This is a genomic window from Sorangium sp. So ce281 (assembly GCF_051527395.1).
GTDB lineage: Bacteria > Myxococcota_A > Polyangia > Polyangiales > Polyangiaceae > Sorangium > Sorangium cellulosum_B.
This window is the reverse complement of record NZ_CP150322.1, coordinates 4,280,242-4,337,912: the sequence shown is the minus strand read 5'-3', so window position 1 is coordinate 4,337,912 and position 57,671 is coordinate 4,280,242. Positions and strand designations below refer to the sequence as shown.

The 57,671-nt window shown below is 70.2% G+C and carries 36 protein-coding genes and 1 pseudogene (2 of these 37 only partly in view); 11 read left to right on the top strand and 26 right to left on the bottom strand.

The features are described from left to right. The 17 genes from WMF27_RS16345 to WMF27_RS16265 form a co-directional block, all read right to left on the bottom strand. Positions 1-197 carry the start of a helicase-related protein gene (locus WMF27_RS16345; protein WP_437767953.1) on the bottom strand. The gene continues 3,160 nt to the left of window position 1, outside the view, so 197 of the gene's 3,357 nt are visible here — the first part of the coding sequence; it begins with the start codon at positions 195-197; its stop codon lies off the left edge, out of view. Beyond that, positions 194-2,113 (bottom strand): hypothetical protein, encoded by a 1,920-nt coding sequence (locus WMF27_RS16340; protein WP_437944270.1) that lies wholly within the window; start codon positions 2,111-2,113, stop codon positions 194-196. Before WMF27_RS16340 ends, WMF27_RS16345 begins: the two co-directional genes overlap by 4 nt. Continuing rightward, entirely contained in the window at positions 2,097-3,332 is a 1,236-nt protein-coding gene (locus tag WMF27_RS16335) for a DUF6361 family protein (RefSeq protein WP_437767955.1), read from the bottom strand. Before WMF27_RS16335 ends, WMF27_RS16340 begins: the two co-directional genes overlap by 17 nt. A 28-nt stretch (positions 3,333-3,360) precedes the next feature. Then, positions 3,361-4,182 carry a phospholipase D-like domain-containing protein gene (locus tag WMF27_RS16330; RefSeq protein WP_437767956.1) on the bottom strand — a complete coding sequence of 274 codons (822 nt, stop codon included), beginning with the start codon at positions 4,180-4,182 and terminating at the stop codon, positions 3,361-3,363. Then, positions 4,179-6,044 (bottom strand): DrmB family protein, encoded by a 1,866-nt coding sequence (gene drmB / locus WMF27_RS16325; protein WP_437944269.1) that lies wholly within the window; start codon positions 6,042-6,044, stop codon positions 4,179-4,181. The genes WMF27_RS16330 and drmB overlap by 4 nt, the downstream gene beginning before the upstream one ends. Then, a complete protein-coding gene (drmA, locus tag WMF27_RS16320) occupies positions 6,044-9,430 on the bottom strand; it encodes a DISARM system helicase DrmA (protein WP_437767958.1) in 3,387 nt (1,128 codons plus the stop codon). Before drmA ends, drmB begins: the two co-directional genes overlap by 1 nt. Beyond that, positions 9,427-10,479: a PDDEXK nuclease domain-containing protein gene (locus tag WMF27_RS16315; protein ID WP_437767959.1), complete on the bottom strand. Its 1,053-nt coding sequence runs from the start codon at positions 10,477-10,479 to the stop codon at positions 9,427-9,429. Before WMF27_RS16315 ends, drmA begins: the two co-directional genes overlap by 4 nt. Positions 10,480-10,532: 53 nt before the next feature. Then, positions 10,533-14,603 (bottom strand): type IIL restriction-modification enzyme MmeI, encoded by a 4,071-nt coding sequence (locus tag WMF27_RS16310; RefSeq protein WP_437767960.1) that lies wholly within the window; start codon positions 14,601-14,603, stop codon positions 10,533-10,535. Between the two features lie 17 nt (positions 14,604-14,620). Beyond that, on the bottom strand, positions 14,621-18,286 hold the full coding sequence (gene drmD / locus WMF27_RS16305) for a DISARM system SNF2-like helicase DrmD (protein ID WP_437767961.1): 3,666 nt from the start codon (positions 18,284-18,286) through the stop codon (positions 14,621-14,623). Between the two features lie 922 nt (positions 18,287-19,208). Beyond that, a complete protein-coding gene (locus WMF27_RS16300; protein WP_437767962.1) occupies positions 19,209-19,358 on the bottom strand; it encodes a GxxExxY protein in 150 nt (49 codons plus the stop codon). A 249-nt stretch (positions 19,359-19,607) separates the two neighbouring features. Beyond that, the gene (locus tag WMF27_RS16295; protein ID WP_437944268.1) at positions 19,608-20,240 is read right to left on the bottom strand and encodes an FMN-binding negative transcriptional regulator; all 633 of its coding nucleotides are present in this window, start codon (positions 20,238-20,240) and stop codon (positions 19,608-19,610) included. Between the two features lie 62 nt (positions 20,241-20,302). Beyond that, positions 20,303-21,553, bottom strand: coding sequence for a GNAT family N-acetyltransferase (locus WMF27_RS16290; protein WP_437767964.1), 1,251 nt, complete (start codon positions 21,551-21,553; stop codon positions 20,303-20,305). A 3-nt stretch (positions 21,554-21,556) separates the two neighbouring features. After that, on the bottom strand, positions 21,557-22,510 hold the full coding sequence (locus WMF27_RS16285) for a hypothetical protein (protein WP_437944267.1): 954 nt from the start codon (positions 22,508-22,510) through the stop codon (positions 21,557-21,559). Then, entirely contained in the window at positions 22,480-23,580 is a 1,101-nt protein-coding gene (locus WMF27_RS16280) for a DUF3419 family protein (protein WP_437767966.1), read from the bottom strand. Before WMF27_RS16280 ends, WMF27_RS16285 begins: the two co-directional genes overlap by 31 nt. After that, complete coding sequence (locus WMF27_RS16275) at positions 23,577-24,311, bottom strand: iron-containing redox enzyme family protein (RefSeq protein ID WP_437767967.1); 735 nt, start codon at positions 24,309-24,311, stop codon at positions 23,577-23,579. The genes WMF27_RS16280 and WMF27_RS16275 overlap by 4 nt, the downstream gene beginning before the upstream one ends. Before the next feature lie 74 nt (positions 24,312-24,385). After that, the gene (locus WMF27_RS16270; RefSeq protein ID WP_437944266.1) at positions 24,386-25,324 is read right to left on the bottom strand and encodes an aspartyl/asparaginyl beta-hydroxylase domain-containing protein; all 939 of its coding nucleotides are present in this window, start codon (positions 25,322-25,324) and stop codon (positions 24,386-24,388) included. Positions 25,325-25,345: 21 nt separating this feature from the next. Further along, entirely contained in the window at positions 25,346-26,197 is an 852-nt protein-coding gene (locus WMF27_RS16265; RefSeq protein ID WP_437944265.1) for an FkbM family methyltransferase, read from the bottom strand. A 317-nt stretch (positions 26,198-26,514) separates the two neighbouring features. Between WMF27_RS16265 and WMF27_RS16260 the strand changes: the two genes are divergently transcribed. The 3 genes from WMF27_RS16260 (at position 26,515) to WMF27_RS16250 (ending at position 30,485) form a co-directional block, all read left to right on the top strand. Beyond that, entirely contained in the window at positions 26,515-28,332 is a 1,818-nt protein-coding gene (locus tag WMF27_RS16260) for a hypothetical protein (protein WP_437944264.1), read from the top strand. Between the two features lie 462 nt (positions 28,333-28,794). Continuing rightward, positions 28,795-29,922: a helix-turn-helix domain-containing protein gene (locus WMF27_RS16255; RefSeq protein WP_437767971.1), complete on the top strand. Its 1,128-nt coding sequence runs from the start codon at positions 28,795-28,797 to the stop codon at positions 29,920-29,922. 14 nt (positions 29,923-29,936) lie between these two features. Further along, on the top strand, positions 29,937-30,485 hold the full coding sequence (locus WMF27_RS16250; protein WP_437767972.1) for a hypothetical protein: 549 nt from the start codon (positions 29,937-29,939) through the stop codon (positions 30,483-30,485). Between the two features lie 440 nt (positions 30,486-30,925). Here WMF27_RS16250 and WMF27_RS16245 read toward each other — a convergent pair whose 3' ends face one another. The 6 genes from WMF27_RS16245 to WMF27_RS16220 form a co-directional block, all read right to left on the bottom strand. Beyond that, complete coding sequence (locus WMF27_RS16245) at positions 30,926-32,740, bottom strand: hypothetical protein (RefSeq protein WP_437944263.1); 1,815 nt, start codon at positions 32,738-32,740, stop codon at positions 30,926-30,928. After that, a complete protein-coding gene (locus WMF27_RS16240; protein ID WP_437767974.1) occupies positions 32,737-36,708 on the bottom strand; it encodes an RHS repeat-associated core domain-containing protein in 3,972 nt (1,323 codons plus the stop codon). The genes WMF27_RS16245 and WMF27_RS16240 overlap by 4 nt, the downstream gene beginning before the upstream one ends. 674 nt (positions 36,709-37,382) lie before the next feature. Then, positions 37,383-38,246, bottom strand: coding sequence for a hypothetical protein (locus WMF27_RS16235; protein ID WP_437944262.1), 864 nt, complete (start codon positions 38,244-38,246; stop codon positions 37,383-37,385). Positions 38,247-38,570: 324 nt separating this feature from the next. Then, positions 38,571-39,662, bottom strand: coding sequence for a hypothetical protein (locus tag WMF27_RS16230; protein WP_437767976.1), 1,092 nt, complete (start codon positions 39,660-39,662; stop codon positions 38,571-38,573). Beyond that, positions 39,649-41,679: a hypothetical protein gene (locus tag WMF27_RS16225; RefSeq protein WP_437767977.1), complete on the bottom strand. Its 2,031-nt coding sequence runs from the start codon at positions 41,677-41,679 to the stop codon at positions 39,649-39,651. The genes WMF27_RS16230 and WMF27_RS16225 overlap by 14 nt, the downstream gene beginning before the upstream one ends. Before the next feature lie 548 nt (positions 41,680-42,227). Further along, positions 42,228-42,365, bottom strand: coding sequence for a hypothetical protein (locus WMF27_RS16220; RefSeq protein ID WP_437767978.1), 138 nt, complete (start codon positions 42,363-42,365; stop codon positions 42,228-42,230). A 708-nt stretch (positions 42,366-43,073) separates the two neighbouring features. On the opposite strand from WMF27_RS16220, the gene WMF27_RS16215 reads away from it, so the two are divergent. After that, a complete protein-coding gene (locus WMF27_RS16215) occupies positions 43,074-44,345 on the top strand; it encodes an AAA family ATPase (protein ID WP_437767979.1) in 1,272 nt (423 codons plus the stop codon). Continuing rightward, entirely contained in the window at positions 44,342-45,016 is a 675-nt protein-coding gene (locus WMF27_RS16210) for a hypothetical protein (protein ID WP_437767980.1), read from the top strand. The genes WMF27_RS16215 and WMF27_RS16210 overlap by 4 nt, the downstream gene beginning before the upstream one ends. 679 nt (positions 45,017-45,695) lie before the next feature. Here WMF27_RS16210 and WMF27_RS16205 read toward each other — a convergent pair. Further along, on the bottom strand, positions 45,696-46,418 hold the full coding sequence (locus WMF27_RS16205) for a hypothetical protein (protein ID WP_437767981.1): 723 nt from the start codon (positions 46,416-46,418) through the stop codon (positions 45,696-45,698). 473 nt (positions 46,419-46,891) lie between these two features. Here WMF27_RS16205 and WMF27_RS16200 point away from each other — a divergent pair, with 473 nt between their 5' ends. After that, entirely contained in the window at positions 46,892-47,785 is an 894-nt protein-coding gene (locus WMF27_RS16200) for a hypothetical protein (protein WP_437767982.1), read from the top strand. 22 nt (positions 47,786-47,807) lie between these two features. On the opposite strand, the gene WMF27_RS16195 is transcribed toward WMF27_RS16200, so the two are convergent. Both WMF27_RS16195 and WMF27_RS16190 read right to left on the bottom strand, forming a co-directional pair. Then, a complete protein-coding gene (locus tag WMF27_RS16195) occupies positions 47,808-51,185 on the bottom strand; it encodes a protein kinase domain-containing protein (protein ID WP_437944261.1) in 3,378 nt (1,125 codons plus the stop codon). Between the two features lie 8 nt (positions 51,186-51,193). Further along, a complete protein-coding gene (locus tag WMF27_RS16190) occupies positions 51,194-52,615 on the bottom strand; it encodes a sigma 54-interacting transcriptional regulator (RefSeq protein ID WP_437767984.1) in 1,422 nt (473 codons plus the stop codon). A 299-nt stretch (positions 52,616-52,914) separates the two neighbouring features. Between WMF27_RS16190 and WMF27_RS16185 the strand changes: the two genes are divergently transcribed. From WMF27_RS16185 to WMF27_RS16165, 5 genes and pseudogenes are all read left to right on the top strand, one after another. After that, on the top strand, positions 52,915-54,822 hold the full coding sequence (locus WMF27_RS16185) for a M6 family metalloprotease domain-containing protein (protein ID WP_437767985.1): 1,908 nt from the start codon (positions 52,915-52,917) through the stop codon (positions 54,820-54,822). Next, a pseudogene (locus WMF27_RS16180) lies at positions 54,823-54,954 on the top strand (SDR family NAD(P)-dependent oxidoreductase); the annotation flags it as partial. Between the two features lie 326 nt (positions 54,955-55,280). Then, entirely contained in the window at positions 55,281-55,868 is a 588-nt protein-coding gene (locus tag WMF27_RS16175) for a LysE family translocator (protein ID WP_437944260.1), read from the top strand. Positions 55,869-55,871: 3 nt separating this feature from the next. Next, complete coding sequence (locus WMF27_RS16170; RefSeq protein WP_437767986.1) at positions 55,872-57,311, top strand: PLP-dependent aminotransferase family protein; 1,440 nt, start codon at positions 55,872-55,874, stop codon at positions 57,309-57,311. A 150-nt stretch (positions 57,312-57,461) separates the two neighbouring features. Next, positions 57,462-57,671 carry the beginning of a Kelch repeat-containing protein gene (locus tag WMF27_RS16165; RefSeq protein ID WP_437767987.1) on the top strand. 1,056 nt of this gene lie beyond the right edge of the window, so the window shows 210 of its 1,266 coding nt (coding positions 1-210); its start codon is at positions 57,462-57,464; the stop codon falls past the right edge of the window.

The following is a 57,671-nucleotide window of genomic DNA, read 5'->3' as shown; positions in this document are numbered from 1 at the left end:
TGATCGATCGCGCGCGCGATCACGCCGCGAGCGACGAGCGTCTTGCCGAGGCCGACCTCGTCCGCCACGAGGAAACGACCACTCCCGCCCTCTTTCTCATAGAGCCGCTCGAACACCCAATCGACCGTCCGCCGCTGGAAGTCCTTGAGTCCTGCCAGCACCGCATCGGCGACGCGCGCCTCCTTGCCTCCGTTCATGACCGGCCTCCTCTGGAGCGCTGCGCCTCCCAGGCGGAGCGAACGGGCTCCCAGATGCGCCAGAGATCGGGCGGTAGCACGGCCGCGCCCTCCGGGGTGGTCCCGAGCTCCCGCACCGCGCGTTCGAACTCGCGCAGCCGCTCCGGCTCGTGATCGAGCGCCCGAAGAAGGGCCTCGAGCAGCGGCGTCCCCGAGCCCCCGTCGGACCAGCAGGATGCCGCCCCTTCCGGCGTGCCCTCCGCGTCGAGCAGCTCCTCGATGCCTTCCACCGGATCGAGCGCGAGGAGCATCCGGAGAAAGCGCATCACCTTGGCTGGATCATCGAGCATCGCCAGGAGGATGCGCGCATGCCGGTGCTCCGGCGCCCCGTCGAGCGGGGCGTTGACCACGAAGACGATCCGCTCTGTCCGCGCGCCCTCCTGAACCACGACACGGAAGGCGAAGAAGCTCGTCAGGGCCTGAAACGAGCACCGGGAGAAGGTGGTCGACGCGCCGGCACTGGACAGCGACAGGCCCATCGCGTGATCCGGCGGGAGCGCGATCGGCCAGCAGCGCACCTCGGTGCCCGGCCCGAAGTCGAGCTGCACGCCCTCCGCGCGGAGGTGGACGCAGTAGCGCTCGGTGTCGTCCCCCGACGCGGGCTCGCGCTCGACCTTCGCCCGCCATGGAGCGCTCCCCAGCGCGAGGCGTAGGCCGCGTAGCCGACGGTCGAGCGCCGCGTCGACGGGGTCTTCGGGCACAGCCTCCCCGGACGGCGTGAACGGCACGAGGAGCGCTCGCAGGGCAGCCGACCCGCCGCCGTCGCCGAGCGCAGCGTCAATGCCCACCTTGCCCTTCTTGCCCGTGAGCTCGACGAGGAGCTCTACGTTCTCGTGGAACGCCGCTCGCGTCGCGTTGGCGGATCCCGTCCATACATGCGCGCTACGCCCCGCATCGGCGATATAGAGCTTGGCGTGAAGCCCGCGCGCGGCCGTATCGGCGGTGATCGCCTCGCCGGCGTCACCGTCCCCGCCGGAGTCACCGTCCTCACGCTCGCCCTCCGCTCCTTCATTGAGGACGTGCACCTCGTCGAAGTGCGCGAACGTCGCGGGGGAGACGCGGGCGAGCTCCTCCGTCCGCGAAACGAGCACGTGCCCGCTCCCGGTCGTGGTCAGCCGCCCGAGCGTCTCTGCGGCGACGAACGGCGAGATCACCAGCATCCGATCGATCCGTGTATCGAACGGCCACCGCGTCTTGTCGTCATGGCCGAGGGGCCAGAACTTGAGATCCTCGAACCCCTCCGGCTCCTCGAACGCGACGCGGCGCACCTCGTCGGCAAGGAGCGCGGTGTCCGTGACCACCCGCCCGGAGACGGGGCGCACCGCGAGGCCAGGGAGCGCCGCCAGGAAGTCCCCGAGCGGATGGTTCCGGGCGATCGCGTTGGTGCGGTCCTTGAGCTCGCCCTCCAGCGAGAGCATCGTGTCCCACGACCGATCGAAGGTGAGGTTACGGGAGTTGACCAGGACCCGATACCGCACGGGGCCGTCGACCGAGGTGAAGCGCTGCACCCATACCTTGGGGTGGAACACCCCCTGTTCGCTTCGCGCGCGCACCTGGACGACGGACCCTTCCAGGTAGGCGAGGAGCTGGCGGTACTGCGCGGGGCGCGCGATGCAACCCGCCTGGCAGAACACCACCAGCTTCTCGGCATGGGCGCGCACGGCCTGGAGCAGCGCCGTCGCCCCCAGCGGCTCGGCCTCGTCGGCCGCTGGATCCCCGCGGCGTGCGATCCGGTCGAAGAGCGAGAAGGACAGCGGCGCGACCAGCAATGCGATCAGGTCGAGCGAGTAGGTCGTGGCGAGGGTCCGGTCGACGACGTAGCCGTCCGGGGGCCGCAGCGCCTCGAGGAGCACCCGTCGATCATCCGGCTGAAGCATCGTCCCCTCCCCGGCCCAGGGCCGTGTACAGGTCGGCGAGCAGCCGGCTCGCCGACGCCCACCGGTAACTGAGGCGCGCCGTGCCCGATTCGCCCCCCCAGAGCTCCAGCGCGCGGGGGTTGGTGAGCCGCGCCCGGCCACCCTTGAGCTGCTGCTCCCGCTGCCACACCAGCGCGCGCGCCGCCTTGTCATCAGGCCCACCGCCCGGCTTGTCCCAGGGCGCGAGCTTGAGCCAGCCCTCGACGAACGCCTCTGTCGTCCGCGCCACGCGCGTGCGCTGGCGGACGAGGCGCCAGAATGCGGAGCGATCCCAGGCAGCGATCGCCTTGCGCCGTCCGAGCATCTCTTCCGACCACTCGGCGAGCGCGCCCCGGAACCGCTCCACCGCCTCGCGGTTCCCCGTCGTTCGCGCGCGCTCCTCCGCGAGCAGCACGTTGTAGAGCCACGCCGCGCCTTGCATCGTCTCCGCGAGCAGCCGCGCGTGCGTGAGCGCCTCCTGCACCTCGCCGGAGAGCTCACCGAACTGGGGGTGCATCCAGGCATAATCGACCGCGGCGGGGCGGCCGCGGCGGGCCAGGAAGGCGAGCAACGAGCGCGGCGCAGCGAGCTGGATCCGATCGGCGAGGTAGCGCGCCTCCTCGCGGCGCAAGGCGAACCCGGCGTTGCCCGGGAAACCATCGGGAGGATCAGGGATCTCGGCGTGCCAGTTGCGGCGCGCGCGCCCGTCGAGCCGCTCGCCGTCGTCGTCGCGCCCCGCGCGGTCGCGCGCGGCGTAGAAGCGGTCGAGGGAGCGGTGATAGTCGTCCTGCGAGCCATCGAAGGCGCGGATGCCCCAGGCCTCGAGGCCGAGCCAGTAAACGTTGCTCGGCAGCCGTTTCAGCGTCTCGCCGGCGAGGCCACCGATCGTGCCGAGCGGGTCGTCCGACGCCTTCAGCACCTGGATGAGCTTCGTCTCCGCCTTGCGCGCTCTGGCCTCGATCTCGCTCGAGGGTGTCTTGCGCGCCTCGAGCTCGCGGTAGATCCAGGGCACGAACAGGAAGTACCTGGCCCGCGTCTGGATGACGCTCGTGCCCGGGAAGAAGAGGTCCGCGAAGGCGTCGCGGATGCCACCGAGCCCGAGCTCGTCGCGCGTGTCGCTCTCCTTGAAGCGGTCGATCGCTTCGAGGACGCGCTGCCGCTCCCGATCCGAATGATCCAGCCAGGTGAACGTCGAGATCAACGCAAGCTCCTTTCCGGTCGGGCGCGCGTCACGCCCTCACGACCACCCCCGCGTCCACCAGGTTAAGCCATTGCCTCTCGAGGCTCGCCGCGAACCCCCGGTCCTCGATCGCCACCCCTGCCTCCAGGTTCCGCGTCTGCCCACGATCCGTGAAGTTCGCCGACGTGATGAGCGTGTACTCGTGGTCGATCACGACACACTTCGCGTGCAGGCTGACCGCGCTCTGCCTGTCTGCCGTCCTCGGGTCGAAATAGACGACCGGCCTCGGATCGCCGAACGGCCACATCAGCCGGAAGAACAGCGCCACCACGGCCTGCCCCCGCGCCACATTCCCCTTCGCGGCCACGAGCGGCGCCGACACCAGGGGCCAGCTCTGCCCTGCGCCCTTCGCCGCCTGCTCCAGCCGCCTGGCGAGCTGATCCACGTCGACGAAGAGATCCGCCGTCACCCCATGGTCGACCATGCCCCGGTGCAGCGACGCGAAGAGCTCCGCGCCGTGGTCGATGGAGTAGCCGGCGACGAGCACGTGCTGCCGCGCCCGCTCGAAGAGCTCGGGCAGGAGGACCCGCGTGTGGCGAGAATGGCTGACGCCCGGGTCGTCGCCCGTCCAGACCAGGGTGAGCCTGGCGGCCTTGCGATGCCGCCGCTCGGCGAGCACGACGTCGACGACCGCGTGAATGCCTTCCCGACCGAGCTTGAGATAAGGCCGCAGCGCGTCGACGAGGTGCCCGAAGCCGTTGGCCCGGAGGCCCGTCTCGCTCATCGGCGCGCGCACGTCCCCCCGGTCGAGCGCGGCGACGAGGGCGAGCAGATCCTGCTCCGTGACCGCGGATAACCCCGCCCCCGTCACGGGCGGACCTTGAAGAAGGCGAGCTCGGGATCGTGCCCCATCGCTGGCACGACGAGCGCCCGGTCCAGGTAGCGGTTGAATCGCTCACACGCCGGCTCTGCGACGAACAGGCACCCATGGCAGGCGGCGCCCTCGAGGTGGCGCCCCGACTGGTCCCCGGGCGAATGATGCGCGCAGACCGGATCGTTCGAGCACAGCGAGGCCATGTCCCAGGCGCGACGGAGGTGCCGGCCGATGAAGCGACCTTGCTCGACGAGCCCTCCGAGCGTGCCCTCGGCGCCGCTCGTCCCGGTCATGATGAAGATCGCCGCCATCGGCAGGTCGTCGGTGGCCGGCGCACAGTAGATGCGCTCGGAGAGCGCGCTCGCCGAATAGCCGCACTGGAGCGAGATCGAGGACACGAGGAGGTGCGAGAGCGAGTGCAGGAGGTAGAACCTGGCCCCCGGAAACTTCGGCCCCCGGTTGTTTCCCTTGAACTCCTGCTTGTACCCTTCGGCGAGCTCCTCCTCACGACGAATCACCGCCGGTCGGGTCTCCCATTTCCGAACGTCCTCTTCGTCCAGGCAGACCAGCACACCCTCGCCGAAGATCTCTGCCGCCGGCAGCCAGGTCGGCGTCAGCCCGAGCGGCTGGAGGTTGCTCGTGTCCTCGGTTTCGCCCTGCAGGTTCATCTGGGTTGCCGACAGGCGCGTCAGGCCGATCTGGGCGCGCACCTGACGCACCTTCTTGGCGAGCACGATGCGGCTCACCTTCGGCGGCAACGGATGCCGCTCCGGAGACAGGCGACAGGCGAAGAAGTCCTCGTCCCGCGGCGGAAGCTGGCCATCCACCTCGTCCTTCGCCTCGAGGAAGACCTTGTACTCCGCGGTCCGGAGCTCGTCCCTCGCCGGCGACTTGCCCTTGCGGATCGTCTCCATCGCGGTCCACACCTGGTCGTCGTCGTAGTCGCGCAGCGCATTGCGCACGGAGGCCACGACCTTGCGCAGCAGCGCGAGCTCCTCGCGCTTGGCCTCTTGCACGACATTCCACACGTCCGCCTCGCTGACCTTGTTCAGGACCTCGCGCGCCTTGTCGGGGATCGACAGCGCGCTCATCCATTGCGAGAAGTAACCGCTGCTCGCGGTGCGGACGAGCAGGTTGAGCTTCTCCTCGCAGCCCTTCTCCTCGCGTCCCTCGAAGCCGAGCCACGGCCTCTCCCCCCGGCACTGGGGCAGGATCTTGGGCTCGCGCGCCTCCGAGAGCTTTCGCTCGGCGCCGCAGACGCCGCAGCATACGCGGATATGGGCGAAGTCGCCGGACGCGTCCTCCTTGAGATGGAGATCCAGCGATTCGCACCGCGTCTCCTGGGACGGGTGCACGAACCAGCTCCAGGGGAACTCGTCGAGGTGGCCGCGCTTGCACGTCGCCACGAACCGCACGGGGACGCAGAAGCCCTGCTGGGTGTTGGTGCAGCGGTGAACGTAGCGCCCCTTCTCACGCTCGAGGTTCCTCGACGGCCCGAGCGCGCGGCAACGCTGGCAGAGGAACCACGACGGGAACTCGGCGACCTGGATACCGTTGTATTGCGACGGCGCGTCGTCGTCGCCCGCGGGGGGCAGCCGGAACGCGCGGTTGATGCTGAGCTCGATCCCGAGCTTCGAGCCGACCCTGGCGAGGATGGCGTCGCGCAGGCGGGGCTCGTCGATGAAGCCCTGATCCTTGTGCCTGTCGTAGCGCCAGAAGTCGGTGCCGCCGATGAGCACGGCGTGGTCGAGCAGGTCGACCATCGCGCCCGGACCGAACGTCATCACGACCTGGCCCAGCCGGATCTTGCCCTCGGGGGGCTTGTGCCCACCCTTCGCGGTCTTCTTTGCGATGGCCATCAGCCTTGCCTCCCCAGGCGCCGCCCGATGAGCCAGAGGTGCGCGGTCGACTCGACGTCCCGCAGCGACGTGGGCGCCGCGAAGCGGCCATCGGGCGTGTCGGGGCCCGGCCGCTCCTCGTCGAGCGGCGTGTAGAGCAGCGGCTTGCCGCCGACCTTCTCCCGGTCGAACTTCGAGTACCGGCGCTGCTTTGGCTCCTCGGGGGTCGACCGCACCAGATCGGTCCAGGTGTCGAGCAGGTTGTGCCCGCGCATCCGGAGCTCTTCCTCGAGCTTCTTTTGCCCGTCTTGATTCAGCTCGGGCTGGCCGCTCGCGCGCGCGGCGATCTGGTCGAGGACGGCGTTCGCCAGGTGCCGGTTTGCCGGCAGCCCCATGGCGCCCTTCGGCAGCGTCAGATCGCGGGAGGCGAACCGGACCATCGCGACGAGCATGCCGACGAGGCCGCGGTCGAGGGCGGGACCCGAGAACGGCGTCACGCTCGTGGCCTCGACGAAGCGGTAGAAGCTCTCGTGGTAGGCGGCGAAGTGCTCGTAATGGGAGCGATCCCGCGGCTTGTGGAGGTTGTACACGGTCACCACGAGCCCCGGCCACCTGTCCTGGCGGCCGACGCGGCTCGACGCCTGGATGTACTCGGCCGTCGTCTTCGGCTGCCCCGCGACAACCATCAGGCCGAGTCGATCGATGTCGACGCCGACCGAGATCATGTTGCTCGCGAGCAGCACGTCGATCCGCTCGGGATCGCTCCAGGGCTTGTTGAGCCGGTCCTTGGTGCGCTTCACCGCGTCAGTGTGCTCGCGGCTCGTCAGCTCGACCGGCTCGCCGAGCTCCCGGTCGGCGAACCAGAGGTGCTTGCCCGTCGCGTTCATCGGCCGCGCCTCTTCCGCCTGCGCGGCGCGGCCGAGCACCTCGTCCTCGACCAGCCGCCGCATCCCTCCGAGCTCCCGGAGGCTATTGAAATAGCCGGCGAGCGTCATGTACGCGTCCGCCGTCTGCTCGGGCGACGACGACGGGTCGTAGGTCCTCATCGCCCCCGCGAGCAGCGTCCGGTACACCCGCAGGAGGATCGCCTTCATGCTGCGCCCCTGCGCGGCCACGCCGACGTATTTCCGGCCGGGGCTCTTCGTGTCGACGGTCGCGAAGTACGTCTCGGAGTCGTCGATGCCAGGCGGCGGGAACACGCTCACCGTGCTCGCCGGGCGACCGAAGAGGGCCTGGATCTGGGTATCGGCGCGGCGGACCGTGGCTGTCGCGGCCAGCACCTTGGGCCGCACGACGCCGGTGCTGGTCTGGCGCGAGCAGAGGGCGTCGACCGCCGTCTCGTAGAGGCCGACCATGGTGCCGAGAGGTCCCGAGATCAGGTGCAGCTCGTCCTGCACGATGAGCTCGGGAGGGGCGAGACCGCCGGGGAGGTTCTTCGCCGTGCGCGGCGGCTTCCCGTCCATCGGGCCGTAGAAGCGCCGGCCGTCGCGCGCGCCGACCTTGCCGAACAGCATGCCGGCCTCGCCGCGCCAGGGCATCATCGCGAACTTGTCGACGGTGGCGATGAGGAAGCTCGGCAGCTCCCGGTAGACCTGCTCGTCGACGAAGACGACCGGGATGCCCTCGTCGTTGTTGGCGCGCGAGAACTCGCAGATCTCGCTGGTGCAGCCGACCCGCACCTCGTCGGGCGCGGTCTTCGAGGGCAGGAGGGTCAGGCTGCCCGCGCCGAGCTCCTTGCCGCACCACGGGCAGGTTGGCAGCGGGCAGGGATTGCCGTTCGCGCCGAGCTTGAAGCCGGTGACGAGCTTCGACGCCTCGTCCAGGGTGTTGGCCGTGGCGCTGCGCCCGACCCAGAGGCCCACCGAGAAGCGCGTATCGCCCAGCACAGCGGGCATCTTCCGGCGCTGGGATTCGAGCGCGCAGACGAGCGTCGCCGCGCGGCCGAGCTGGTCGAGCGTGAGCAGGCGCAGGGTGTACCGGAGGAGCACGGCGACGCCGAGACCGCCGTCGGGCAGCTTCGCCCGCCGCAGGCGGCGGAGGAGCAGGCAATAGGCGATGACGCCGAGGTACGCCTCCGTCTTGCCGCCGCCGGTCGGGAAGAAGATCAGCTCGACGCGCTCGCGGTCCGGGTGCTCGCCGCTGGCCACGCCGTGGAGGTTCATCAGCAGGAACGCGAGCTGGAAGAGGCGCCATTCGGGGCGCTCGCCGCCCTGGTACCGGGAAGGGCTCCGGTGCCGTGCGGCCTCGGCCATCGCCTCGTTGGCCAGGCAGAACGCCTGCCGGACCTGCCTGTCGCTCTCGAGGAGCGCGATGCCCTCCTGGATCCGCCGCCGGGCGTCGTCGGCCTTCCGCATGAGCTCGTCGCGGGTCTCGGCGCGCCTGTCGCCCTCGAGCGCGACGCCTCGCTGCCGCTCGATCCACGCCCCGTAGGCCGCAGGCAGGCGCTGGAGCCGCTCGCGCACCACCTCGGCGCTGTCGAGCTTCGCGAGCTCGTCCATCGCGACGTTCACGTCGTCTTCCTCGTGCGCAACGACCCGCCGCACCTCGTATTCGGGGAGCCATGTGGTCTTCACGCGGACGACCGAGCTCTGACCCGGGGGCACCACGACAGCGACGCCGTGACCGACCGCGTACTCGACGCGCTCGCGGAACTGGAGATCGGCGACCTTCTGGTCCCACTGGTCGCTCTCCTCGTCGGAGAAGTTCGGCCGCGGGACGATGCCCTCGGCGCACGCGATCTCCATCTCGATCTGGAAGACCATCTGCTCGTCGCGCCGGCCCTTCTCGCCGGCGCCGCGCTGGTTCACGACGAAGAGCGCGAGCGCCTGCGTCCCCTCCCGGAGCCCGCGCGCGTGCTCGACGGCCTTGATCTGGCCGTAGATCACGAGGCCCACCGTGTCCCGGAGGCGGATCCCGTTCCTGAGGATCTGCGGGTCCAGCGGGACGTCCGTGGCGATCGTCTGCCGCGGTGTTCGCTTCCAGACGCGCTGCCCTCGGCCGCGCCCTTCGGGCTTCACGGTCTCGGGGTGATACTCGGCGAAGCGGACGGTGGCCTTGACGTCGCGCGTCTCCTTCGGGACGAGCACGCTCATTCCGATGGACGCGGGCCAGAGGTTGGGGCGCTTGTCCTCGGGCTCCTCCCCCTGGGTTTCCTCCTCGGGCTCGTCTGGGCCGGCGCCGAGGCTGTCGTCGGCGGTCGGGTCCTCGGGCTCGCGTTCTTCTTCGGAGGCGAGGAAGCCGGTGAGGTAGTGGCGGGACGGCGGAAGCTCGAGGACCTCCTGCTCGACGATGCCCTCCTCGTCGAGCTGGTAGGGGCCGATCAGGTCGGCGTGCAGGGCGCGGACGAGGTGGTCGCGGGGGTTCGTGGGCGGGCTCCTCTTCGGCTGCGTCGACGTGCTGTCGCTCATCTGGCCTCCTCGGGCGGCGCGAGCCGCGCGCGTGAATGTTCCATGGCGGCGTGGAGCCTGCGGGCGAGCTCGTCACGGGGCGGCAGGACGGTGAGGTACTCCGCGACGTGGATGCCCGTCTTGCCCAGCTCCAGGAGCTCGATCTGCTCGCGGCGCTTGCCGGCGCAGAGGATGATCCCGAGGGGTGTTTCCTCTCCGGGCTCGCGCTCGTGGCGGTCGAGCCAGCGCAGGTAGAGCTCCATCTGCCCCTTGTACTCGGCCTTGAACGCGCCGACCTTCAGGTCGACCGCCACGATCCGCTGGAGCTTCCGGTTGTAGAAGACGAGGTCGATGTAGAAGTCGTCCCCGTCGATCTGGATCCGCTTCTGGCGGGCGACGAAGCAGAACCCGCTCCCGAGCTCCAGGATGAACGCCTCCAGCTCGCGCAGGATGGCGTCCTCGAGATCCTTCTCGAGGTAGCGGTCCTGAACGCCGAGGAAATCCAGGACGTAGGGGTCCTTCAGGAGCATCTCGGGGGTGACCTGGTCCTCGGCCCGCAGCGCCGCGATCTGGGCTTCGACGACGCGCTTGGGCTTGCGGGAGAGCGCGGTCCGCTCGTAGAGCATGCTGTCGATCTGCTGGTGGAGCGCGCGCACGCTCCAGCGCTCGACGCGGCACATCTCGGCGTAGAACGCGCGCGCGAGGGGAGCCTCGAGCGGCAGCAGGAGAACGAAGTGGCTCCAGGTCAATTGTCGCGACAGCGTCGCGACAATCGACTCCTCGGGGAAGGCCTCGGCGAACTGGACCATGCGCCGCAGCGTCTTCTCCGAGAAGCCGCGGCCGTAGCGGCGCTGGAGCTGCTCCGCGAGCGCGGCGATCACCCTGTCGCCGTAGGCAGCGCGGGCGTACCGGAGCACCTCGGTCCGGATCCGCGCGCCGATGCGCCAGTAGAGCCGGGTGAGCACGGCGTTCACGGTCACCGCCGCCCGCTGGCGTGCCGCCTCGATCAGGCGGCTGATGTCCCCGACGAGCTTCGAGGGCGCCACGGAGGGCGCGGGCGGCGTCTTCACGAGCGGAGCCGCCTTGGGAGCGCCCCGGCGAGGTCGTGCCGCGGAGCGTCGGATCACGGGTCGCTCTCGTCCGCGAAGCCGGGCAACGTGGGCGCCGCCGGCTTGGCGCGCGGGGTGCGGGGCTTCTTCGCGGGATCGGCGGGCTTTTTGGTGGCGGACTTCCTGGCGCCCTTCGCGGGAGGTGCGGCGGCTGCGGCGGCTTGCTTTTCCTGGTCGGCGCGCTTGGCGTTGAGGACGAAGAGGCGGTCGATCACCTCGTCCTCGAAGGCCTGGACGGCGGCGCGATCCTCGTCAGTCTTCGGGCAGTAGGGGGGAACAGCGATGTCGCTCCAGCCATAGGCGGCGAGCACAGCGCGGTCCATCTCCTCGTGGAGGGCGCGCAGTTCGAGGATGCGGGGGTCGTCGTTCGCGGGGTCCTTCAGGGCGTTGTAGGCCTTTGTTAGGCCCTGGTTGGTGTCGACCATGAAGCGAGCGCGGGTTTCGTAGAGCTTCTCGCCGATGGATTCGAGTGTAGGAATGATGGCGCGGGACTCTGGATTCGGAAAGGGAAATGTCTCAAAGCAGTCGGTTGGGGTATAGCGAAGGTCCGTCTTCATCGAAGACGACAGGAGTCGCGCCCATGGCTCATGGACGCGCGACTGCAGCACCGAAAAGTAGAATGCGGAATCTTTCGTGACCACGTACATCGTGTGCCCGAACACCCGCGTCGTCGGCTGCCAAGCGAATGCTAGATACTTGGACACCTGCGAGACCACCAGACACCGACGCGACAAGCGAATCCGCTGGTACAGGGGATCGCAGCGCGAAATATACTGCCACCAATACTTCTTTCCGTGCCCGCCCGGCCCCGTCATCAGCCGAGTCGCCTCACGCTCGGGCTTCACCCTCGCTCGCACCACATTCATAAGCGACGGCCATTTCTCAGCCTCTTCCAAGGACATGCTTCCAAAGTTAATCACCCACCGAACCGCATCGAGCGCGGGTGATGTTGCGAGCTCTTCGCCGCCCATGTACTCGTGAACCAAGGGCGTCGCTTTGCGATCTTCAGCGAGAATTTCGCGTCTCTCATCCGGAGACAAGAAGAATCCCTGACCTGCCACGTATGACCCACTGAAACATATGAGCGCATTTGCACTCAACGGGGTAGGATCTGGCCGCTCAGCCCTTGGAAGCAGACGGGAATCAATGAATTTGCAACAGTTTCCATCGAGGCTACATGCAGCGCCGAACGACTCAATTCCGCGGGCAACGTGAACAACGGAGATCGTAACCGCCGCATCTCCTGGCCAGGCGACATTACGCGTTGCAGAGAAGATCACACCACCATGAGCAAGAATCCAGGCAAGACCACCGCTTCGGTTATCACCTTGTGCGAGCGAGTTGGTCGCCACAAACCCCAGCACACCATGCGCACCCAGCATCGAGAACCCGCGGCGGAAGAAGTGAGCACATATGTCGGTATTTTTCGAGGTGGTGTGCTCCTCCGCGATCCAGCTACCGAACGCATCACCAAGCTCAGTCGAAATTCTCTTTCCACCCAAAAAAGGAGGATTTCCAACAAAGGCATCCACCATCGCCTTGCCAGTGACCTTGTTTCCCTCGAGTGGATCCGGCCTCTCGACGGAAAACACCTCCGGAAACTCGATCATCCAGTGGAACGGCACCTGCTCCCGCCGGATCTCCCCCTGCATCCCCCGCAGCTCCGCCAGGATCCCCCCCGCCGTCTCCCCCTCCCCCCGCTTCTCCGCCGCGAGCCACGCCGTCACCCGGTCCAGCCGCCGCGTCCGCTCCTTCTCCCGCTCCTTGTCGCTCTTCTGCCCGAAGAACGCCCCCACCACGAGATCCGCGACCAGCCGCACCCGGTCGAGCGCGTCCTCCGCGTCGAACAGCAGCCGCTCCTTCTCCCGCTGCGCCGCGTACGTCCCCTCGCCTGCCAGCTCCAGGATCCTCTTCCGTATCCCGATCGCCTCGTCCAGCGCCTCTGACAGAAGCCCAGCCGACAGCTCCACCTGCGCCTGCGGCTTCCAGTGGAACGCGCGAATCTGGTCGAAGCTCAGCCCCACCAGCGAGTCGCCGTGCCGTATCGCATGGTCCACGAACGTGAACGGCTCGTTCCTGGCCATCGTCACGAGCCACAGCGACAGCCGCGCGAGCTGCACCGCATACGTGTTCTTGTCGACGCCGTACAGGCACCGCTGCGCCACCAGCCGCCGCGCGTGGTTCACGACGTCCTCGTGCGCGCTGGCGATCACCTCCAGCCGCCCCTCCCGCGTCCACGCCGCCACCACGTGATCGGCCAGGTACCGGCAGGCCGCCACCAGGAACGCCCCCGACCCCACCGCCGGATCGCAGACCACCAGGTTCAGCAGCGTCTCCGAGCTCGGCGCCTCCCCCATCGCCTTGATCAGCGGCTCCAGCGTCCGCTCCACGATCGGCTCGGTCAGCGTGCGCGGCGTGTAGTGGCTGCTCGTCCGCCGCCGCTCCGGCCCCGGCTGGATCACCAGCGTCCCTGCGCCCGCCCGCTCCGGGGTCCGCCCGCTCAGGGGCTCCATCGCCCCGAGCGCCTCCTCGGCCTTCTTCGCGCCCTTCACCGCCTCGGCGATCTTCGCCGCCACGTTCTTGTCGAACCCGAGCTCGTCCTGGAGCCACCGCTCCCGCTGGTTCGCCGCCGCCGCGAGCAGCGCGTCCGCCTCCACCCAGACCCGCGCCGCGCCCTTCTTGCTCCCGAGCCGGATCCGCACCGCGCCGCGCTCGATGCGCTTCACCCCGAAGCCCATCAGCGCCTCGTACACGCTGCCGATCTGCTCCACGTCGAGCGCCTTGTACGAGAGCCGCTGGCCGCCCAGGTAGAGCAGCCGCTCCAGCACCGAGTACACGGTCAGGTCGTCGATGCTGGGCAGCTTCACGGCCGCGCGCGCCTCCGCCTGCGTGATCGGCGCGCTCCCCTCCGGCCCCCACCCCTCGAGGAACGGATAGGCGTTCGGCTCGAAGAGCTGCCCGCGCCGCGCCGGGATCACGAGCTCCCCGTGCGACACACCGAGATAGACCGCCCGGAACAGCCCTACGAGCCGCGGGTACGCCCCGAAGCGCCGGTGCATCGTGTCCGGGTACTTCCCGAAGTCGGCCTGGAGCGCGTCGAACAGCCCGAGCAGGCTGTAGTTCCGCGCGAACAGCGGGTGCTCGGCCGGCAGGAGCCCCCGGTCCTCGCAGTAGAGCAGGAACACGAGCCGCAGCAGCACCGTCAGCAGGCCCGCGTAGAGGTGGTCGTCCTCCCGCTCCAGCGCGTCCCGGAGGGCGCCCGTGCCGTCCCGCTCCTCGGCGGCGGCGAACCCCGCGAGCAGCGCCTCGAGCGCCTCGAACACCTGGCGCGAGAGCTCGGTGGTGACGTCGGCGTTGCGCTTGCGGCTCTCGGCCAGGACGGCCGGGAGCGACTGCTCCGCCGCCACGCCGAACCAGCGCTGCCGCGAGAGCAGCATCACGAAGGCGTCGAAGATCGGCCGCCCGCTGACGGACGCCATGTCGGCGGCGCGGAACGCGATCCACCCGCTCGACTCGCCGTGCGGCGCGTACACGAGCCGGATCTCGTGGCCGTTCGAGAGGAGCCCGATCGGCACGCGGCACTCCCGGAGCAGCCGCTCGAACTTCGCCTGCGCCGGGTACTCCCACGCGCCGGTGACCTGCTCGGGCCTGTCGAGCTGCTCGACCTCGGGCGGCACCTCCCAGACGAGCATCGCGTACGGCCGCCCCGCCTGCGCCGCGGGCGTGCTGTCCGCCGCGGCGGCCGCCTCCTCCCGGGGCTTGTTCCACCGGAGCGCGCGCGTCGGCCGGAGGAGCTGCTTGCCCTCCACGACGTAGAGCGAGAGCTCCTTCGGGAGCGCCTCCGCCGCGTCGAAGCGCTCGGCGTCGAGGTCGAGCACGGTCGAGAAGAGCCGCGCCAGATCCGGGACGTGCAGCCTGTTCTCGGCGTCCTCCTCGAGGCACTCGAGGAAGGCCAGGTGCGCCTCCCGCGGCAGCTTCTCCGCGCACTGGGCATCGACCAGCACGGGCACCGACACGACGAGCCCCTCCGAGGGCTGCGCCATGCCGATCCATTGCTCGTGGAATCGCTTGTCGGCGTCGCTCATGGCCTCTCTCGTCCCTGCTAGATGCTCGTCGTCGGCCAGAGGTACACGAGCCCGACCGGCGCGAGCCGCTTCAGGCTCACGCGGTAGAGCGCCTCGAGCTCCACCGGCTCGTCCCGGATCTCGTCCTCGATGCGGCCCAGGCGCTTCCTCATGTCCTCTCGCTCGCTCTCGAGCTGCTCCCGCTGCGACTTCATCGTGTCGCCCTCGAGCTGGCCGAAGAGCGAGAGCTGGACGTTCAGCTGGCCCTCGATCTCGACGCGCTGGGCCCTCAGGATCTGCCGCAGGTCCTCGGCTTCCTTGGCGCCGCGGGCCGAGAGGAGCTGCGCGGCCTCGTGCGCCCGGCCGTCGGCCTCGTCCTGCACGTGCCGCCAGAGCACGCCGAAGTCGGCGGCGGCCGCCCTCGCGAGGCGCCGGCGAAGGGGCTCCGGGACGGCCGGGAGGCCGCCCACGCGCGTGAGCAGCTCCTCGAGGTGGGCGACGGCCTGGCGATCCTCCTCGGTGCCCATGGGCTTCAGGTGATCACCGTCGCCGCTCTCGCGGAAGGGCGCGGCGACGGCGATGAGCTCGTCGTGCAGGCGCGCGGCCCCGGGCCCGAACAGCGAGAGGCGACCGAAGGCGATGGCCCGCGGCTCGCCCGAGCGGTCGTCGGGCACGACCGTCACGCGCGAGAGATCCTGCGCGCCGAAGCCCTGGGCCAGGAAGCGCGCCAGGATGCGCTGCACGAACGGGTGCTCGAGGTGCAGGTGGACGCGCTCCTCGCCCATCCGGTCGAGCGCCTTGAAGACCACGGGCTGCGGGGCGAGCTTGCGCCATTCCCACTCGGGCTCGTCCCTGCGGCGAGGGCGGCGCAGGCTGTCGAGGGTGCGGTCCCAGCTCGCCGGCAGAGGCGGCAGCGCGAACGCCTGCTGCCCCTCCACCTTCTCGGCGTGCGGCGCGAGGGGCGCGGCCCCCGCGAGCTCCAGGCCGACGTCGATGGCGTCGTGCAGGAGCTCCTCCCTGAAGTCCATCACCTTGCGGGATCGGCCGAGGATGCGGCGCGCCTCGTCGATCTCCTTCCTCAGCGCGGCCGGGCCTTCGCGCTGGGTCTCGAGCTCGCGCCGGGTCGTCTCGGCCTGCTCGGGGAGCCGCTCGGCCTCGTCGAGGGCGGCCGCGGTGCTCCGATCGATGCCATGGCTGAACGCCCGCTCGATGCGCTCCATGACGACCTCGCCCAGGCTCCCGAGCTCGGTCTGGATCGTCTCGACCTTGCCCACGAGCTTCTCGAGCACCGCGTCCTCGGCGCGCTCCGGGTAGACGAAGTAGTGGCAGCGGACCTTGCTCGCGGGCTGGAGCGTGCGATCGATGCGGCCGTTGCGCTGCTCCATGCGGGCGGGGTTCCACGGGACGTCGAAGTGGAAGAGATCGGCGCAGTGGTTCTGGAGGTTCAGGCCCTCGCGCGCGGCGTCGGTGGCGATGAGGACGCGCACGGGGTGCTCCCCCGGATCGCCGTTGAACGCCCGCTGCAGCTCCTCGCGCGCCTCGTCGCCCATGCCGCCGTGGAAGATGGCGATGCGCTCATCGCCGCGGTCGGTGTCCTCGAACGCGGCGCCGAGCGTCTTCTGGAGGTAGCGCATGGAGTCGCCGTACTCCGTGAAGATGATCACCCGCCGGTCGCCCCAGGCGCCGCTCGTGCGCTTGCCCCTTTCCGACGCGCCGACCCCCGGGCAGAGCTCCGCGCGGAGCCAGTGCAGGAGCGCCGCCACCTTGGCGTCGGGCCGATGGCGGTGCTGGCGGGAGAGGTCGAGCATGCGCTGGAGCAGCTGGCGGGCGCGCCCCTCGGGGGACGGGAGCGCGGTCGACGCCGAAGCGACCTCGGCCGCGTCCTCCTCGTCGCGCTGCTCGTCGTCGACGCCATACGCGTCGTCGTCCTCGGACCGCCTGCGCCCGAGCAGCGGCGCAGGCGCTGGTGCGGCGCTCGCCATTCCTTCCAGATCGAGCTGGTCGTCCAGCATGGCGGTGCGCCCCGCCGAGCGGCGGGAATCGGCGCTCGCCGCCCCCTCGTCGACGCGCGCGGCGTGCGCGTTCAGCGTCCGGTGGAACGCTTCGATGCTCGAGAGGAGCCGCTTCTGGAGGTTGATGAAGACGAGCTGCCCACGGCCGCGCTTCGGCTTCATCGCCTCGGTGTACTCGGCCAGGAGGCGCGAGAGCTCGAGCTCGGGCGTGCCGACGGGGCCGAGCGCGATCTCCGCGGCGAGCTTCTCCCGCTGGCCGGCCTCGGCCTCGAAGCACCGCGCCCGGAAGCCGTCGCCCTCGCGCGTAAGGGCGATCCGGACGACGCTCCGGACGGGGAAATCGCTCTTGCCGAGCGCCTGGAGGTCGCGCTTGAGCCTGCGGACCATCACGGCGGAGAGCGCCTTCGACCCCGCCTGGATGGGGACGCCCCGCGTGAAGCGCTGGGGGTCGAGCATGGCCATGAGGGCGCTGAAGCTGTTCGAGTGACCGTTGTGCGGCGTCGCCGACAGGAAGAGGCGGTTCTCGAACCGCGGGCCGAGCTCGTCGCGGATCAAGGTCGTGACGTGGGAGTCGACCGCGTACAGGCTCGCCGAGGCGGGCGCCGCGGTGTGGGCCTCGTCGAGCACGAGCAGGCTCTTCTTCATGCGCGCGCCGAGGTGGGCGATGAGCGGCTCGCGGTACTCGGTGCGGCGGAGCGTCTGGTAGGAGACGATGAAGCGGTTGTGCGTGCTCCAGGTGTTGACGCCGAAGCCCCGCTCGCGGCGCCGGCGGGCGACGAGCTCGCGGCCCATGATCTCGAAGCGCTGGCCGAAGCGCTTTTCCATCTCGCCGCGCCACTGGAGGCAGAGGGAGGCCGGACAGACGACGAGGACGAAGTCCACGCGCTGCCGGAGCTGGAGCTCCTGCATGACGAGCCCGGCCTCGATGGTCTTGCCGAGGCCCACGTCGTCGGCGATGAACAGGTTCGCGCGCGGCAGCTCGAGGGCCTTCTTGAGGGGCGTGAGCTGGTGGTCGAGGAGCTTGATGCCAGCCCGGAACGGCGCCTGGAAGAGATCGGCGCGCGTGGCCGTGACGCTGCTCCACTTGAGGGCGTGGAAGTAGGCCGCGAAGCGGCGCGGGGGGTCGAGCGAGGCGACCGCGCCGAGCCCCTCGGCCTCGGGCTGGAGGACCTTCGCGCCGAGCTCGATCTCCCAGAGCACCGAGAGGCGGACGCCCTGCGCATCGTCGTCGAGGCAGACGAGGTCGACGCGGGTGGCCTCGCTCGGGGCTTCGGGCGTGATGACGTCCTCGACGAGGTACTGGCGCTGCCGGACGAGCGCGATGTCCCCCTTCACGGGCGTGAGGCGCGGGGTGACGTGGGCTCCGAAGAGGCCCGCCGGAGGGGCCGTCTTGCGATCGCCGACGGCCTGGAGGAGCCGCTCTGCGAGCTCCTGGCGCGCGCGGCTGGAGGCGTCCAGGCCGTGGGCCTGGCAGGCAGCGCGGAGCTCGTCGCGGCCCATCCATTCGACCACGGCGCGCATGCGGACCTGCTCGGAGCGCGCCAGGGCGGCGACCAGCTCGGCCTTCGTGCCGCGCTGGGGCACGAAGACGCCGAAGTAGCGCGCGAGCTCGATCAAGCGTCCCCGTGAGGGCAGCGACTCGAGGAGCGTGCGGACGGAGGGCGAGGAAGCGGAGGGCAAGGACACGGACATCGACATCGGGGTTCCACGCGCCGCGCAGAGCTGGCGGCCCACGGCAAGGTACGCCTCGGCAACGACACGGTGAAGATTGTTCAGTCGACGGCTCACCGGGTTGCGCGCGAGCGTCGCACGACCTGCTCCTGGCGCTTACCCTCGGCCTGGACCTGGAAAGAGCAGAGCGGCAGCACATCGCGCCGACGGCTCCAGCGCGCGACGAGGCCCGATCCACCGAGCGGAGTGATGCGCACGAGCAGATCGTGCCCCCTCGGATGCCGACGCCGGAGCGCCGATGAGCAGGGCTGGCCGAGGGGGCTCGCAGGGCCGACGGGTGACCTCTCCACCGAAAGACGAGTGCCAATCGTCTTTTCTTGGAGCCACGTCCACCGGGAGACGGGTGCCGCTCGTCTTTTGCTGGAGCCACGTCCACCGCCGAGACGAGCGCCACTCGTCTTTTGCTGGAGCCACGTCCACCGGGAGACGAGTGCACCTCGTCTTTTGCTGGAGCCACGTCCACCGGGAGACGAGTGCACCTCGTCTTTTGCTGGCGCCACGTCCACCGGGAGACGAGTGCACCTCGTCTCCCGCGTGGACGCGCCACCTCACCCGGATGGGTTCACGGCGTCCCGCCCGCCCCGAGCGGTGGCGTCGAGACGGCTTCGGGCCTTGTCGCGGAGGCTCTTCGACGGGGCTTCGGATGCCCGGGCTCTGCGTGGACCGCTTGCGGGCATCCGCGGGGCGCCCTGCCGCAGCGCATGGCTGGGCGATGCGTCGCGGGATCTGTGGGATGCGTCGCCTGCTCGCAGACCGTGGTCGCAGAGGCGGTGCATGGGCGTGTCTACTCGTAGCGGGAGACCGGAGATTTTAACGCCAAGGCGCCAAGTCGAGACGAAGGTCCGACGCAGGACGCTCGCCCTTGTACACGAGCGGTACGGCCTTACTGGCGCACCACGGTGAGCCCTCGCGACTCGAGCTCGAAGGCAAGCGCATCTTCGTGGACTGTCTCGAGCAGCCCTGGGCCTCCAAGGGTACGATGCACCTCGATCGCTGCCTCGACGACGACCTTGGCTATCTCGTTCTCGGTCATTCTCTCCGCCTTTTTGCGCCTTTGCGCCTTTGCGCCTTTGCGTTAAAATCCGAGATTCTCGACGACGTCAGCAGCAGGCACGACGAGGCCCCCAGCGATCTGACAAGCTGCGGTTTGACGCCCTCCGTCAACGTGACTTCATGGTCAGCTGAGCGAGAGCTCCTGCTCAACTGGTTCCGCGCACGGAGCGCCTTCGCCCATGGCGCCACCGGGGGATTCAACAATAAAGCGAGGATTACGACCAGACCTCTACGCGTCGTCACCCTTCGGCCTGCGCGCGCCCATCAGCTCCACGAGCCCCTCGCCGCCGCGTGGACGGCCGAGCTCCAGGAACCGCATGACGGCATCGTAATCCTGCGGGTCGCGGTTCTGGCTCAGCTTGAACTTGCCTTCCAGCCGGGTCACGGAGATCTCGAACGCGACGATGCCGCCCAAGAGCTGGCGCACGACCGCCTCGGCGTCATCGGGGCTCCAGGGGTTGTCCCTCCCGGCCTCGTACTTGCTGGCCAGCCGCCGCAGCGAGCTCAGGACCTTCGCGGGCTCCTCGACGATGCTGGGTGTGCCATAGACATGGACAACCGCATAGTTCCAGGTCGGGACGCCGGGCCGCCTGTAAACGGAGGGGGATATGTACGCGTGCGGCCCCGTGAAGATGGCGAGCACCTCCCCCTGCTGCGCGAACGCCCGCCACTGCGGATTCGCCCGCGCCACATGGCCCTGGAGGAGCAGTCGTCCCTCGGGGTCCCGCTCGGCGAGGAGCGGCAGGTGCGTCGCACAGGGGACGTCGTTCTCCACAGTGACCAGCGTCGCGAAGCCGTGCTCGCCGATGAGCGCCAGCAGCTCCGACTCGTCCTGCTCGTGGAACGACCTGGGGATGTACATCCGGCGTACCTTAGCGTTCCAGTCTCGGCCGGACCAGGGGGCCCCGCCCATGCGAGCGTTGGTCAGGGGGCCCCGCCCATGTGAGCGCTCCGGGGGTCGCCCTGCACCTGGGCCCGGCTCAGGCGGGAGAAGAGGGACAGGTAGGGTCGCAAGACCGTGCGCGACCAGCGCCGCGGGATCCAGAGAAACCCGGAGACCGCATGCCGCCGCGCCCCCCTCCGCCGCTTGGTCTCGTACCCGCCAGGCCCCAGCCAGAGCCTCCGGGCCCCGAGCTGATAGGCCCGGCGCACCGGCTCGTAGAAGGCGAGGTTGAAATACAGGGCCGACGCCGAGGCGCCGGTCTCCGCGCGCCCGACCCGGTAGAACCACAGATCCTCTTGCTTGTGCAGGAGCAGGGAGAACCCGACCGGCTCGGCGCCCTTCATGGCCACCACCGCCTCCGCCTCCGGGGAGACGTGCCGCTCGAGCGCAGCCCAGAACCAGGCCGGATTGCGGAAGTGCTCCTTGCCGTACTGGGAATACGTCACCTCGTAGAAGCGCTCGAAGTGGCCCCCCATCTCGCTGAGCCGGGAAACGCGCTCGAAGCGCACGCCCTCTCTCCGCGCCTGGGCCATCTCCTTCTTCAGCAGCCGCCGGGCGTCGCTCTTGAACTTGCCCAGGTAATCTTCGAGGCCTTCACCGGGGACGTCGACGAGGTTGTCGTGGAAGAGGAAGAGCTCCTGGAAGGACGCCCCCGTGAGCGCCTCGCGCAGCGCGACGTCCTCCTCGGGCACACCGTAGAAGTAGAGCGGACACTGCTCGCTCGCCGCGAGCTCCCGGAGCCCCTCGACGACCATTTTCCGGGCCCGCTCCGCGACAGGGGCCGGCTGCGGCGCGCAGAGGACGCCGCCCCGCAGGCTGAGCGGGCTCGCCACGACCACCGCGCCGTCGGCCCCGGCCCCCGAGAGCCACGCCAGCCGGCGGTAGGCATCCGCCACGGCGATCGCCAGCCCGCTCCAGCGGGCGCTGCCGGGGTTGAGGCGCTCGAGATCCGCCTTCCAGCTTGTGAAGAAGAACTTCTCCAGCGAGTAGTGGGGGTGGATCGTCTTGCTCCGCGTGATGAAGAACGGGCACAGCGCGATCGGGACCCCCTGCTGGCTGACGATGGCATACCGCAGGGACAGCTCCCCCCGGACCAGGAAGGCGAGATCCACGGCGTCCAGCATCCGGAGCCAGCGCCGGCCGAAGAACACGCCCGCTCCGGCCGTGAGCGCATCCAGCTCCGCGTCGCTCAGGTGGCTCACGGAGCCATGGAACGTCAGCGCGAGGGACATGGCCTAGAGGATCTCATCGTCGCTGCTCCACGGCCGGCCTGCGGAGTCGGGCTCGGGTCCGGACTCGGGTCCGGGCGAGCCGGCCGAGCTCCCCCGCAGCCGCACCGCGTAGTCCTGGAACGTCGCCATGCTGACGTAGAGCGGGATGAGCAGCTTTCGCCCGCTGGCATCCCACGTCACATCCCCGAGCATCTGGGCGCCCTGCCTGAGGTACAGGTGGAGCAGGGCCGGGAGCGGATGGTCCGGATCGGCCTTTCTCTGCTGCTGGACGAGGAGGCGAAAGGCCCTGCGCTGCGGCGGCAGCGACGGAGCGAGCGGCGGAGGCGCGCTCGCGTCGGGTCCGAGCGGGCGGCGGGGTCGCACCCTGCGGACGTCGGAGAGGTGATAACGGCGCAGGTAATCCACGACGAGCCGGCACGACTCCGGCGCGTGGTCCAGCAAGGCCACGGTCCCGAAGACGTTCTGGTACCTCGGGTGGGCGCTGCCGAACGCGCTGATCGACGCCAGCAGCGCGTCGATGATACCCCGGGTCCGCGGGTGCCCCCGGACGACCCAGAACCGCCCGTATTCCACGGCCGTATCGAAGAACGCCTCGGCCCCCAGCTCGAGCTCCCAGCCCGAGCTCACGTAGAGGCCCTCGACGCCGTGCCGAGCGAGCAGCTCGTCGCCCGGGCACAGCCGCAGCGCTCCCACCGGCCCGGTCGCGTCGAACGCGACCATCTGGATGGCCTGTCGGTCCTGGAGATCCAGGCCGTAGTTCCACGACTCGCCCTCGCCGAACGCCATGGCCCGGAGCTGGACGATGTGCTCGACGAACTCGGGATCGTCTTCGAGCCGGGCCGCGTGGACCGAGATCCCCCCGAGCTCGCAGAGCGGCGAGCCGCCCCGCCGCGAGGGAGACGCCGCCGGCGCTGGCGCGGTCGGCGTCAGGATGCGCGATAGATCTGTACTTGCCACAGCTGCGTCCGCTCCCGGTCGATGGTCTCCTGGTACTGGGAGGCCAGAGACTGGAATCCAGAGGTTTCGGGCCGCACGACGCGGAGGTGCCCCCGCGTGACGACGAGGGCGTCGCGGGCAAGGCCAGGCCGTACCTGCTGAAGGAACTGGTGCTCGAGGGGGCCCTTGAAGAACGTCGGCACATCCGACAGCGAGAGGAAATCGACCGCATCGCCGGCGCCGCGGACCACCTCGAGGACATCGCCCTTCACGTAAGACACCTCGGTCTCGGCCAGGGCGCGGCGTGCCTGCGCGTAGATCGTTGGGTCGCACTCGATCGGGTTTCCCTCGGCGTACCGCAGCTCGCCGAAGAAGACGAGCTGCAGGAAATAGCTCTCGCGCGCCAGGAGCTCGGTGAAGAGCCTGTCGAAGATGCCCCGGTAGATGCCGTACGCGCTCCCCGGGAGGTTCTTCTTGGGGAACTCGCCCTTGTAGAGCAGCGAGTTGAGCACGGCGGCGTTGCCCAGCAGCAGCAGGACCGCGCGGAAGCGAGCGCGCGGAAACGAGGAGGCCAGGTAGGCCCGCTGCGCCTCGAGGTCCGTCGCCTCGAAGAGTCGCTGCCCCGCCCGGCCCGTCAGCAGGCGGTTGACCCTGGAGAGCTGCGCCATGGTCTTCTCGAAGCGACCGAGGTAGACGATGCGCGCCCAGCCGCTCGCCTCGAAGATCCGCTCCAGGGTGCTCCGCGCCCCGGCGGACAGCTCCAGCCGCTGGAAGCGCTCCCGCCGCTCGGCGGGCGTCATCGGCCGCGGCGGGTAGCCGAGGAAGCTGACGTACTCCTCGTGCTCCAGCGCGCGGAGGGCGGCGAGCCGCATCTCCGTCAAGGCGAGCTGCGGGCTGGAGATATCGACGCAGGTCAGCTTCCTCGGGGACCGGGCGAGCAGGGGGAGCACCCGCCCGCCCGAGCCCGCGATGGCGACGACGTGCCGGGCCCGCGCGGGCAGGACCGCGAGCTCGACCGAAGAGTCTTCATCGCCCAGCGAGTAGTTGAGCTGCTCGTCGAAGTAGGCCGCTGCCCTGGCGTCCGAGCTCATTTCATGAGACCGAGGAAGGCATAGCCCGGCGACTGCTCCTTCTGCAGCCGCTCGTACTCCGCATAGACCTCTTCCATCATGTTGCCCATCAGGCGCAGGCTGGTGGTCATGACGCGCTCGATGTCCTGCCAGTCCTGGTCGGTCGTACAGTTCTGGGCGATCATCCTGCGCACCTGCGCGGCGTGATCCTCGTCGATCTTCGAGTGCGCGACGAAGAACGTCATCTGCGCGGGCTTGAGATCGAGGCTCTCCTTCACCTTGTTGACGAGGGGCATGACGAAGTCGTACGAGCTCTCCGCCCAGTAGCTGTACCCGAGCCGGCGGACCGGGTTGCCGGTGGCGGAGACCCAGTAGAGGTAGGCGATCATCGCTTCGGTCATCGGCAGGGGCGGCGGGATCTTGAGCGCCTCCTTCGGCAGGCCGAGCGCGAGCAGGTCGTGCAGGGCCATGTGCTCGTGCCCCGTCTCCTCGGTCGCGTGCTCGAAGCAGAACTTCAGGTAGGGGATGCCGATGTCCAGCGCGCGGACCCCCACGAGGGCCTGGTTGCGCGCGTTGTGCAGCGTGTAGTGGTAGGTCTCCATCAGGTAGATGGCGTACAGCTGCTTGTCGATGCGCCCCTCCTGGATGGTCTTGATCAGCCGGGAGCGCGCGAACAGGTCCTCCCAGGCGGCCTTCAGCTTCCTGTCGAGCGCCGCGAACCTGGCCGTGGTGACGTCTTCATCCGTGTTCATGTGTTCTCCACTCCACGAAGAGAAGGGGCATTGCGAATCGAGGTGACATGAAGGGCCGCGCGCCGACCCGAGGGTCAGGGGGCTTGTACGTGGAGGTGGAACCGGGAACCATCCACGCCGGAGATCAGGGTGGCGCCGACGACACGCCCGCCGTCGAAATCGCACTCCATGACGGTGCCGGGCGCCAGCCCGTGGACGGCGAGCGTCCCGCCCAACGCCGGCTCTAGCCGCAGGAGCGGCTGCTCGTTGACCATCACGATGAGCGTCCCGTCCTGCACCTGGACGCGGCCGTCGACGGGCGCGGGCAGCGGCTCGTAGGACGTGCCCGGCGGCACGAAGCCCGCCGGCAGACGGAAGCTGAAGGCGAAGCGCTGGAGGAGCGCGTCGTCAGGGCGCGCCTCGCCGGCCATCCTGATCCCGCGGGCGCGCTGCGCCTCGACGAAATCGCGCGGGAACAGGCCGAGCACGAAGTCGTTGACGAGGAGGTCGATGACCAGGTGTACGCGGGTGATCGGGCTGCGGTTGTGCGCGCTGTGGAACCGGGAGAAGTCGCCGTACCAGAGCTCTCCCTCCTTCCAGTCGCACCGCTCTCCATCGATGAAGAAGTCGACGTCCGGGTGGGTCACCACCGGGACGTGGAGCCTCAACATGCCCTCCTCGAACGAGACGAAATTGTCTCGGTGCCGGGCGATGATCCCGCCCGGCCCCAGGGACAGCAGGCGAACCAGCCGCTTCGGGCAGGCCAGGCCGTCGAGGATCTCGGCCAGGTAGGGCGCGCGCCGGAGCGCCTCGGTCGGCGCGTAGTCGTCGCTCGCCTGCTCGGCAAGCCGCTGGTGTCCGTCGCCGGCCCGGGCGCGCCCCCCGGGAGCGATGAGGCTGATGCTCTCCCAGGCGCGGTTCCCTTCGCCGGCGTACCCGGCGGAGACGCGCTCCAGGTCCTCCAGGAGCCGCAGCTCGGACTGCATCCGCGCGGCGTCGTAGCCGCGGGGCAAACGGATGATGGCGTCGCTCATCGGGTTCTCCATGCGTGCGGCTCAGGCCTGCGCCACCCCTCGGGTGCGCGCGTACACGAGGTTGCCGAGGCCGCCGATGCGGTACGCGAAGACGCACGAGAAGCCGTGGCCGGACAGCAGTCGATCGAAGTCCTGCCGGGCCGGCGCGTCCTCGTACCTCCTGCTGATGTTGGTCTCGAGATCGATGAGCCTGACGTGCTCCAGCGTCTGCGCGCCGCCCTGGAGCGCCCGCAGCTCGGCCCCCTGGATGTTCATGCGCAGGTAGCTGAAGTCCGACGCTCGCCAGCCGTACGGGAGCCCTCCGACGAGCCCGTCCAGGGTCGTGCAGGGCACCTTGATCTCCTGGTATCTCAGCGCGGTCGCGGTCTGCAGCGCGGTCGTCAGCCACCCGACCGGACGCTTGTACCAGGGCAGGGACCGCGCTTCCTCCCACTGCTCGGCGAAGTTCTCCGGCACCGGCCTGGAGAGCGACGACAGCGAGGTCATGTGCGTGCGGCAGAAGCTGACCTCGCCCGAGCGGTCCGCGACCGCGCAGCGCACCGCGTACGCGCGGGGGCGAACCGGGTCATCGATGAAGTCCGCGATCGGGCCGCACGTCGCGTTGAACGCGTCGACCCGGCGCTGGAGCTGCGCGAACTCGCGCTCGAGCGGCTCCACCATCACCACGCGGCGGAACCCGAGCGCCGCGTACATCGGCAGCTCCTGTCCGATGTGGCCGCCCAGGTGGAGCACGCCCGTGCGCGGGACCGCGAGGCGCTCGAAGAGGTACTGGTAAGCGCACAGCAGCGGATCGAAGGGCGCATGAGCCCCACGCTTGAGCGCCTCGGCCAGTAGTTCCTTTGGGACCCGCTTGTACTCAGTGTCGCCGAGCATCCGACGGCCATATACTCGAGACGGACTTTGAAGTCCATACGCAGAGACGCGTCCTTCTCAATCGAAGTCCTGTCGAAGTTCGGGCACAGTGTTCACATAAACTTACGAGCATCGTCGCCATGTCATGAAAAATCCGGTCACCCCGGAGGTCGCGGCGATCGTCGTAGAGCGTCGATTGGGCCGCGGGTCCGCGCCTTGACACCACCGACCGAGCATGGTCTTCTCGCGCCGGCTCATCCCGCCGGAGCTCGCCGCGGCGGCCGTCCGCGCGATGCAGTACGCACCGGAGCGCGCGCTGGACGAGGCCTCGGCGGACCATGAAGCTCTACGATGCGAGTACCATCGACGCGGCCCCCTGGCCGGACACGGAGGAGGGGCGCAAGGCGCGCGGCTTCCTCGTCCCGCTCTTCCAGCGAGGCCCCCAGGCGCTCTTCGGTGATCGGAGCACGCTGCGGCTGCTCAGCGTCGATGATCTGCTGATCCCGCTGTCCATCAACGACGCCGACCAGGGCAACTCCTACTTCTTTTCGTTGTTCGCGCGCTACATCACCAGCCAGCGCGCCGCCATCGCCACGCTGGACTGGAGCCCGGCCCTGGCGTCCGGCGCGAGCAGCGCGCTCCTCGGCCTGGGCGCGCTGCTCAAGGCCACGCAGATCGACAGGTGCATCCAGGTCGACAACTGGCCCTCGCTGCGCAACATGGCGCCGCCGCTCGGCGCGGGCCAGATCCGGCGGATCACGGACTTCCTCGCGGCGCGCTATCCGGAGCACGCGATCGTCTTTCCGGCGCTCAGCCCGGCCACGCACGCGCCGCTGCTCAACCGCCTCAAGGAGGAGGGCTATGCGTTCACGTACATGTCGTACACGCGCATGCTCCTGCCCTACGGGGTGGAGCTGAGCCGCAAGGTGCGCGAGAACCGCCGCCGGGACGCGCGGCTGCTGGAGGCCTCCGGCTACGAGGTGGTGGACGGCCGGGACATGCCCGGCTGCGCCCCGCGGCTGGCCGAGCTGTACCAGATGCTGAACCGCGAGAAGTACAGGACCAATCCGCCCATGTCGCCCGCGTTCTTCGAGGTGTGCCTGCGCGGGGAGATGGTCCGGCTCCGGCTGCTCGTGAAGGACGGCCGTATCGACACGTTCTACGGCTTCATGGTGAAGGGCGATGTCCTCTACTCTCCCGCGGCGGGGTACGATCTGACCAGACCTCAAGAGGTGGGGCTGTACAGGATCCTCAACAGCCTGCTGATGCAGGAGGCGCTGGAGCGGGGCATCGCGATCGAGACGGGGGGCGGCGCCGACGGCTTCAAGGCGCTGCGAGGGGACCGGCCGGTCCCCCGCTACAACGCTTTCTACGTCCGTCACCTGCCCTCCCGGCGCCGCCTCGGCTGGCGTCTGCTGCAGCGGCTCGCGAACGACGTGCTGCTCAAGGTCACCCGCGGGATCCTGCGAGGGATCGACGAGGCCGTCGTCGGCTTCGATGGCATTCCCGAGACGTTCGCCCCGCCGTTCATGTCGCCCGGCGAGTCGGCGGAGCGGCTGCGCCGGGATCTCGACGCGCTGGAGCGCGAGGTGGACGCGGCGTCGGCGCTGGAGGGGAGCGCGCTGGCCGACCGCGTCTCGGCGCTCACGAGGTCGCTGGAAGAATGGGCGTGCCCCCCGCGGCGGGCGGTGGCGCTGCGGCAGCGGCTGGAGGGGCTCTCGCGGCGCCGGGACGAGGAGAAGCGCTCGCGGCGAGCGTCCACGCGGGCCCAGCGGGCGACGGTGGCGCGCCAGCTGCTCGAGGGCGCGACAAGGCTGGGCGATGCGACCGTGGTGGTCCATCACCTGGGCGAGATCTCCCGGCAGCAGCTGCGCGCGCTCGCGGAGCAGCTGTGCAAGGCCGGCGCGTGCACCGCGGTGGCGCTCGCGGGCACGGAGGGTGGGACCGCGACGCTCGTCGCGGCGGCCACGCGAGGGCTCGTCGAGCGCGGCGTGGAGGCGAATCAGGTGCTGGCGCAGGCCGCGCCGGCCGTGGAGGGCAGCGCCGAGGGCGGACCGGAGGTGGCGTGGGCCGACGGCTCACGGCCCGAAGGTGCCGCCGCGGCGCTCGAGGCGGCGCGACGGTACCTCGAGGCGCGCCTCGGCGGCGCGGCGTAGCGGCGAGGCCGCCGGGCAGCACCATCGCGGGCGAGCGGCCCTCGCCGGTCTCCGGATCCCAGGTCATATTTCCTACAAACAGCTGCCGTCGAGGAAGGGCGCCCAGGGGGGCTCGCCGGGGCCGGAGGGTGGCCTCTCCACCGCGGAGACGGGTGCCACCCATCTTTTCTTGGAGCCTCCTCAGGCCGCGGGCTGACCCGGCCGCTGGCGCGCCGCTCCCGGCCTCGTAAGCGGGCATCTTGACGCCGCCTCGCTTGGATTTCGCAGCTGGCGCCATGGCTGCGGCGGCATGCTTCTCCTGAGCGGCACGCGCGGCGTTGAGGACGAAAAGGCGGTCGATGGCCTACCGGAGCGGTCTCTCCAGCCTAGTTCAAATTTGTTGCGCGGATTCCAGGAATCCGTACAGTTTTCCTCAGCCTCGCCCGGGTACCAGTTCATACCTCTCGGGCATACATTCTCGACATGAGTCAGGCGATCGGAACGCTCGTAAGAACCCGCCGGTCGGAGGTGGGTTTCTCGCATGAGGAGCTCGCGGAGCTAGCACGCGTGCCGCTCGCGACGCTGGAAGCATTCGAGGAGGGGCAGGGAAACATCACCGCAGCGGCGCTGGACCGCGTCGCGTACGTCCTCTGCGTGGATGCGGGCGTCCTGCGGCAAGGCAGGATCGAGCGCTCGCCGACGGCCGCCCTGTTCTTCCGGCAGGGCGCCTTTGCGGACTTCCGCGACGTCGACGATCGCCCCGAGGTCGTGGCAACGTTCGAGCGCGCGCTCGCCCTCCGGAAGGTCAACACCCTCCTGGGGAGACCTCCCGGCCTTCGCGAACGATTCGAGCCAGAGGAGCCCACCCCGGAAACTTTCAAGGACGGGTACCGCCTCGCTCGCAAGTTACGGAGCGCGCTGGGAGACGAGACCGGCCCTCTCGGAGACATGGCCGAGCTGCTCGAAGAGGAGTTTGACGTCCTGGTGCGGGCCAAGGCGCTGTCGAGCGCTCGGATCGATGCGCTTGCGTTGAAGGAACCGCAAACCGGCGTCGCAGCGGTCATCTTGAACACGGCGAGCAAGCGCCGATCCAATCCATGGGCGGCCCGCGTCGACCTTGCTCACGAGCTCGGGCACATCCTGTTCGATCCTCCGCAGGGAGAGATCAACCTCGTGGTCGATCAGGAGGGTGACGAGGGCAAGGTCGTATGGCACGGCGAGAGGCGAGCGCGCGCATTTGCCGCCGAGCTCCTCATGCCCGCGGAGGGACTGCGGCAGCTCCTGGGCCCCCCCCAGTATGAGATGGCCACGTCCAAGGCGCTCGATCTGCTGGCTCGGACCCGGCAGCACTTCGAGACCCCCATCGAGATCACGGTGAACCATCTGGTCAATCGCGAGTACATCGTCCACTTCCAGCAAGAAGCCGTGATCGAGAAGGCCAGGCGTACGAGCGGCGGCTCGGCGGCAGCCCTCCCTCTGTTGGATCCATCCAGGCACGATGTCCTCACCCGACGCGTGCTCGAAGCGCTCGATCGCGATCTGATCTCCGCCGGGCGCGCGCGGGAGTTGCTGCAGCTGACCGCCTGGGATGATTTGCCCACGGGCGCGTGAGCCAGAGCGTTTCCATGGTTCGGTACCTCCTCGACACCAACGCGGTGATCCCGTTCCAGCGCGCCGGTTGCCTGAAGGCGCTCGTGGCTGCAGCGAAGAGCGTACCGATGGCCATCGTGGACGACGTGCTCGAAGAGCTCACCGTTCCCAGGAAGCCGACCGATCCCGAGACGAACCTCATGAAGGAGGCCGGCCGAGAGCTGCGCGGGAGCTCGGTGGAGCTCATCGAGGTGCTGGCCGGCTCGGAGGAAGACGCGACGCGGGGCATCCTCATGGCGTTCGTGGATCGAGGAGAAGCAGCCTCGATCGCCGTCGCATCGCGTCGCTCGGATCTCATCTTCGTGACGGAAGACGTCCGGGCCGTCCAGGGCAAGCCCAAGCTTTACCGTGAGCTCCCAGGCGACGTTGGCAGGATCATTGGGCTACACGCCCTCTTGCGGGTGCTGGTCGAGCGCGGCGCGCTCTCCGCGGCGCTCGCCAGGGCGGTTGCGGCTTCCCGTGACCTCGATCCTCCGCTCTGGTGGATGGGGTGGACCACCTCGCTCCCACCGGCGAAGCCGTAGCACCGCACTCCGTCTTCCGGGCCCCGGAGGTCCAGACGCTGGAGAGGCTGGCTAGACGTCGAGCTTTCCCTGTCTGTCATCGTCCTCCCGCCTCGACGTCCAAATCGTGGGCTCGCGTTCTATTGCTGCGAGCGCTGATAGGTATTCCCGAAGTCGTCCTGCACCACGACGGCGAGCCCGTCCACCGCCTCCACCTCGAGCCCTACTCCCGCAAAAGGTCCCGCGGACCCGACACGGCCTCGGTCGATTTCCCCCCGCCCCCTCCCGTTCAATTGGCATGGATCTCCAGGGAGCGAGGAGAACATCCCCTCTCCGCGGCCCGGCGACGCCCCCTCTTGCCGCCCCCTCGCCCCGGCAACTCCGGCAGCTCCGACGGGCGCCTGTCATGGCGCCGCAACAGCGGCTGTCCGCGCGGCGTCCGGGGACGAGAGCCTCGGACATCATTTGCCGCGCCCAGGGTCGCCGATCCAGAGGCTGGGGGCGCCGGGTCGGCCGTAGACACGGAGCTCACGCCGCGAGAGCCGTCGCGCGTCGTCGTGGAGCGGGGCGCAGAGAGCAGGCGGTTCACTCGGCAAGGGGCGGTCCTCGATAGGCCTGGGAGTCCGAAGGGAGAACGTCGCGCTGGGCGCCGCATCAAGGACACCGCGGAGCGCTTGCACGAGATCGGTGAGCTGCGCCGTGACGACGACCGTGCGCGGCCGCCCTGCCGCATGGAAGATGTCGCTCACCTGCTCGTAGATCTCGAGCTCCTCGCGTAGCCAGACGGAGGCATGACGGTCCGTACCGGGCCCGAGCACGGGCACATGGAACGCCTCCGCCAAGGCTCCGCCGACACGCTCGAACGTCTCGAGGGAGAACGGACGGGACGGAGACACCCGCCCAGCGGTGAAGACTCGTTCGAAGTACCTGGACCAGGATGCAGCGACGGGCGAGGGCGGCAGCCCGATCTCCCTCGCGTCCACGTACAACGTGCCTTCTCGATCCAGGTAATAGTTGCTGTCGGTGTCCGTCGCATGGCCGACGTGCACGAGCCGCGCAGCCATCGGCCCCTCGATGGCTCGCAAGGCGAAACCGCGCTTGACGTGGGAATAGATCCCCCAGGAGAGCCCAGCGAAGGTCAATCCACCGCACGTCTTCTCGAACGCCGCGATCGGCTCGGACAGCTCCATCCCCGTGGCATGGAACAGCGCGGCGAGCTCTCCGGGCGAGCAGGTGTCGCCCGCGTTCCACCGGAGATCGATGGTCGCGTAATAGGCCAGCGTGCGGTCGGAGAGGTACGGGCGCAGCGCCTCGAGCGGGTTCACATAGTCGAGCACCATGCGGCCGTCGTGGTAGAGCTGCTCCGCCTTGAGGACGCGCCCTGCGTGCTCCCGTGACACCTCGATCTCGACGTCACGGCCCGATCGCTTGGCGCAGACGTATCCGGCCTGCCCCGGCTCCTCCGACAGGGTCCGAATGGCACCACGCGCGCGCCGCTCCTCGGGAGAGAGCGGCCTCGGGGCCTCCTCCGGCGGGCGAGCATCCTCCAGCATTTCGAGCCCCGCCACGTCGACGCCGGCCTCCTCGGAGGCGGCGCCGCGAGCCGTCTCGATGCAACGGGCCACGTCCGCGAGCGAGCTCGTCCAGACGAAGGTCTCGCCTGCAAGATCGTCACGGAGAGGGTGACCATCGGCGATCACGCCCCCCGGATAGACCCAGAAGGTGTGAGAGGTGTCGCTTGCTTCCACCACCGGCAGCGCGGCCAGCGCCTCCGCGAGCCGTGCGCCGAGGCGCGGGCGAAAGGCGGCACGGATGCGGTGTGCCTCGACCGGCTCACGATCGGCGAGCAACGCGAGCACCTCGATCAGCCCGCGAGCTGACGTGGCCGCAGGCGCGCCGCTCGCGTGCAGCAAGGCGCCTCGCTCATCGGCGAGCAATGGGAAAGTCCGGCCCCCAAGGCTCGCCATGCCGACGGGGACGGCGAGGATCGCGCCGGATCGGGCACGAAGCGGCGGAGCGAGCATCGCCGGATGGTCGGCCCCAGGGAAGAGCCACAGGTCCGCCTGCCCGGGCGCGCGCCGGGAACCGATGCCAGCGAGCTGCGCGTGGAGCTCGAAGAGAGCGTCCCAGGCGGGCAGCCTCGCTCCTGCGAGATGGCGGCGGAGCTCGTCCAAGCTCATCGACGCGGGCGCGTCGCGGGGACCGAGATCGAGCGTGGCGAGCGCGCGCGCTGACAGGCTCTTCAGGAGCTCGTGCTGTTTGGGCTGGACGATCATGCGGTATCGTAGCCGGTCTTCAACGTGTAGCCCTCGGGAGGCTTGTAGTTCGGGTTGGCTTGAGTGAATTTCGCAGGCTCGCTCCCTCGGTTCAGCTCCGGCCCGAACCCCTTGCGGATGGCCTTGGGGTCCGGCGCACCCCACCGTTCGTGGAGGTTGGCGAGCAGCTGACTGCAGTTCGGGCACGGCGTGCGCTTGACCCCGCCCTCTTCCTCCGAGCGAATGGCCGTGATCGAGCCGAGGCACTTCTTGATCTCTTCGTGGTCGTCGGGGTTATCAGGGTCGAGCTTGCGGCCGATCTTGCTCTCCCAGTTGCGAATGTGCTGGGAGAGAGCGCGCGGCTCTCCGCAGCTCGACGGATCGTAGCGCCCCGGGTAGGGCCACCCGCCGGCGTCGTTCCTGGGCGGAAACGACTGCTTCACGACGTCATGGATGTCTCCGCTCGACTCTGTGCCGGCGCTCCCGACGCTCACGCTCTTCGAACGGCGCCTGCCCCGCTTGTCCGTCTGATCCGAGGTGACTGTCGTGATCACCGGCGCGAGCCCGTCCGGGTCCATCACGCCGAGCGGCTGGTTGTCGGCGTATGCGAACGCGCGCACGCCGCCTTGCAAGCCGATGGGGTCCGCGCTGATGAATCTTCCTGCCTCCGGGTCGTAATAACGAAACCGGTTATAGATGACGTCCGTCTCCGGGTCCGCGTACTGGCCGGGGAAGCGCAGCGGCGTGTCCGCCTTTGCTGCCGCGTCCGGCGCCGCGCTCCCCCACACGGAGACGCCTGTGCGTCCAAGGAGATCGCCGCTCCCGGAGACCAGGAGATCCGGCCCCTGGCTCAGGTCATTGATGTAGTGCACCCATTCGCCCGTGGACCGCTCCTCCCCCCGGACGACGGCGTCGCGATGCGCGAGTGGGAGATGTGTCTCCGGCAGGAAGCTGTAGGTCCGCTCCTCGACGGTCGCTACCCCGCCGACGCTCCGCAGCTCATGCAGGAGCTGATCACCATCCCACACGAACCGCGTCGTCGCGCTCGTGCCGTCCTGCGAGGAGACACGCTTTTGGACCCGCCTCGCGAACGAATCGTACATGAACTCGATCCGGCGCCCGTCGGGCGTGGCGATCGACTCGAGCAACCCGCGACCGTCCCAGCGATAGGACCACGCTCGGACAGCGTCGGGGGCGTCTGCCGTCTTCTCTTTCCTGACGAGGCGCCCCTCCTCGTCGTAGTAGTACGCGGTCGTCCCGCGCTTCAACAGCTTGCCACCGTGCCCATAGACGCGCGGCTCCGCTTCGGGCCCAGATTCGTGGAGATCGCCTGACTCATCGTAGCGGAACAGCTCTGCCCTCGAATGCTCCGGGATCCTGGCGATGACCTGCCCCAACAGATCGTACGAGAACGTGGTCCTGCCCTGCTGCATATCCCACGATTGAATGACGTCCCCCGCCGGCGAATACTGGAATGCTCGATCGCTCGTCGTTCCCCACGGCAGCTCCCCCACCCAGGCAGGTTGCCCCGGCGCGATGACGGGCTGGCGCGGAGGCATCAGGACGCGCTGCCGCGTCACACCGCCCATCGCGTCCACCACACGCTGCATCACGCCTCCGCCGGGGAGGATGCGCTCGAGCTCGTGGCCGGCCGCATCCCGGCGGAACGCCACGGGCGCGGTTCCACCCAAGCTCACCTGCGCCGGAAGGCCCATCACATCGTACGTCACACGCTCGATATATCCGAGAGACGAACGCTTCTCGCGGCGCCGGTCCATCGCATCATAGACGTTGTCGACGGTATGCGAGACCCCCGCGACCTCCTGCTCCTCGCGCGTCATGCGACCACGCCCGTCATAAGTGAACGAGCAGCGCACGCCGCCGTTGTCCGCCTCGACGAGCCTTCCCAGAGGATCGTACGAGAAAACGTCCTTCGATCCGTCGTGGTAGGAGCGCTCGACGATCCGCCCCGCGGCGTCGTACGTGGTCTCGGTCGGCTCGCGCGCGTCGCCCTCCATGCGCACGATGCGACCGAGCCAGTCCAGTCGATACCGCGCTCGCCGCCCGTCGAACGTCTCCTCCTCCAGGATCCTGCCGGCGGGGTCTCGCTTGATCCGGTGCACCTCGCTGCGCTCGTTGATGACCTGCACGAGCGCCCCCTCGCGATCGTAGCGGTAGCGCATCCGCTGCCCATCGGGTTTCCGCAGCTCATGGACCACATCGAGCCCGCTCCAGCAGAGCTCGTAGCGGCGGCCGTCGGCGCCGGTGACGGCTCTCAACCTGCCGTTGCGATCGTGCTCGTACGAGAGCTGCCCGCCGTTCGGCAGGTGGACCGCGCGCAGCTCGAGACGATCGCCATACGTGAACCGCGTCTCGAACCCGCGCTCGTCCGTGAAGCCGAGCACGCGCCCGAGGTAATCATAGCGGATCTTCCGGACACCTCCGTTCGGCTCTCGCACGAGCACGCGGTTTCCGGCGTCATCATAGCCGAGGAGCGTGGTGCCGCCGTCGGGCAGCGTGGCCTTGACGAGCTGGCCCCGCCGGTCGAACTCGTAGCTGGCCGCGTTTCCCACCTCGTCGTCCACGGAGACGAGATTGCCACGCAGATCGTAGGCATATCGCGTCGCTTGCCCGAGCGCGTCGACGACCTTGGCCAGGAGGCCGAGATCGTTGTAGCCATACGAGGTCATCGCGCCGAAGGGATCGACGGCGCGCACGACACGACCGGAGAGGTCCCGCTCCCAGCGCCAGGTGGCATGGCACGGGTCGGTATAGGCCGTCATCCTGCCGGCATGGTCGTACGAGTTCACGTGGACGCCGCCACCGATCACCGCCCGATCGGCCCTCCCGTGCTCGTTGCCGAAATATCGGTGTACTCCGCGCGAGTCGGCGACCTCCACGTAGCCGTGAGGCCCGAACTCGAGCTTGCAGTGGTGAACGCCTCTGGCTCGCGTCACACCGTCAGCGAGCAGCGGCGGTGCGTCGTCGCAGAGGCTCTCGTCCACCTTGCCCGGGTACTCCGCCCATGTCTCGATGCACCGACCCGCGCCGTCATAACGGTACTGGACGCAGAGCCCCTCGGGATACGTGTACGACGTGAGGAGGTGGTCGGCGTACGAGAACCGCGTCGCGTGACCGGCGCGATCGACCGCGGCCACGAGATCTCCGTTCGCGTCATACTCATAGGTACGGAAGGCCGTCCATCGGCCTTGGTGCGCGCTGTTCTTCACCTCGAACGCGGCGATGCGTCCGCCTCGGTGGCGCCTCACGCGGATGAGCCGTCTCGCGCTGTCCAGGATGGCCTCGAGCGCTCCGTCTCGATATCGCAGCTCGATCATGTTGTCGTTCCGGTCGACCATCATCGAGAGGCGAAGCCGCGAGCGGTCGAGGTTGTGCTCGGAGAACACACGGACGATGCGTTCGTCCGACACGAGCGAGTATCCCCATTCATGCCGGGTCAGCATGCCTCTGGGGGTCGGGAGGCTCTCGCCGACCGCGGGCAGCGCTCCCTCCGAGAAGGTGCCTTCCGGGTTCCAGAGGCGCACCGTCCGTCGCCGCTGCTCGATCTCCCAGGCCAGGCTGTGGGACCAGCCGAAGCCGAGGCCCACGTCGCGCTCTCGGGCGGCGCTCGAGTAGTGCCGTTCGATGACGAGCGGCAGCGGCCCCGGCAACCCGAGATCGATCGCTGGAACCGTGTACACCCGCCCGGTGAACACATCGACGGGATCGCCCGCCGACACCGAGCCACCATTGCCATGAGCCGGGTTGGGGCACCCGGCGCCGGAGCCCTGGCCGCAACCCTTCGCGCTCTTCCCTCCGCCCTTGGCGTCCTTGCCGCCGTTCTTACCGTCGCCCCCTTGGCCGCCGCCGTCGCCCTTCCCTCCAGGCCCTCCCCCTCCGCCGCCTGAGCCCCCGCCGCCCAGGATCCAGACGCCAGGGTTCATGCCGGGGATGGCGGGGATGTTCGGAATGGGAGCCGTCCGTGCCACGAGCCGGATGCTAACCTGGTCTGCGGAGGTGCACGAGCCCTATCACGTCGACCACGAGGACTGCTCCGGAAGCACGTTGACCGCTGTACGGAGAGACGGAAGGCGACCGGTGGCCGTGGAGCGTCCGCGGGCCCACGCCACAGCGCGCGCCCGGCACCATGCACGTTGCGTCGATGCTCGCGGAGACCTGCTCGATGCGCAGCCGTCCAGAGTCGAAACCACGGAGCTCCGGCGCCAGCGCCGCGTCGGGCAGCTGCGTGGCCGGTCACGACACCGACCCGACCTGAAGAACGCGAGCTTCGGCCGGCGACGCAGGTGGAGGCCGCATCGCCGAGCCCCCTTTCGGAACCGCCCGTGCCCGCGCCGCGTCGTGGGCCGACGCCGCGCCGCGCTGAGCATCGTCGGCCCCGGCGAGAGCCGCAAGCAGCCGTGCCCATGGCGATGACCGGGTGGTTACCTCGCCGGGGCCGGAGGGTGGCCTCTCCACCGCGGAGACGGGTGCCACCCATCTTTTCTTGGAGGCACGTCCACCGGGAGATGGGTGCCACCCATCTTTTCTTGGAGGCACGTCCACCGCGGAGATGGGTGCCACCCATCTTTTCTTGGAGGCACGTCCACCGGGAGATGGGTGCCACCCATCTCCCCCGTGGACGACCCACCTCACCCGGATGGGTTCACGGCGTCCCGCCGGCCCCGAACGGGGGCGCCGAGACGACCTCGGGCTTCCTGGCCGGGGCCTTCCGACGGGATCTCCCGAGATCGTCGACCATCTCGACGTAGGGCGCCAGCAGGAACGCGGCGAGCGCCTCGCTCCCCGGGATCTCCGGGTCGGCGTGGCTCTCGATCTTCTGGATCACGCTCCGCAGCGCATCCCGGGCGGCGCTCCACTGCGGCCGGCCGTCGGTCTGCCCGCGCCCGCCGTCCTTGGCGAGGACCACGGTCGTGAAGCCGTAGGCCTCGCCGAAGCGCGCGTGGGCGGCGACGAGCTGCCGGTAGTGCCGGGTCCCGCCGAACTGCTCGATCACCGCCTGGGCGCGCTCCTCCTCCAGCGTCTTCATCCGCTGCACCATCGCGGCCCACTGGACCCGCGGCCGGCGCGTGATGAAGCGAAGCCCCTCGGGCGCCGGAAAGAGCTGCCCGTACAGCCAGCGCGCGTCGGACGGCGACGGCGTCTGCCCATCCTCGGAGAGCCCGGCGGCTCCCGCGTTCCACTGCTCGAGCGCGCGCCATCGGTCGTCGCTGCCGGTGTTCGCCGCGCTCCGCTCGGCCTCGCTCGTCCCAGAATGGCGCTGGTCGGCCTGCGCGCTCGCCCGCAGGCCGCGGAACCCCTGGAGCTCCGTCGCGGCCGCGTCGAACCGCCTCCACGGCCTGTCGATGTGCGGCGGCAGCGCCGCGACGGGCTCGACCCCCTTGGGCAGCGGCGCGTCGCCCTCTTTGCGCTTACCGCCCTTCGGCCGGAGCACCGCCGCGATGCGCGCGCTCATCTGATCTCGGAGACCGATCACGTCGTCTGCGACGAGCTCCTGGGGGAGGACCATGGTCGAAAACATCGGTGTTTCACTCACGGGGTAAACCTCCTGTGATGTCTGATGGGTTCTGGCCTGCCGCCGTGGCGACACGCCGTGGTTTCGTTGCGGCGTGGCTGCACGGCAACCCACGTGCCGGCGCGAGATGCGTGAATGTCTCGGCGAAACGTCTCAGACAGCGAGGAGCTGAGCGCAATGCCCCGTCATGATCCGCAACGGATTGCGCTGTTGCGCAATGCTCCCGCCGACGAGGTCGGCATGGAGGGCGCGGACGAGGCGGTCTCGAGGAGCGGTCACGTCGGGCATGCGCGCCCGCGTCCAGCTGCGCGAGACGGATCAGAGTTCGTCGCCGACGATGCGCTCGAACCGACCTGCTGATGCACCCCCGATCGAGTCCGGCACGACGCGGACGCTCCCTGGCCCCTGCTCGATCTTCGGAGGTCCGCCGTCGGGTGGGATCGACACAAGGACGTAGCAGTCGGGGAAGCCGGTCGTCGTCGGATCGAAGGCGATCGTGTCGTGTGTTCGCAGCTCGGTGAGCGTGCGGGCCTCGGCGCGCCCGGACTGCTCGGCATGCGGCCGCGGCAGGCCGGTGAGGTAGGACTTCCCGCCATGAGACACGACGCGGTGGGCCCCCTCCCCAGGATGAAAGCGCGGAAGCCGGCTGGATCCGTACGGTGTGAAGACCCGTAGCGGTTCGGGCACGCGGCTCCTCGGTCGCAACACCTCGTCGTGCAGCGCCTGGTCAGAACCATGATGCGGCACCTTGAACAGATCGTGATCGCCGAGCTCGGGCTCGAGCACGAGGGTGTTGCTCCAACCGTAGCCGGGGCTCTCGACCAGATCCGAGCCGAGCAGGATGCGCCTCCCGCGCCATGTGAGGAGCAGCGCGGTGGAGATGACGTTCCTGTCGAACGGCTGTCGCATCCTCCACAGGTCGAGCTGCTGCTCGCGCACATCCGCGCGGGGGGAGAGCACACGCAGCGTGGCATCGCCGAGCAGCTCGAGGTCGCCGGCGTTGACATCCCAGCGGCATGCCGGTGATTCGCTCCAGCGCGACTGGACGGCAGCGATAGCCCGGCGCGTGACGCCGGCGATGAAGCCGGTGGACCGCGCGGCGACGTCGGCTCCCGGCGGAAGCACCATCCCGATGCGACGCCACGTCTCCTTGCGATCGCGCGGCGTCGAGGCCTCAATCACCCTGGCGACACCCCAGCTATGATCGTCGTGCGGATGGGTGAGGAGCACGATGCGCGGGCGGGCTTGATACTGCATGAGCGCCTCCAGGGCGTAGTGGACCCTCTCGGCGCCGCAGCCGTCCACGACCATCCATGCGGCAGGCGGCACGCGGACCAGGATGAGCTCGCCCTTGCCTGGGCCGAACACGAGCACGACCAGGTGATCGGGGGCGAGATCAGGCAAAGGCACGGCGTACGTACCGGTCCAGGGAGGGAAAGAGCCTCGGCAGGTAGCTCACGGCGTCGAAGGACGAGGCGCCGCGAGGCCACGTCCGCAATACCTTCGTGCCGTTCATGAACTCGATCCGCTCCACGAACGTGCCCACGCCAAACCAGGCCGGCTGCGCGTGCCACTCCGTGGACAGGGCGCGCAGCTCGACGATCACTGTGGAGAGCGTCACCTCCGACGGCTCAGCGAGGTGTTGCGCGATCCGGAGCACGACGCCTCTCGCGTCTCGACCTATCACCCGCCCTGGCTGCCAGCTCTTCACCTCCAGCGAATCCTGCTCCTCGGTCAGGTGCGGCCCCTTCCAACGGTCCTCCTGCGCAACGGTCGGCGGAAAGACGAGCCGCTCGTCGCGATCCTCCTCGAGGCAAACGAGGAGCTGGCGCAGCGCTCGCCACCAGGGGGATACCCGAATCGCGTCGGGTACGTCGTCCAGCACGCCCTCTGCGAAGTCGAGCTCGCTCTGCGCCAGCAGATGCCGCGCCACCTGGCCATGGAGCTCCTCGTAGACCGCCGGTGTCGACAAGCCCCCTGTCGCGGCGAGATCGTCCAGCGCACGGTCCCAGGCCGCGCGCGCGTCGCTCATCCAGGCCGTCGTGATCAGAAAGCAGACGTACCGACCATGATACCAAGGATGCGCCGGGTCGATGTCCCGCGCCTCGGTGTACTCCCGCTCGACGCGCTCGGGCTCCGTTCCCAAAATATCGAGGTTGTAGGCGATGTAATGGTGGGCGTAGGCGTCCCGCTCATCGTGCTCGATGGCCCGCTCGTACGCCCGGACCGCGTCGCGGCGGAGCTTCTCCTCCTGCTCGCGCGGAGCGCGGAGCGCCTTCTGGCTGAGGCTCTTACCGAGCGCGTCGTATTGCTCGACGAACTGGAGAGAGCGGGAGAGCAGCGCCGCGGCGTCGCCTGCCTCCGTGAGTTGGTGGATCTCTTCCATGTCCTCCCGGACGGCGGCGACGACGTCCCCGCGGTCACGAGCGGCCTGAAACCGCTCGCGGTGGTACGCGGCTGCGAGGTGGTGCGCATCGCCCTGTGGCTCATCGAGCGCCCAGGCGGAACTGTCGGTGAGGAGCGATGAACGGATCTCTCGCGCCAGAGCATCCGGGACCACCTTGGATCCATCGTCGAGCACCTCGATCAGCGGCTCGACGATCGTCCTCGTCCGGTCGGGGAGCGCCATGAACCCCGCGCGCACGAGCAGGCTGTCCGCGAACGGGACGCGTAGGGCCGCGAGGCGTATGACGACGCGCCTCCCTCCCGGGTCGTCCGAGAGCAGGTCTCTGAGCCTCGGGATCAGGCGATCCAGCCGGAGATCACGCGCCGGGATGCGCTCCACGTCGATGCCTCCTGCCGCGAGCGCCTGGAGCACCTGCTGCACGACCGGCGGTACCGCAGGCTGGCGGCGGCGACCACCGGACAGCCGGACGGTCGCGTCGCCCGCCTCTCCCAGGGACGCATCTCGAACCAGCGGGAGCCGGAAGCTCGCATCTTCGGCGAGACCCTCGGGGATGCGTGGACCTGCGAGCACGAGCGTGCCGGCGCGTGTGCCGAGGAACGTCTCGGTCACCTCGACAGCGCGCCTTGTGAACAGCTCACTCTCGGGGCCCAGGGCCGTCGGGAATCGGGGCCCATCGAGGAGGAGCAGAAGATCGTTCCCTGCGCGAGACAGCGCCTCCCGTACCGAAGCGATCCTGTCGGCCCATGCAACGCGGGCGGGCTCGTGCCGGGGCACCACGCGATCCATCAGCGTCGCCCCGTCGAGCTGCGCGGCCGCCTCGACGAGCGCCACCAGCGCCGCGTCGTCGCCATCGGGCACCTCGATTCGGACGACGCGCCGGCTCCCGGCGAGCGCGGCGGCGAGCCCCCGGAGGACCGCCGTCTTGCCGAAGCCGGGCGGCGCCTGGATCGCGATCCTCGGCGCGCCGGCTTCGATGCGCTCCCGAAGCTGCTCGATCGCTTCCTTGAGGAGGACGGCCATGCGCCAGCTGATACCATGGCACTTCGCGCGAGCCAAGCTGGCGCCGGCCGGCGCGTTTGCCTCGGGCGCCTGACGATATCCGCTCTCCTAAACGTCGTGCTTTCCCTGGCCGTCTGCTTCCCGCTTACGGCCGCCCTTGCGGGCCGGCATCGGGGGGGAGCCTCAATACCTCCACGGAGGCGTCCGGGGACGAGCATCGCCGGATCGTCGGCCTCTGGGAAGAGCCACAGATCCGCCTGTCCGGGCGCGCGCCGGGGACCGATGCCAGCGAGCTGCGCGTGAAGCCCGAAGAGGACGTCCCAGGCCGGCAGCCGCGCTCCAGCGAGATGGCGGCGGAGCTCGTCCAAGCTCATCGACGCTCGCGCGTCGCGGGGACCGAGATCGAGCGTGGCGAGCGCGCGCGCTGACAGGCTCTTCAGGAGCTCGTGCTGTTTGGGCTGGACGATCATGCGGTATCGTAGCCGGTCTTCAACGTGTAGCCCGCGGGAGGCTTGTAGTTCGCGCCGGGTCTGCCGCGGCCTCGACGAACACCTCGCGCCGCCGTGCGCTCACCCCTCCATCTCGCCCCGCTCGTTGATCTCCGGTGTGCGGGAGACCTTGTCCCCCCAGCTCGTATACCGCTTCGCGAGCTTGCCTTCCTTGGTGAGGATGCCGGCGCGCTTCAGCAGAGCGATGTCCTCCTCCACCGATGTCGCGGTGAGAGCCCGGGGCAGGGCGCCGTCCCGAGGAGCCGGGCGTTGACCGGATCGAGCAGGTCGAGGCACCTCCCGAGGTGGATCATGGCGCCCACGACGGCCGCGTCATCCTCCCCGCAGCGGCGGCGCGCCCACCACCATGCCTGCTGTGGTGCGTACTCCCAGAGATAGATCCCGTGCCCCGGCCAGTCGTCGTCGTTGGTGCTGGCAGTGCATTGAGGTTTGCCGGGGCCCCAGCCGTGCGGGATCAGAATGTAGGCTCCAGCCACAAGGTCATCGCCCTCCACGTCGTCGTCCGTCTCGCTGTCCTCGTCGGGGTGAGCCGGCGGCGGGTGCTCCGCGGACGTTCTCGATCTCGTTCCCCATCGGACGGGCGGAGGAGGATCGTGCATGCCGGCACCAGCGCAGCGACGATGCCCCCGTCAACACGAGCGCCCCACGGGATCCACCCACGCCTGCATGGTGCCCTCCTTGACGCGATGCACCGTACGCACGCTCGCGAGCGGCGTCCACGCGGCCCTCTCAGGGTGTGAACGTAGGGGCATGCCGGACCCTTTCCCTTCGCGAGGTCGACCAATCCGTGACCGCGCACGGAGAGCTCTCCTGAGCAGAGCCTGCGCGCGTGCTTGGGGACCTCGACCGCGCCCTCCGGGCTCGCCACGCGTTCGTTCTCCGGTATAGGGTCACGCCGTCCGCACCATGAAGATCACCCGCCTCTCCCTCCGCGACTTCCGGGGCTTCAGGAGCCTCGACCTCGATTTTTCGCCGGACGTCACCGCGCTCGTCGGCGTCAACGGCGCCGGCAAGACGTCGATCCTCGACGCGCTCGCGCTCCTGCTCTCGTGCCTCGTGGAGAGCATCCGCTCGGAAGAGCCCGCAACCATCGCGCCAAGTGCGAGCGACGTCCGGATTGGAGCATCGACGGCGCAGCTCTCGCTGACCGCGGAGATCAGTGTGCAGCCTACCCAGTGGAGCATCGCGAAGACGTTGCCGGGGCACCCGCCTGGAGCGCCGAGCGCGCTCGACGCGCTGCATGAGCCCGTCGCGGCCGCGCAGGCCACGATCGCGCTCGGCTCCCCTTTCCTCCCGCTCGTCGTCTACTTCCCCACGAACCGGAGCGCGCTCGACATCCCGGAGCGGATCCGCACGCCCCACGCCTTCGATGCGGTGAGCGCCTACGACGGCGCACTCGAGGGCGGGGCGAGCAACTTCCGGGGCTTCTTCGAATGGTTTCGCCAGGAAGAAGACATCCTCAACGAGCAGCAGGTCCTCGAGATCTTGCACGAGGAGCAAGGCCTCGACGGTTCCTCCACGCCGTCGCCATTGCCGGTCGTCCGCAGGGCGATCGAGGCGCTCCTGCCCGGCGCGCGTAGGGTCCGTATCGAGCGGCGACCGCAGCGCATGACTGTCGAGCTGAACGGCACGCGCCTCGACGTCGCCCAGCTCTCGGACGGCGAGAAGTGCCTCCTCGCCATGGCGGGGGACCTCGCGCGGCGCATGGCGCTCGCGGCGCCGAAGATAGAGAACCCGCTCGAGCACCCCGCGGTCGTCCTGATCGACGAGATCGAACTCCACCTCCATCCCGGGCTCCAGCGGGTGATCCTGCCGCGGCTCCAGAAGGTGTTCCCGCGGGCCCAGTTCATCATCACCACCCACTCTCCCCAGGTGCTCTCCTCGCTGCACGCGGCGAACGTCCGCGTCCTGGAGCGCTTCGAGCTCCGGACGCTCGACCGCGGCACATGGCGGCGCGACACCAACCGCATCCTGGAGGCGGCCTTCGGCGATCCAGGGCGGCCTCCCGAGGTAGCGGCCAAGCTGAACCTGTTGCGCGACGCCGTCGATGCCGACCGCTTCGACGAGGCGCGCCAGCTCATCCGTGAGCTGTCCACCATGATCGAGGGGGACGACCCCGACGTCTTCTTCTACCAGCAGCTCCTGCCGCCTGAAGACACCACCGAGGCCGCTTCGTGAGGCACATCGTGAAGGGCGCCGAGCCGGCGACGGTCACGGAGACACGCACCGCATCGACGACCGACCTCTCCACGGTGGCTCGAGCTCGCACCGCGTTCGATCAGATCGACAAGGGTCGCGTACGCGCCGACCTCGCGCACGAGCAGGGCTGGCTCTGCGCCTTCTGCATGCGCCGTATCGCCCCTGACGCCGCCGACGCTCGCGGCGAGCGCACGATGAAGATCGCCCACCGCACGCCGATAGACGTCGATCCAGCGCAGGCCCTCTCGTGGAGGAACCTCCTGGGCTCGTGCGACGGCGGGCAGCGCTCGGGATGGCGGACGAGGAGCTGCGACGCCGCGCAGGGATCGACGGCGTTGACCGTCGACCCGACCGTGCAAGCCTCGTGCATTCAGCTTCGGTACGAGCGCCGCGACATCCACGAGGGGCTCTTCATCACATCGGATCACCCCGCTCTCAGCGCCGATGTCGACCAGACGCTCGGCCTGAACTCTGGAGACCTCCCCCTGCTGCGGGAGCAGGCGTGGAAGGCCTTTTGCGCTCTCCAGCAGAAGCACGCGCCGAAGCAGTACGGCCGCCCCGCGCGGGCCGCGTTCTTCCAGACGTGGATGAAGCAGCAGCCCGCGCGCCTCCCCGAGATGCTCGGCGTCATCGAGGAGCGGCTCCGGTGAGCACGCCAAAGGGTTGCCTTCACGCCGGCATGGACGCGATCCTGCTGCCTGGCTGGGCAGTGGCTCGGCTTGATCGACGCGCGAATTGTCGGCGAATTCACCAAGCTTAGCCTCGACCAGCTCTAGCGCAGCGCTGTCCCGGTCAGATGGAGACCTGCTAGCTGGCCGACGGGGTCGCAGGGCCGGAGGGGGGCCTCTCCACCGCGGAGACGAGTACCACTCGTCTTTTCTTGGAGCCACGTCCACCGGGAGACGAGTGCACTCGTCTTTTGCTGGAGCCACCGTCCACCGGGAGACGAGTGCCACCCGTCTTTTCTTGGAGCCACGTCCACCGGGAGACGAGTGCACCTCGTCTCCCGCGTGGAGGAGCCGGCTCACCCGGATGGGTTCACGGCATCCCGCCCGCCCCGAGCGGTGGCGTCGAGACGGCTTCGGGCTTTGTCGCGGATGCTCTTCGACGGGGCTTCGCGAGGTCGTCGACCATCTCGACGTAGGGCGCCAGCAGGAACGCGGCCAGCGCCTCGCTCCCCGGGATCTCCGGGTCGGCGTGGCCCTCGATCTTCTGGATCAGGCTCCGCAGCGCATGCCGCGGCCCCTCGCATCGAGCACGCCGCGTGATGGCGAGGAGTGCTACCCGACGAAACGCGGGCCGTGCTGGCCGTCGAGAAGCTGCCGCTCGCTATTGCTGCGAGCGCTGATAGGTATTCCCGAAGTCGTCCTGCACCACGACGGCGAGCCCGTCCACCGCCTCCACCTCGAGCCTTTCCTCGATCACCCGCGTTCGAAAGACCCAGCCGTCGGGGAGCGTCAATGTCTCGCCGAGCTTCGCGAGCGACGCCTCGTCCTGCTGCACCTCCTGCACGCTGTACGACTGCATGTCGTAGACCGCGCCCTCCGGATCGACGAGCTCGTAGACGGTCTTGCCCGCGTCGTAGCCCCACGTCGTGTCGCGCCGCACGGTGCGTGTCTCGTAGGGCTTCGCCTTGCCCGAGGCCTCGGCGAGGGCGACGGTGAGCGTGCCCGTCTTGCGCATCTCGATGCCGCCGAGCGTGCGCACCTCCGGCTCGAGCACCTTCGAGCCCTCGAAGCTGTCGATCATCCAGTGGCGCGGGCCGTTCATGACCACCACGTCCGCCATCGTCTCGGCCTTCACCTCCGCCTCGTCGACCGCGACCCACGCCGCCTCGGGGCACTCGTTCAGGCCCTGCGTGTTGTACACGTCGATCGTCACCGATCCCGCGACGAGATCCGCGTCGCCGAGCAGGATCTCGCAGTAGCGGCTCCCCCGCAGGGCCTCCTGCGCGGGCGCGGGCGTCTCGGCTTCGACGGGCTCCGTGCTGCCACAGCCGGCCGCGGCGAGGAGGAGCGACAGGAAAAGGGCGAGCGACGACGGCTTGTTCATGGCGTCTACCTCGGGTGGAAGGCGATCGTGGAGCGCGCGGATCGCGCCCTCTCTCCCCTGCTCCCGCAAAAGGTCCCGCGGACCCGACACGGCCTCGGTCGATTTCACCCCGCCCCCTCCCGTTGAATTGGCCTGGATCTCCAGGGACCGAGGAGAACATCACCTCTCCGCGGCCCGGCGACGCCCCTCTCGCCGCCCCCTCGCTCCGGCAGCTCGGGCAGCTCCGATGTGCGCCTGTCATGGCGCTGCAACAGCGGCTGTCCGCGCGACGGTCAGCTGTAACGCCGCCGTACCACCTCGCCGGGAGACGCGCGGCCAAATCCGCCGCCGCCGCGCCGCTCGCACGCGTGGCACGGCGCATGCTCCTTGTCCCCGGCACGCAGCGCGGCGATGATGGCCGCTTGTGTCCACGCTCGGCGAGCTCGCCGTTGCCGTGAACGAAGGCTCGAAACTCTCTGGACGAGGAGATCGCGATGAAGCGCTCAGTCGGTGTGCACGGGATGGTGATGGGCGTCGGGCTCCTCATGGCGGCTTGCGGGCCGGCGTCGGAGTCGGAGATCGCAGTCGAGCTCGACGAACCAGGGCTCGAGGCGACGGGGATGAAGCCCGGTATCCCGGACACCAACGGGACCCCGAAGCTCGCGTGGCACACCTGGAAGTACGCGGTGGTCACGGCGCTGCGGAGCCCGCTGCTCCGGGGCGACCAGATCCACCCGGACATCCTCGCCACCAAGATCCTCGACGCGGCGGCCCCCGGGGGCGTGGACGGCAAGGAGGTCTTCGATCACACCGTCCGCTGCGCCGCCGCCGCCGGCACCGTCGTGCATCACGGCGGGGAGGTCTACCTGGGGCGAGGGATGGTGAGCACCGCGTCGGCCTGGACGGAGGAGGGGCTCTCCGAGCCTGTGATCGGCAACGTGCTGGAGTGCGTGATCGCGTACGTCAACGACGTGGCCGACGACATCAGCGTCCTGCTCACGGGCAAACACGTGACCGACGACGGGGAGCCTCACGACGATTACATTCACCGCGAGGCGCTCTGGTGCGCGGCCCCCTCGACCGCGTTCGGCGCCGCGGTGTCCGTCTATGCAACGGCCCCGTTCATCGCAAACTGCGATGTCGACCCTGAGTCGGCGCTGAAGCAGCGGTACTGCTACGAGCCGGGGACCTGCGGCCTCACCTACATGGGGCCCCTGGCGGACAGCATCGCTGACGGCACCTGCCGGCCCGTCAGGCCCGTGGGGCTCACGCCCGGCCAGTTCATCTGCGAAGGCAAGCCGTGCACGATGACGTGGCTGACGGACATCGAGCCCGACTGGTGCCGTGAGCCCGGGCGCGAGCCCGGGCGCGCGCTCTTCCGCCGGTGAACGCCGCGGGCCGCGGGGGCGGTCAGGGCGCGGCGGGGTCGGGCGCCTGGCCCGCGAGCCGCCGCGCCTCCGCGAGGCGCGTGCCCTCGGTCCGGGCGCGCAGCGGGTTCGCCCGGAGGGCCGCCTCCAGGGCCTCGGCCCCGCGCCGGGCGGCCTCCCGCCGGGCCGCCGCGCCGGGCGCGGCCGCGGCGCGCAGCAGCCAGAGCCCGCCCTGGGCCACGAGCGCCCGGTCGAACCGCGGGTGGAGCCCGAGCGCCGCGTCCGCATGCCGGAGCCCCTCCGCGATGTCGGCGGCGGCGTCCCCCCCGCGGTCCGCCCGGTGGGCGGCGCGGGCCTCGTGGATCTCGGCCAGCAGCGCGGGGAGCCGGGGATCGGCGCGCTGCCCGCCGAGCAGGGGGTCGAGCACGGCGAGCGCCGCGTCGAGCCGCGCCGCGTCCGGCCGGCCGCGCCGCGCGCTCCACCGGTAGGCGAGCAGCTCCACCTCGGCGCGCTGCAGCCGGTCCGACACGTCCCAGGGCGCCACCGCGATCTGACGATCGAGCGCCTCGCGCGCGATCCGGATCGAGGGCGACGGGTCCTCACCCCGCGCGACCCCGGCGCGCGCCTCGAGCACCGCCAGCATCGCCCGCAGCGACTCCGGGAAGGCGGTCGCGCCCGGCGCCACCTCCAGCGCGCTCGCCCGGACGCGCGCGAGCGCCGGGCCGGGATCCGCGCCCGCGTCGAGCGCATGCAGCGCGAGCGCGTGATCCAGCCAGACCCGCCAGTAGGGCGCCCAGCCCCAGGAAGGGTCCTTTTGATGCATCGCATCAATCACCCGGTGCGTCCGCTGGACCGCCCCCTCGGGGGAGCGGCCGGCGCGGACGAGGTGCTCCGCCTCGTAGACGCCGGTGACGAGCCGCGAGGTGCGCGCGCCGTCGAGGCCCGGGTCGAGCGCGAGGACCTGGTCGCAGCGGGCCCCCGCGCGCTCGAAGGAGCGGCTCGGGTCGCGGCCGTGCAGCGAGTCGTGGCGGCCGAGCTCGGCGTGGACGGAGCAGAGCTCGGCGAGGGCCCAGGCGAAGTCGGGCTCGCGCTGGAGCGCGGCCTCGTAGCCCTGGATGGCGCGCTCCAGGTCCGCGCGCTGGTCGCGGCCGAGCATGTCGGCGTGGTACGCCCGCGCGCGGGCGACCGCGGCGGCGACGTACCGGGCGAAGGCGTCGTCCGGGCTCCTGTCGAGCGCCGCCTCGGCGCGCGCGGTCGCGGCGCGCAGGGCGGCCTCGGCGTCCTCGCCCGGCTGCATGCCGCTCGCGGCCCACCAGGCGAAGCAGTTGTGGACCCAGGCGAGCTTGACCAGCGCCTCGGGGCTCCGCGGGCTCGCCTCGAGCGCCCGCTCGCAGGCCGCCCGCGCGCGCTCGAAGCTCGGGCGCATCGAGTCGCCGCGCTTGCCGGCGGCGTTCATGGTCTGGGTCCAGAGCTCGCACGCGGCGGCGTGGACCGAGGGGTCGGACCGGCCGTGCTCGGCGGCGATCCGGTACGCCTCGGCGGCGCGGTCGAAGTAGCCCTTCATCCGGTCGAAGTCGAAGGCGGCGGCGTCGTGGCGGTGGCGGCTCCCGAGGGCGAAGAGCACGTCGCCCTCCAGCTTCTTCACCTCGTGGAGCCACGGCGCCGCCGCGAACGCCTCCCGGGCCCTCTCCAGCGCCTCGTCGTGCCTGCCCTCGGCGAACGCGAGCAGCCCTTCCACGTAGGCGGGCGCCTCGATGGCGCCGTGCGCCGGCGCCTCGCCGGCGCCGCCCAGCGCCGCGCGGAGGTGCCGGACCGCCGGGGCCTTGTACTCGGCCTCGAGCGCCGCGATCCGGGCCTCGCGCTGCGCCGGGTCGCGGATGCGGCGGGTCTCCTCCAGGGCGCGGCGGTAGAGCTCGGAGAGCGCCACGCCGGCGGCGTGGTCGAGCCCCGGCGATCGGTAACCCGCCCGCTCGGCCGCCCGGAGATGCTCGAGCGCGGCGGCCGGCTCCTGGAGCGCCAGCAGGCCGCGGCCGAGCGCGTACTCTCCGGGGCCGCGGCCGCTCTCGCCCGCCTGCGCCATCCGGGCCTCCACGGTCCCGAGCCGGGCGCGCACCACGTCGCGCTCGCGCTCGACGTCGTGGAGCGGCATCCCGTGGGCGCCGCGGAGGAAGAGCTCCATCTCCTTCACGGTCTCGCCGAGCTCGCGCGCGAGCTCGGCCTGCTCCGCGGCGGCGCGCCGGCTCCGGACGAAGAAGCCCGCGACGACCAGCGCCGCGAGCAGCAGCGCGGTCACGCCCGCGACGGCCGCCCGGTGCCGCCGCGCGTGCCGGGCGAGGCGGCGGCCGAGCGAGGCGCGGCGCGCGAGCACGGGATCGCCGTCCAGGAAGCGCTGCAGATCCTCGCCGAGCGCGCGCGCCGACTCGTAGCGGGCGCCGGGCTGCTTCTCGAGGCAGCGCATCACCACCGCCTCGAGATCCCGGGGGATGTCGCGGTCCAGGCTCCGGAGCGGCGGCGCGTCCGCCTCCAGCACCTGGCGGAGCACGTCCATCACGGTGCCCCCCGTGAACGGCGGGCGGCCGGCGAGCAGCGCGTAGAGCGTCGCGCCCAGGCCGTAGACGTCGGTCCGCCGATCGAGGGCGTGCACCCGCCCCGCGGCCTGCTCGGGCGCCATGTACGCGGGGGTTCCGAGCAGGGTGCCGGTGAGGGTGGGCCCGCTCTCCCCCGCCTCGCGCGCGATGCCGAAGTCCATGAGGTAGGGGCGGTAGGCGCCGTCCGCGCCCCGCTCCAGCATGACGTTGCTCGGCTTCACGTCGCGGTGCACGAGGCCGAGGCGGTGCGCCTCGTGGAGCGCGGCGGCGATGGCCCGCGCCACGCGGACCTTCTCCTCGAGGGTCAGGTCGCCGCGGGCGTCCTGGAGGGAGGGGCCGTCGATGAAGCGCATCACGAGGAAGGGCACGTGATCGGCGACGCCGGCCTCGTGGACCTCGCAGACGTTCTCGTGGCGGAGCCGCGCCTGGGAGCGCGCCTCGCGCAGGAAGCTCCCGTCGATCTGCGCGCCCGCGGAGAGGAGCTTGATGGCCACGCGCCGGCCGAGCCGGAGATCCCGGGCCCGGTAGACGACGCCCATGCCGCCGCGGCCGAGGAGGTGGAAGTCCTCGAAGCGGGCGTGGAGCGAGGGCGGTATCGGCGAGGGTGGGATCGACGAGGGCGCGGCGGGCATGGACCCGCGCGCGGCGGCGGAGCGCCGGCTCTCCTCGCCGAGGCCGAGATCGGAGGTGGCCTCGGGCGCGGCGGGCGAAGCCCCGGGCGCATCGGGCGCTGCCCCGGGCGCGGCGGGCGGGGCCGGGCCGGTGACGGTCGCGTCGTCGCGGCCGCGCCGCGGCCACGGCGGGGCGTCGAGGCCGGGATCGTCGGCGTCCACGGGCGGGATCATCGGGCGCGGAGGCCGTGGCGCTGGAGCAGCCGGTGGACGAGCTGGCGGGAGACACCCATCGCGTCGGCCGCCTGCGAGATGTTGCCCCCGTGCAGGCGGAGCTTCTCGGTGACGTACGCGCGCTCCAGCTCCTCCAGCACGACCTCCCGCGCCTCGGGCAGCGGCAGCTCGAGGAGCCTGCGGAGGCGGGCGTCCCCGGGCCCTGCTGGCGGCGCGCCCGAGGGCGGAGCGCCCGAGGGATCGGGGCGCGCCGGCTCCGCGCTGGCGCTCCCCTGCGGCGCCGGCAGCGCGCCGCCGACGATCTCGTGGAGCAGCTCGGGGAAGAGGACGAGCCGCGCGACGGTGTTCCGGAGCTCGCGCACGTTCCCCGGCCAGTCGTACGCCTCCAGCAGCGGGAGCGCGCCCGGCGGCAGGTCCGCGAGCGCGCGCGGCGGATCCCGCGCGACGAGGAAGCGCTCGACCAGGAGCGGGATGTCGTCCTTGCGCTCCCGGAGCGCGGGGACGTGGACCTCCACCACCGAGAGCCGGAAGTAGAGATCGGCCCGGAACGAGCCGTCCTGGGCCTTCGCGCGCAGGTTCCGGTGCGTGGCCGCCACGATCCGCGCGTCGAAGGGGAGCCACTCGTTCGAGCCGAGCCGCCGGATCTGCCGCCCCTCGATGGCGCGGAGGAGCTTCGGCTGGAGCTCGAGCGGGAGCTCGCCGATCTCGTCGATGAAGAGCGTGCCGCGGCCCGCCTGCTCGAGCAGGCCCGGCCGCGCCGCCGCGGCGCCCGTGAACGCGCCCCGCGCGTGGCCGAAGAGCTCGCTCTCCACGAGGTTCGGGGCGATGGCCCCGCAGTCCACGACCACGAACGGGCCGTCCTTGCGGCGGCTTTGCGCGTGGATCGCCCGCGCCAGCACCTCCTTGCCGGTGCCGGACTCGCCCAGCAGGAGCAACGTCTCATCGGTCGGCGCCGCGCGCTCCAGCCGGGCGAACAGCGCGCGCATGGGGAGGCTCCGCCCCGCCGCCTCGCCGAACGCGTCCGCGGCGGAGAGCGGCAGGACGGCCGCGGGCCCCGCGGGGCCGGCGACGATCTCGGAGCCGCCGACCGAGGCGGGGACGCCCGGCGGGAGGAAGGCCTCGCGGATCCGCACGTCGCGGATCAGCGTGCCGTTCTTGCTGCCCAGGTCGCGCAGGAGCACGCCCTGCTCGGTCAGCCGGATCTCGCAGTGCCTGCGCGAGGCGCGTGGATCGGCGAGGACGAGATCGCAGTCGGCGCCCGCGCCCACGAGGAGGGGGCGCAGATCGAGCGGCGCGGTGAGCGTGCGCCGGTCCGGGAGGGTGACGGTCACCGAGACGGCCGGGAGCCGGAGAGAGCGCCCCTCATCGAAGCTCGTGAGCGTGCAGGCCGCCCCGGGATCGTCGCCCATGCTCGCCATGGTGCCCCTGGAGGGGGCCGCGTCAACCAGGAACCAGCGCGCCCGCGGGCCGCGCCCGCGCCTGCACCGCACGCGCACCGGTGGAGCGCCTGCAGGACCGCTGTCACGCCGCCGCGACAGCGCCCGTCGCGCGCGCGTGACAGCTGTCCCGGCGGCGTGTCGGCGCGGGGCGAAGCGCTCGCCGGAGACGCGCGGATCCGCCTGGAAACGCGGCGCTTCGCGCTGCTGACCGGTTCCGGCACACGCGTTGCGATGCGCCCCTCGAACGCGGCGAAACGCGGATTGAGGAGGATGCGGACATGACGTCTCGAAACAGCGGCGCGGGCAACGTGGATCACCAGGGCATCGCCGGCGCGCGCCGATCGGCGCGGCTCGGGCTCGTCGCGCTCGCCGTGCTGGCGAGCGCCGTCTCGGCGAGCCGCCCCGCGGCCGCGGTGAGCGCCGAGCCCGGGCTGCGTGAGATCCCGCTCGACACGACCGGCGCGACCTTCCGCGCCGAGCTGATCGGCGACGAGCACTTCGACTACCTCCGGATGGCGGACGGCACCGCCGTCGTGCTCAACGACCTCTCGGGCGACTACGAGGTCGCCGAGCTCGGCTCGGACGCGCGCGGCACCCTCAGGCTCGTCCCCTCCGGGGTGCTGGTCCGCGATCTCCGCGGGCAGGGCGGCCCCGTGGATCCGGCGCTGCTCCAGCGCATCGACGACGACGCGCTCGATACCCTCTGGGAGGCGGAGATCGCACATTCCCGGGGCGCGCTCTCGTTCGCGGCGAATCCGACCGTGATCTCCGGGATCCGGCGCCCCCTGCTGACCATCCTGCTGGAGTTCACCCAGGGGGGCGGGCTCGCCGCGCCAGGCGCGTTCACCGGCAACTTCGCCACCGACTTCGCGTACTGGAAGCAGACGATGTACGGGAGCCTCCCGGGCTCGGTGAACCATTACTACGCCGACATGTCGCGCGGGAAGTTCTCCTTCACCCGCGCGAAGGAGACCCAGGGCACCGCCAACGACGGCATCGTCCGGATCAAGCTCCCGTTCGCGCACCCCAACAGCAAGAAGGATTTCTCCCTCCTCCAGCTGTACCTGAAGGAGGCGCTGGTGATGGCGGATCCCTTCGTCAACTTCGCCTCCTACGACACCAACGCGGACGGCAAGGTCCGCGGCGACGAGCTCAACACGGTCTTCATCGTGGCGGGCTACGAGACCGCGAACACGAGCAAGACGCCCTCCATCTGGGCCCATGCGAAGGGCTTCGAGGACCCGATCACCCTCGACGGGAAGGTCCTCACCGGCTACGCCGCGTTCGGCGAACGGCAGGTCCACGCCGTCCGCGGCGTGCCCACCACGATGCCGGCCACGGTGGGTGTCATCGTCCACGAGCTCGGGCACGCGGCGGTCGGCCTCCCGGATCTCTACAAGGGCCCTACCCCGCTCGGTTCATGGTGCGTGATGGCGAGCGGGAGCTGGGGGAGCACGAGCGGCTCGCCCGCCGGCTCGGTGCCCGTGGCGATGGGCGCCTGGAGCCGGATCAAGGCCGGATTCCTGGCGCCGACGGTGATCGAGCCCGGGTCCCCGCCGCAGGACATCGCCATCGTCCGGACGGCCGGCGCGGAGTTCCTCGGGCAGGGCGTCGCGCCGACGATCTACAAGATCGAGACCTCGGATCCGGACCAGTACTTCCTGATCGACAACCGCCAGAACGAGGGATACGACCGCGGCCTTCAGCGCTGGTTCGACTTCGATGACGTCTCCGGCGGCGTGGCGATCTACCGCGTCGACGAGGCCAGGAAGGCGGGCGACGGGAAGATCGCGGTCATGGCGAGCAACCCGAGCTCGCCGAGCTCCCTCACCAACCTCTACAACGAGGAGGGGGGCCGGACCTTCACGCCGCTCACCGACCCGAGCAGCGACGACGCGGACGGGCAGTTCACCGGGCTCTCGGTCACGGACTTCAACGTCTCCGGGCCGATCATGCTCGCGCACGTGAGCTATGTCCCCTTCGCCTGCAACGCGATCACCGCGTCCGTGGCGGAGCACGAGATCCACGGCCGCGCCCACAAGCAGATCGTGGACCTCGGGGACGACCAGATCTTCCTTGGATACCGCACCACGGGTGTGCATCAGGCGCTCGGGTTCGACGAGGACGAGATCGTCACGCTCCACGTGGAGGCGCCCGGGATGTGGAGCGCCGGGGAGTGCGACTGAGCGGCCATCGCTCGGTTCGGCCGGATCGACGTCCTCGTGAACAACGCCGGCTACGGCGTCGTCGGCGCGATCGAGGAGACCTCGGGCGACGAGGTCCGGCGCGTCTTCGAGACGAACGTGTTCGGCCTGCTCGGCAGCGATGCCGTCGCCGCGATCGAGGCGAAGAACGCGCTCGTGGCGCAGGAGCTCGCCGCGTGGCGCGCCGTGGCGGAGTCGACGGACTTTCCGAGATGAAGCGAGGTTGATGCCCCCGGAGGCGCGAGCGCGCAGGGAGAGACGGGGGTCACGCGCCCGCCGCCTCCGGGTCGTTCACCATGGGCGCCACCCCAAGCGCCGGGCCCTTCACTGTACCGGTCGCGCGACTGACACAGTGCTTTCGTGCGGCGCGTCCCCTGTGCCTTCACCGGCGAACACCGCCTCCTTACGCTCCGGTCCATCCCCGACCGGAGCGATTTGCGATGACCGATCTGCTGCCCCTCCTGACCTATTGCTTCGTGATGTCGAGCACCCCTGGGCCGAACAACATGATGCTCACCGCCTCGGGCGCCAACTTCGGCTACCGCGGCTCGCTGCCGCATCTCCTGGGCATCAGCGTCGGCGGCGCGGTCCAGACCTTCGTCGCCTGCCTGGGCCTGGGCGCGCTCTTCGCCGCCTACCCGGCGCTGCACGCCGTGCTGCGTGTGACCGGCGCGCTGTACCTGCTGGTGCTGGCGTGGAAGCTGACCGGCGGCGCCGCGGTCAAGGGCGCCGAGGTGCCTCGGCCGCTGTCGTTCGCGCAGGGGGCGCTGTTCCAGGCCGTCAACCCGAAGAGCTGGGTCAAGGCGATCACGGTGGCCTCGGTGTTCATGCCGGCGGGCATGGGCGTGGCGAGCGGCGCCCTGCTCGTGTCCGTCGTCGGCCTCGCCATCACCTTTCCGTGCACCTCGGCGTGGGCGCTGTTCGGCGTGGCGATCCGGCGATTCCTGACCGATCCGCGACGGCACCGGCTGTTCAATGGCATCATGGCCGGCGCGCTGGCGGTGCTGGCGCTCCTGTTCCTGCGTTGATCCATGTTCTCGCTCGACCGCGACTCCGCCGTTCCCCTGGCCGACCAGATCGAGGCGCGGCTGCGCGCGCTGATCGAGGGCGCGCAGCTGCCGCCCGGCGCGCGGCTGACGTCGATCCGCCAGCTGGCGGGTCAGCTCGGCGTGAGCCCCAACACCGTGGTGGCGGCCTACGATCGGCTGGTGGCGGCCGGGCTGCTCGAGTCGCGCGGCACGGCCGGGTTCTTCGTGTGCGAGGGGGCCTCGGCCATGCCCAACGAGGCGTGGCTCGAGGCCGGCGAGGAGCAGGAGCCGGTGTGGCTGGCACAGCAGTCCAACGACCAGCGCGCCGGCGTGCTGCTGGCCAGCAGCGGCGCGCTGCCGGCGAGCTGGCTGAGCGACGCCATCCCTGCGACGGTGCTCCAGCGCGCGCTCGCCAGGAGCGACGCCGGCATGGCGGCGCGCTGTCCGCCGCAGGGGCTACCCGAGCTACGGGAGCGCATCGCGATGCTGATGCGCTCCCAGGGCATCGCGGCCGACGCGGGGCGCGTGCTCACGACCTGGGGCGGCACGCATGCGATCGACCTGATCTGCCGGGGCTACCTCCAGCCAGGCGACGCGGTGCTGGTGGAAGACCCGGGCTATTTCCTGCTGTTCGGCCGCCTGCGGCAGGCGGGCTACCGCCTCGTCCCGGTGGCGCGGAGGCCGGACGGCGTGGATCTGGGGGCGCTGGAAGCTGCGTGCCGCGAGCACCGGCCCAGGCTGATGTTCCTGCAGAGCGTGCTGCACAACCCGACCGGCTGGGGCTCGAGCGCCGCCAACCTGCACCGCGTGCTGACGATCGCGCACCAGCACGGTGTCCTCATCGCCGAGGACGACGTGCACGGTCACTTCCACCCCGGGCACCCGACGCGGCTGGCGCAGCTCTCCGGGCTGGACGGGGTCGTCTATTATTCGAGCTTCTGCAAGGCGCTGAGCCCGGCGCTGCGCCTGGGCTACATCGCGGCCGAGCCAGGGCGGCTGAAGCCGCTCCTGCGCGAGAAGATCTACTCGGTGCTGACGACCGGCGCGCTGAACGAGCTCGTGCTCCTGGAGGTGCTGTCGGCCGGCAGGTGGCGCAAGCACATCGACCGGCTGCAGCAGAAGCTCGGCGCGGCGCGGAACGCGGCGGCGCGCCGGCTGCGCGACGCCGGCGTGCTGCTGGACCACCCGGGTGAAGGCGGGCTGTTCCTCTGGGGCGCGGCGCCGCGCGGGGTGGACATCGACGAGCTGGTGCAGGACGCGTACCTCAACAAGATCCTGCTGGCCCGCGGGGCGACGTTCATGGCGGATGGTGCGGGGGATCCGCATATCCGGTTCAATGTGGTGTTCAGCCAGAATGTGCAGGTGGCGGAGTATCTGGGGCAGCGGTTTGCGGCCGTGGCGAGCGCGCAGGGGGCGATGGCGAGGGCGGTAGTGGGGGTGTAGCGGGCAGAGGTGTTAATCAAGCTCGTTCGGTCGCCGAAGCCCGCCCCGTTCCGGCTTACACGACCATCTGATATGGTCTTCTGTTGCGCTCCATGGCGCCTCCCCGGCAGGGGACGGCTGCCCCTCCCCCAGCTCCTGACGAGGTCCTACATGTCCACCATCGGTCGTCGCCATCGTCGTTGTCTTGTCCCCTTCCTCTCCCTCGCCGCCGTCGCCGTCGCCGGCTGCGGTGCAGGGGCGGAGCCTGAATCCCTCGCCGCGGATGCGCTCGAGGAGGCGGCGATCGAGGTGAGCTCGGCGCCGCTGGCCAACCATCACGCGAAGAAGCCCAAGAAGTGCCGCCCCAACGTCGGTGTCCAC

What these genes read in the sequence shown, in the direction of transcription:
- WMF27_RS16340 (WP_437944270.1), bottom strand. Translation starts at nt 2,113, where the DNA reads ATGCTTCAGCCGGATGATCGACGGGTGCTCCTCGAGGCGCTGCGGCCC.
- drmB (WP_437944269.1), bottom strand. Translation starts at nt 6,044, where the DNA reads ATGGCCATCGCAAAGAAGACCGCGAAGGGTGGGCACAAGCCCCCCGAG.
- drmA (WP_437767958.1), bottom strand. Translation starts at nt 9,430, where the DNA reads ATGAGCGACAGCACGTCGACGCAGCCGAAGAGGAGCCCGCCCACGAAC.
- WMF27_RS16310 (WP_437767960.1), bottom strand. Translation starts at nt 14,603, where the DNA reads ATGAGCGACGCCGACAAGCGATTCCACGAGCAATGGATCGGCATGGCG.
- drmD (WP_437767961.1), bottom strand. Translation starts at nt 18,286, where the DNA reads ATGTCCGTGTCCTTGCCCTCCGCTTCCTCGCCCTCCGTCCGCACGCTC.
- WMF27_RS16300 (WP_437767962.1), bottom strand. Translation starts at nt 19,358, where the DNA reads ATGACCGAGAACGAGATAGCCAAGGTCGTCGTCGAGGCAGCGATCGAG.
- WMF27_RS16295 (WP_437944268.1), bottom strand. Translation starts at nt 20,240, where the DNA reads ATGTACATCCCCAGGTCGTTCCACGAGCAGGACGAGTCGGAGCTGCTG.
- WMF27_RS16290 (WP_437767964.1), bottom strand. Translation starts at nt 21,553, where the DNA reads ATGTCCCTCGCGCTGACGTTCCATGGCTCCGTGAGCCACCTGAGCGAC.
- WMF27_RS16280 (WP_437767966.1), bottom strand. Translation starts at nt 23,580, where the DNA reads ATGAGCTCGGACGCCAGGGCAGCGGCCTACTTCGACGAGCAGCTCAAC.
- WMF27_RS16275 (WP_437767967.1), bottom strand. Translation starts at nt 24,311, where the DNA reads ATGAACACGGATGAAGACGTCACCACGGCCAGGTTCGCGGCGCTCGAC.
- WMF27_RS16270 (WP_437944266.1), bottom strand. Translation starts at nt 25,324, where the DNA reads ATGAGCGACGCCATCATCCGTTTGCCCCGCGGCTACGACGCCGCGCGG.
- WMF27_RS16265 (WP_437944265.1), bottom strand. Translation starts at nt 26,197, where the DNA reads ATGCTCGGCGACACTGAGTACAAGCGGGTCCCAAAGGAACTACTGGCC.
- WMF27_RS16260 (WP_437944264.1), top strand. Translation starts at nt 26,515, where the DNA reads ATGAAGCTCTACGATGCGAGTACCATCGACGCGGCCCCCTGGCCGGAC.
- WMF27_RS16255 (WP_437767971.1), top strand. Translation starts at nt 28,795, where the DNA reads ATGAGTCAGGCGATCGGAACGCTCGTAAGAACCCGCCGGTCGGAGGTG.
- WMF27_RS16250 (WP_437767972.1), top strand. Translation starts at nt 29,937, where the DNA reads ATGGTTCGGTACCTCCTCGACACCAACGCGGTGATCCCGTTCCAGCGC.
- WMF27_RS16245 (WP_437944263.1), bottom strand. Translation starts at nt 32,740, where the DNA reads ATGATCGTCCAGCCCAAACAGCACGAGCTCCTGAAGAGCCTGTCAGCG.
- WMF27_RS16235 (WP_437944262.1), bottom strand. Translation starts at nt 38,246, where the DNA reads ATGGTCCTCCCCCAGGAGCTCGTCGCAGACGACGTGATCGGTCTCCGA.
- WMF27_RS16225 (WP_437767977.1), bottom strand. Translation starts at nt 41,679, where the DNA reads ATGGCCGTCCTCCTCAAGGAAGCGATCGAGCAGCTTCGGGAGCGCATC.
- WMF27_RS16215 (WP_437767979.1), top strand. Translation starts at nt 43,074, where the DNA reads ATGAAGATCACCCGCCTCTCCCTCCGCGACTTCCGGGGCTTCAGGAGC.
- WMF27_RS16205 (WP_437767981.1), bottom strand. Translation starts at nt 46,418, where the DNA reads ATGAACAAGCCGTCGTCGCTCGCCCTTTTCCTGTCGCTCCTCCTCGCC.
- WMF27_RS16200 (WP_437767982.1), top strand. Translation starts at nt 46,892, where the DNA reads ATGAAGCGCTCAGTCGGTGTGCACGGGATGGTGATGGGCGTCGGGCTC.
- WMF27_RS16190 (WP_437767984.1), bottom strand. Translation starts at nt 52,615, where the DNA reads ATGGCGAGCATGGGCGACGATCCCGGGGCGGCCTGCACGCTCACGAGC.
- WMF27_RS16185 (WP_437767985.1), top strand. Translation starts at nt 52,915, where the DNA reads ATGACGTCTCGAAACAGCGGCGCGGGCAACGTGGATCACCAGGGCATC.
- WMF27_RS16175 (WP_437944260.1), top strand. Translation starts at nt 55,281, where the DNA reads ATGACCGATCTGCTGCCCCTCCTGACCTATTGCTTCGTGATGTCGAGC.
- WMF27_RS16170 (WP_437767986.1), top strand. Translation starts at nt 55,872, where the DNA reads ATGTTCTCGCTCGACCGCGACTCCGCCGTTCCCCTGGCCGACCAGATC.